This window comes from Roseateles sp. P1_C6 (genome assembly GCF_056406315.1).
In genome coordinates this window covers 283,620-337,565 of the sequence record NZ_JBFUAK010000007.1, presented here as the reverse complement: position 1 = coordinate 337,565, position 53,946 = coordinate 283,620, and the positions used below count along the sequence as shown (strand labels likewise).

The following is a 53,946-nucleotide window of genomic DNA, read 5'->3' as shown; positions in this document are numbered from 1 at the left end:
AGTCCCACGAGGATCTCTATGCCGCCATCGACCAGCTGATGGACAAGCTCGACCGCCAGGTCTGCCGCCACAAGGACAAGGTGCAAGACCACCACCACGCCTCGGCCAAGCGCCTTGAGGTGTCGGCGAGCTGAGCATTGCAGTTCATCTCAGGCGGCCTGCGGGCCGCTTTTGTTTTTGCAATACGCAATCAACGACGCCGCACGGCAATCGGTTGTTGCTGCAGTGCCGCAAAAACCCGCATTCAGGGGTTTTGGGCGCCGTTTTCCACGCCTCTAGGGGCATCCGCCCACCCCAAAGCAGCCCGGAGTTCCATAATCTGTCGCTCTGATTGACCCATTGCCCGGCGGCGGCCGCGCCCACTAGGCGCCCCCATGCTCGGCCTCAACCCATGAACCGTCTCGCCGCCATCCTGCCCGCCGACAACGTGTTGGTGAACGTGGATGCGTCCAGCAAGAAACGCGCCTTCGAACACGCCGGCCTGCTGTTCGAAAATCATCACCAGATGGCCCGTGCGCTGGTCACCGACAACCTGTTCGCCCGCGAGCGCCTGGGCTCGACGGGCCTTGGCCACGGCGTCGCCATCCCGCATGGCCGCGTCAAGGGGCTGAAGAACCCGCTGGCCGCCGTGCTGCGCCTGCAGCAGCCCATCGCCTTCGATGCGCCGGACGACGAGCCCGTCAGCCTGCTGATCTTCCTGCTGGTGCCGGAAGCCGCCACGCAGCGTCATCTGGAGATCCTGTCCGAGATCGCCGAGATGCTGTCCGACCGCGAACTGCGCGAGCAGCTCAAAGCCGAGCCGGACGCCGCGACGTTGCACAAACTCATCGCGGCCTGGGAGCCGCTGAAGTCCGTGGCTTGAAGCCCCTTTTCGGCGCTTCGCGTAAACCCTAAGACCGTTCCAACCCATTGAAGCCCACCTCGATCAGCGCGGAGCGACTCTTCGAAGAGCACCGCGAGGCCCTGCGCTGGGAATGGATCGCCGGCCACGCCCACCCCGAGCGCCGCTTTGACGAAGCCGCCGTGCGCGATGCGCAGAGTGCGGCCGACCTGGTTGGCTACCTGAACTACATCCACCCCTACCGGGTGCAGATCGTCGGCCGCCGCGAGGTGGCATACCTGAGCCAGGAAGGCACGGACGTCCAGGACCGCCGCATTTCGCGCATCGTCACGCTGGAGCCGCCGGTCATCATCGTGGCCGACGACACCGTGCCGCCGCCGCGCCTGGTCGCGATGTGCGACCGCGCCGAGATCCCGCTGTTCCGCACCGCCGAGTCGGCCGGCCATGTCATCGACTTGGTGCGCGGCTATCTGTCGCAGCTGTTCGCCAACCGCACGACCCGCCACGGCGTCTTCATGGACATCCTGGGCCTGGGGGTGCTGCTGACCGGTGAATCGGGCCTGGGCAAGAGCGAACTGGGCCTGGAGCTGATCTCGCGCGGCCACGGCCTGGTCGCCGACGACGCGGTCGACTTCTTCCGCATCGCCCAGACCGCCATCGAGGGCCGCTGCCCCGAACTGCTGCTGAACCTGCTGGAAGTGCGCGGCATCGGCCTGCTGGACATCAAGGCCATATTTGGCGAGACCGCCGTGCGCCGCAAGATGCGCTTGAAGCTCATCGTCCACCTGGTGCGCAAGGAGACGATGGAGCGCGACTTCGAGCGCCTGCCCTACGAGCCGCTGCACGAGGACGTGCTGGGCATGCCGGTGCGCAAGGTCGTCATTGCCGTGGACGCCGGCCGCAACCTGGCCGTGCTGGTGGAAGCCGCCGTGCGCAACACCATCCTGCAGCTGCGCGGCATCGACACGTACAAGGAATTCGTCGAGCGCCACCAACGCGCGATCGACAACGGCTCCATCGATTGAACCCGTTGAACGGCTTCAGCGACATCGCCCGCCTGCTGGTCCTGAACACGGACAGCTACAAGGCCAGCCACTGGCTGCAATACCCGCCCGGCACGACGACGGTCTTCAGCTACATCGAGGCGCGCGGCGGCTCGCTGCCCTACACGGTGTTCTTCGGCCTGCAGGCGCTGCTGAAGGAGTACTTCGCCAAGCCGGTCACCGCCGACGACGTCACGCTGGCCGCGGAGGTCTGCGCCGCCCACGGCGTGCCCTTCAACCACGACGGCTGGCTGCACATCGTTGAGGCCCACGGCGGCCGCCTGCCGCTGCGCATCCGCGCGGCGCCCGAGGGCACGGTCGTGCCGGTCAACCATGCGCTGGTCACCGTCGAGAACACCGACCCGGCCTGCTGGTGGCTGACGAGCTTCATCGAGACCGCGCTGCTGCGCGTCTGGTACCCGACGACGGTGGCCACGCACAGCCACGCGACGCGCCGCGTCATCGCCGACGCGCTGACCCGCACCGGCTCGCTGGAGGGCCTGCCCTTCAAGCTGCATGATTTCGGCGCGCGCGGCGTGTCGTCGCTGGAGTCCGCCATGCTGGGCGGCATGGCCCACCTGGTGAACTTCCAGGGCACGGACACGATGACGGCGCTGCTGGGCGCGCGCGTCTATTACGGCGAGCCCATGGCCGGCTTCTCCATCCCCGCGGCCGAACACAGCACCATCACGGCCTGGGGCCGCGACGGCGAGCTGGCCGCCTACCGCAACATGCTGCGCCAGTTCGGCAAACCCGGCGCGCTGCTGGCCGTCGTGTCCGACTCCTACGACCTCGACGCCGCCGTCACCCAGCTGTGGGGCGGCGCGCTGCGCGAGGAGGTCATCGCCAGCGGCGCCACGGTCGTCATCCGCCCGGACAGCGGCGATCCCACCACGGTGGTCGCCCGCACCGTCCAGGCCCTGGACGCGGCGTTTGGCAGCGACGTCAACGCCAAGGGCTACAAGGTGCTGCGCCATGTGCGCGTCATCCAGGGCGACGGCATCACCCGCACGTCCATCGCCAGCATCCTGGCCGCGCTCGAAGCCGCCGGCTACTCGGCCGACAACATCGCCTTCGGCCAGGGCGGCGCGCTGCTGCAACAGGTCAACCGCGACTCGCTGGGCTTTGCGATGAAGGCCTCGGCCGCCGAGATCGACGGCCGCTGGCGCGACGTCTTCAAGGCCCCGGTCACGGACCCGGCCAAGCGCAGCAAGGCCGGCCGGCTGACACTGATGCGCCGGGACGGTGCCTTCGCCACGGTGCGGGTCGATTCACCCGGCTACCAGCAGGCACTGGCCGACGGCGCGACCGAGGTGCTGCGCACCGTGTACGAGAACGGCCGGCTGCTCGTCGACGACAGCTTCGCGGCGATACGCGCTCGCGCGTCGCTCTAGCCGCGGTTCGGGCAGTCGGTCTTCACGCAGGTCGCGTACAGCGCCAGCGAGTGCTCCTGCAGCTGGAAGCCCCGCTCGCTGGCGATGGCGTGCTGGCGAGACTCGATGCCGGAATCGAAGAACTCCTCGACCTTGCCGCAGTTCAGGCAGACGAGGTGGTCATGGTGATGCCCCTCGTTCAACTCGTAGACGGCCTTGCCGGTCTCGAAATGGTTGCGGCTCAGCAGGCCCGCCTGCTCGAACTGCTGCAGCACGCGGTAGACCGTGGCCAGGCCGATGTCGGCGCCCTCGCCGAGCAAAGCCTTGTAAACATCCTCGGCCGTCATGTGGCGCTGCTGCGTGCGCTGGAAGATCTCGAGGATCTTGATGCGCGGCAGCGTCGCCTTGAGGCCGCTGTTCTTGATGTCGCTGGTCTGGTCTTTGACGGAGGAAGGCATGGCGCGTGGGGCCGGAGCCCCGACAAAGGGCCCCGCTAGAATCCGCCGATCATAGCCAGCCGAGCTTTCGGCCGGCACTTTCCGTACTCTGTCCAGCCGCCCATGCGACCCCTGCTTGCCTCTCTCCCGCTGCTTGCGCTGCTTGGCGGCTGCTCCTATCTGCCCAAATGGGATTCCCTGCCCTCCATCACCGGCGAAAAGGTGCTGGGCGTGCTGACGCCCTACCGCGTCGAGGTCGTGCAGGGCAATGTGCTGACCAAGGAGATGGTCGCGCGGGTCAAGCCCGGCATGCCGCGCGCCCAGGTGCGTGACCTGCTCGGCTCGCCGCTGCTGACCGACGTCTTCCACGAGGCGCGCTGGGACTATGTCTTCACCATCCGCCGCCAGGGCGCCCCGGCGCAGCAGCGCCTGGTCGTCGCGGTCTTCGAGGACGACAAGCTGAAGTCGTTGGACGTGCCCGACGACCTGCCGGCGGAGAACGATTTCGTCGCCTCGATCAACACCTTCAAGCCCGGCAACAAGACCCCCAAGCTGGAGTTGAGCGAGACCGAGCGCGGCGCCCTGCCGCCGCCCAAGCGCAGCGCCGAGGCCGCGCCCACGGCCGCCGCCGAAGGCCCCGCACCGGGCCGCACCTACCCGCCGCTGGACGCCAAGCTGGGATCGGGCTCGTGATCAAGGTCGCGATCACCGGCTCATCGGGCCGCATGGGCAAGATGCTCATCGAGGCCGTCGAAGCCACCGAGGACTGCCAGCTGCACGTCACCCTCGACAAGGGCGACGACGTCCGCGCGGGCCTGGCCGGCGCCGATGTGCTGATCGACTTCACCCGCCCCGAGGCGACGCTGGCCCACCTGGCGGTCTGCGCGGAGCTGGGCGTCAAGGCCGTCATCGGCACGACCGGCTTCGACGCGGCGCAAAAGGCCGAGATCGCGAAGTTCGCCGAGCGCACGGCCATCGTCTTTGCGCCCAACATGAGCGTGGGCGTCAATGTCGTGCTCAAGCTGCTGGACATGGCCGCCCGCGCGATGGACGAGGGCTTCGACATCGAGATCGTCGAGGCCCACCACCGCAACAAGGTCGACGCCCCCAGCGGCACCGCGCTGCAGATGGGTCAGGTCGTCGCCGACGCGCTGGGCCGTGACCTCAAGGCATGCGCCGTCTACGGCCGCGAAGGCGTCACCGGCGTGCGCGACCCGTCCACCATCGGCTTTGCCACCGTGCGCGGCGGCGACATCATCGGCGACCACACCGTGCTGTTCGCCGGCACGGGCGAGCGTATCGAGATCAGCCACAAGGCCAGCAACCGCGGCATCTACGCCCAGGGCAGCCTGCGCGCCGCGCGCTTCCTGGTCGACAAGAGGACGGGCCTGTTCGGCATGAACAACGTGCTGGGTTTCGCCTGACATGGGCGGCTTCGCGGACTTCTGGGCCCAAAGCGACCTGGTCGGCCGCGCGGTGGCGCTGCTGCTGCTGGCCATGTCGGTCAGCGCCTGGGCGCTGATCCTGTGGAAGACCTGGCTGCTGCGCCGCGCGCGCCGCGGCCTCACGCGCGCGGTGCCGGCATTCTGGGCCGCGGCGGGTGTCACCGAAGGCCGCAGCGCGCTGCAGACCTTCGACACCGAAGTGCTGCTGCTGCCGCTGCTGGACGCGGCCACGGCCGAGACCCGCACGGCCACGCTGGATGCATCGGCCAGGCGCGAATCCCGCCTGACGCGGCGCCTGCGCGATGCGCTGCACGTGGTGCTGGCCAAGCTGCAGTTCGGCCAGGTGCTGCTGGCGTCCGTCGGCGCGACGGCGCCCTTCGTGGGCCTGTTCGGCACCGTCTGGGGCATCTACCACGCGCTGGGCAGCATCTCGGCAGCCGGCAACATCACCATCGAGAAGATCTCCGGCCCGGTCGGCGAGGCCTTGATCATGACGGCCGCCGGCCTGGCAGTCGCCATCCCCGCGGTGCTCGCCTACAACGTCTTCGGCAAGCTGGTGGCGGCCTGCGAGGCCGATCTGGAAGGCTTCGCGCACGACTTGCGCGAACTGCTCGACGCGGACTGACATGGCCTTCGGTCGTCTTGAAAAGCTCGACGCCTCTCGGCCCATGAGCGACATCAACATGACGCCGCTGATCGACGTCATGATGGTGCTGCTGGTCATCTTCATGATCACCGCGCCGTTGATGACCGCCTCGCTGCGGCTGGACCTCCCCAAGAGCGAGGCCGCGACGCCCAGCGACGCGCCGAGCTTCGTCGCCGTGGCGATCACACCGGACGGCAAGCTGCACCTGGGCGACGACGAGCTGGACGCGAAGGCCTTCCAGCAGCGCATCAACGAACTGGGCCGCGCCAACAAGCAGATGGAAGTGCAGCTGCGCGCCGACCGCGCGGTGCCCTATGGCCAGGTGGCCGAGCTGATCGGCTGGGTGCAGGCCGCCGGGCTCAATCGCATCGCGTTCGTGGCGCAGCAGCCTTAGAACGCCGCCGCAGCAACCCCACCAGCAACGCGCCGCCCACCAGGGCCAGCGCGGTCGTTGACGGCTCCGGCACGGGGGCCGTCAGGAAGACACCGGACTGCGACCCCAGCGTGTAGCCGTCCGGCAGCGCATAGGACACACGCGCGGTGTGGCTGGCATCGATCTCGGCCGTGAGGCCGATGGGGTAGATGAAGGTCTGCAGCTCGACGGTGGCCCAGAAGGTGAAGGGGGCATTCGGCACCACCATGCCCTGCACCATCAACTTGCCGTTGACGACACCGGCCAGCGTCAACGGCTCGTTGAGCAGGCCGCAGTCCCACTGGCAGACGATGTCGTCCTGGGTGACGGCACCGTTCCCGTCCAGGCTCTTGGACCGTATCACCCGCATTTCCTTGCCCGGCACGCCGAGAGCCGACATCGTGGCGCGGAAGATCAGCGATTCGTGGCCGTTGGCGCCCAAGGCGGGGTTGATCGGCAGCAGCGCATCAACGTCCAGCGTCATCGTCATGGGCACGGGCGCCGTACCGGGGCCGATGACGTGCAGATCGTCCGTGATCGAGGCACCCGCGATGGCGATGGGGCTGCTCTGGTACACCGTCACGGGTGTCGTTTTCATCTTTGCCCGCACCGTGCCGTCGCGCAGGTCGGCAGCGCCCCACAGGTCGGCGAGCAGCGAGGACGTGTCGACGTGGCGACTGTTCTCGGTGAACACCGGATCGCTGAAACTGGTGGGCGGGAATTCGCCCTGAATGCCGAAGGCCACCGACGCCGTGGGGGCAGCGTGCGCCACCACCGAGCCCAGAAGCGCCAGCAGGGTGGCAGCAGCCCAGCGGCTTGCTGGAGCGAATGAACGAAGGCGCGCAGCGGACATGGACGGGCTCCCTGGCCAGAGTTATCCAACCAGTAAAGGCGCTCGAATGTCGTTGTGAAAGTTCAAGCTAGGGGCCGTCGCCAGCGCGGGCCGGCGGGATGGAGCTGTCCAAGGCCCGGCTGCGCCCGGGCTGCCGGAGGCCCCCACCTACAATTTGGCCCATGAACGCCAAGACCGAAGCGCCCAGCTACAACCCGAACGAGATCGAAGCCGCCGCCCGTGCCTACTGGACGGAGCGCGACGCCTACCGCGTCACCGAGGACGCATCCAAGCCGCACTTCTACGCCTGCTCCATGCTGCCCTACCCCTCGGGCAAGCTGCACATGGGCCATGTGCGCAACTACACGATCAACGACATGCTGGCCCGCCAGCTGCGCATGAAGGGCTACAACGTCCTCATGCCCATGGGCTGGGACGCCTTTGGCCTGCCGGCTGAGAACGCCGCGATGAAGGGCAAGCTGCCGCCCGCGCAGTGGACCTACTCCAACATCGCCCACATGAAGGGCCAGATGCAGGCCATGGGCCTGGCCATCGACTGGAGCCGCGAGGTCGCGACCTGCCAGCCCAGCTACTACAAGTGGAACCAGTGGCTGTTCCTGAAGATGCTGGAGAAGGGCATCGCCGAGCGCCGCACGCAGGTCGTCAACTGGGACCCGGTGGACCAGACCGTGCTGGCCAACGAGCAGGTCATCGACGGCCGCGGCTGGCGATCGGGCGCGCTGGTCGAGAAGCGCGAGATCCCCGGCTATTACCTGAAGATCACGCAGTACGCCGAGGAGCTGCTGTCGGCCGTGGCCGACCCGACTGATCCCAACTATCTGTCTGGCTGGCCCGAGCGCGTGCGGCTGATGCAGGAGAACTGGATCGGCAAGAGCCAGGGCGTGCGCTTCGCGTTCCCGCACACGATCGAAGGCGGCGGTGGGCGCCTGTGGGTGTTCACGACCCGTGCCGACACCATCATGGGCGTGACCTTCTGTGCCGTGGCGCCTGAGCACCCGCTCGCCACCGTCGCGGCCAAGGACAAGCCCGAGGTCGCCCGCTTCATCGAGGAATGCAAGGCCGGCGGCACGACCGAGGCCGAGCTGGCCACGCAGGACAAGAAGGGCGTGCCCACGGGCCTGTTCGTCACGCACCCGATCACCGGCGCGCAGGTCGAGGTCTGGGTCGGCAACTACGTGCTAATGAGCTACGGCGACGGCGCCGTCATGGGCGTGCCGGCGCATGACGAGCGCGATTTCGCATTCGCGCTGAAGTACCAGCTGCCGATCAAGCAGGTCATCGACGTCGACGGCCAGGCCTATGACGACAAGCGCTGGGCCGAGTGGTACGGCGACAAGCAAAAGGCTCGCTGCATCAACTCCGGCGCGCTGGATGGACTGTCGCATGTCGACGCCGTCAACAAGGTCGCCGAGCTGCTGGCCGACAAGGGCCTGGGCGAGAAGAAGACCACCTGGCGCCTGCGCGACTGGGGCGTCAGCCGCCAGCGCTACTGGGGCACGCCCATTCCCATCATCCATTGCGACGACTGCGGCGTCGTGCCGGTCCCCGAGAAGGACCTGCCCGTCGTGCTGCCCGACGACCTGATCCCGGACGGCAGCGGCAACCCGCTGAACAAGCACGCCGCGTTCCTGAACGTCGGCTGCCCCAAGTGCGGCAAGCCGGCCAAGCGCGAGACGGACACGATGGACACGTTCGTCGATTCGTCCTGGTACTTCATGCGCTACTGCGACCCGACCAACGACCAGGCGATGGTGGCGGACGGCACGAAGTACTGGATGCCGATGAACCAGTACATCGGCGGCATCGAGCACGCCATCCTGCACCTGCTGTACGCGCGCTTCTGGACCAAGGCGATGCGCGACCTGGGCCTGGTGACCATCAGCGAGCCGTTCGAGAAGCTGCTGACGCAGGGCATGGTGCTGAAGGGCGCGTTCTTCCACAAGCCCGAGGGCGGCGGCAAGGACTACTACTGGGACCATGAGATCGACGTCATCCACGACGACAAGGGCGGTATCGCCGGCGCCAAGCTGAAGAAGGACGGCACGCCGCTCGAGTACGAGATGACGACCATGTCCAAGTCGAAAAACAACGGCGTGGACCCGCAGGCGCTGATCGACCAGTACGGCGCCGACACGGCCCGCCTGTTCGTCATGTTCGCCAGCCCGCCGGAGCAGACGCTGGAGTGGAACGACGCCGCTGTCGAAGGCGCGCACCGCTTCCTGAAGCGGGTGTGGAACTTCGGCGCGCGCAACGGCGACGCGATCAAGACCGGCGGCACCGACTACGCGGCGCTGAATGGCGATGGCAAGGCGCTGCGCCGCGAGGTGCACAACGTGCTGAAGCAGGTCAGCTACGACTACGAGCGCATGCAGTACAACACCGTCGTCTCCGGCGCGATGAAGCTGCTGAATGCGCTGGAAGGCTTCAAGGCCGAAGGCCAGTCGGCCGCCGTCCGCGACGGCTTCTCGGTGCTGCTGCGCGTGCTCTACCCGGCCACGCCGCACATCGCCCACCAGCTCTGGCAAGACCTCGGCTTTGCCGCCGAGCTCGGCGACCTGCTCGACGCGCCCTGGCCCACGGTCGACGAGGCCGCGCTGGTGCAGGACGAGATCGAGCTGATGCTGCAGGTCAACGGCAAGCTGCGCGGCTCGGTGAAGGTGGCGGCATCTGCCGACAAGGCCGCCATCGAGGCGGCCGCGCTGGCCAACCCCGAGTTCGCGAAGTTCAGCGAAGGCCGGGCGCCCAAGAAGGTCGTCATCGTGCCCGGCCGCCTCGTCAACATTGTGGTGTGACGTGATGCAGCGCCGCCATCTCCTGTTGCTCGGCACCGTGGCCCTCGCCGGCTGCGGCTTCGAGCTGCGCCGCGAGCCCGAGCTGCCGTTCAAGACGCTGGGGCTGACCGGCTTCGCGCCGGAATCGCCGCTGGCCGCCGGCCTCAGGCGCCAGATCAAGCGCACGCCGGTGCAGGTGCTCGACGACCCCAACCGCGCCCAGGTCGTGCTGGAGGTGCTGCACGAGTACCGCGACCGCACCGTCGTCGCATCCACCAGCGTGGGCCAGGTGCGTGAATTCCAGCTGCGCCTGCAGTTCGACTACCTGATCCGCACGGCCGACGGCGAGTTGCTGGTGCCCAAGGTCGAGCTGCGCCTGGCGCGCGACATGAACTACACCGAGACGGCCGCGCTGGCCAAGGAGCAGGAGGCGGCCAACCTGTACGGTGCGATGCACTCCGACGCGATCGCTCAGGTCATGCGCCGCCTGGCGGCCGTGAAGCTGCGCACCTGATGCAGCTGCGCGCCGAGGCCCTCGCGGCCCATCTTGGCAAGGGCCTGGCCCGCATCTACACGGTGCACGGCGACGAGCCGCTGCTCGCCCAGGAGGCGGCCGACCAGATCCGCGTCGCGGCGCGCGCCCAGGGGTTCGGCGAGCGCCAGATCTTCATCGTCTCCGGCGCCTATTTCGACTGGGCCCCGGTGCTGGCCGCCGCGCAGGCGATGAGCTTGTTTTCCGAGCGCCAGTTCATCGAGATCCGCATCCCCAGCGGCAAGCCCGGCAAGGACGGCTCCGAAGCGCTGCAGCGCTATGCCGAGGCCGTGCCCGACGATGTGCTGACGCTGGTCACGCTGCCGCGGCTGGACAAGACCCAGCTGTCCAGCGCCTGGTTCACGGCGCTGGACGGCAACGGCGTGTCGCTGCGGGTCGAGCCCGTCGAGCGCCGCTCGCTGCCGGCCTGGCTGGCGCAGCGCCTGAAGGCCCAGGGCCAGTCCGTGCCCGAGGGTGAGGACGGCCAGCGCGCGCTGGCCTTCTTCGCCGACCGCGTCGAGGGCAACCTGCTGGCCGCCCACCAGGAGCTGCAGAAGCTCGCGCTGCTGCACCCCAAGGGCGAGCTGACGTTGGCGCAGATCGAGGCCGCCGTGCTGGACGTGGCACGCTTCGACGTCTTCAAGCTCAGCGAGGCCGTGCTGTCCGGCGCCGTGCCGCGGCTGCTGCGCATGCTGGACGGCCTGGAGGCCGAGGGCGAGGCGGCCGTGCTGGTGCACTGGACGCTGGCCGAGGACATCCGCGCGCTGGCGCGCGTGCGCGGCGCGCTGGACGCCGGCAAGCCGCTGCCGCTGGCGCTGCGCGAGGCACGGGTCTGGGGCGTCAAGGAGCGCCTCTTCGAGCGCGTCGCGCCGCGGCTGGACGCCGCCCAGGCGGGCGCGCTGGTGCAGGCGGCCCAGGTCTGCGACGGCCTCGTCAAGGGCTTGCGCCACCCGGACTGGCCCAGCGACCCCTGGGCCGCACTGCGCCGGCTGGCACTAATGCTCGCCGACGTCGTGGGCGGTCGATCGGGCGTTGTTCTGGCTGCTCACTGAGCGCAAATCGGGCTATCGTTGCAGAGCCCGGAGCCTCGCTCCGCCTTTGACACGCGCCATGCCCTCCCCCTCCCTGTCTGTTGCCGCCGCCGTGCTGGGCCTGTGCGCACTGCCGGCCCTGGCCGTGCCGGTGACCGTGCAAGTGCGCAATGCCGCCGGCCAACCCGTTGCCGATGCCGCCGTGGCGGTGGAGGTCAAGGGGCGCGCGGCAAAGACGAGCACGGCCAAGGCCGAGATGGGCCAGCGCGACCGCCAGTTCACGCCGCAGCTGCTCATCGTGCAGACCGGCACGTCGGTCAACTTCCCGAACTTCGACACCGTGCGGCATCACGTCTACTCGTTCTCGCCGACCAAGGTCATCGACATCAAGCTCTATTCGGGCACGCCGGCCGAGCCCGTCGTGTTCGACAAGCCCGGCGTCGCCACGCTGGGCTGCAACATCCACGACCGCATGAGCGCCCATGTCATCGTCGTCGACACGGCGACCTTCGCGCGCACCGACGCCAAGGGCCAGGCAGCGTTCGACCTGCCCGCCGGCGAACATGCCGTCAAGGCCTGGCACGCGGGGCAGAAGTCGACCTCGCTGCAAGCCCTCAAGCTCGACGTCCCCGCGTCCGGTGGCACCAGCGTGCTGACCCTCGCCGAGTGACCACGACAAGATGCACTGGCCGGCCTGGCTGAACCTGCGTCGTCTGGAGGGCCGCATCGTCGGCCTCTTCCTGGCGCTGCTGCTGGTTGTGCAGTTGGTCAGCTTCGTCGCCATCCACGCCAGCATCACGCACAACGCGGAGGACTCGCTGGCGGCCGAGCTGCAGACCGGCGAGCGCGTGCTGCGCCGCCTGCTGGACCAGCGCGCCGGCAAGCTGCATGACGCCGCCGAGCTGCTGGCCAAGGACTACGGCTTTCGCAGCACGGTGGGCCTGTCGCTGGCCGAGGCCGGCACCGTCGACACCATCAAGGACGCCCTCAGCAACCAGGGCGAGCGGGTCGGCGCCTCGGTCGTCGCCTATTTCGATGACCAGCAGCAACTGGTCGCGGCAACACGCGATGGTGCCGCGGCCTTCGGCACGGCGCTGCGGCGCCTCGTGCAAAACCCGGACGGCGCGGTGCTGGCCGTCCAGGGCCAGACGGTCTACCAGTTGGTGGCCGTGCAGGTGCGCACGCCGGCGCCGGTGGGCTGGGTGCTGATGGGGTTTTCGCTGGATCGCGGCGTGCTGGACGACCTCAAGGCCTTGTCCGAGCTGCAAGGCGTCGTGCTGCTGCAGCCGCCGGGCCAGCCGTGGCTGAACATCGTCGGCAACCTCGACGCCGACGCAGCCGCCGCGCTGCCGCAGCGCCTGGGCACGGCGGCGCCAGCGGACGGCGTCGTGGAGCTGGCGGGCGAGCGCATGCGCGCACGCTTCGTGGCCTTGATCAGCGGCGAACAACGCCTGGGCGTGCTGCTGCTGCGCTCGCTGGACGTGGCGCTGGCGCCCTACCAGCAGCTGCAACTGGTGCTGCTGGGCCTGACCGTGCTGGGCGTGGCCGTGTTCGCCCTCGTCAGCGTGCTGCTGGCGCGCGGCATCAGCGGGCCCATCACGACGCTGTCGACCTCGGCGCGGCGGCTGGAGCGCGGCGACTACGACACGCCGGTGCCGTCGACCTCGCGCCTGGACGAAGTGCACAAGCTGGCGCTGGCGCTGGAGAGCATGCGCGAAGGCATCCGCCGCCGCGACGCGCTGGTCAACAACCTCGCCTACGTGGACCAGCTGACGCTGCTGCCCAACCGCGCGCGCTTCGCCGAATTCCTGCAGCACCACCTGCTCAACAGCGACACGCCCGGCGCCGTGCTGATGCTGGACCTGGACCGCTTCAAGCACGTCAACGACGTGCTGGGCCACGAGGTCGGCGACCGGCTGCTGCAGTCGGTCGCCGAGCGGCTGCAGGCGCTGTGCGCGCCGGCCCACTCGGTGCTCGCGCGGCTGTCGGGCGACGAGTTCGCGGTGCTGCTGGCGCATACCGACGCGCGCGCCGCCAGCGAGGCGGCGCTGGCCATCCTGAAGGACTTCGAGCGTCCGCTGCAGATCGACAACGAGACCATCGACCTGGGCGCTGGCATCGGCATCGCGCTGTTCCCCGAGCATGGCGCCGACGTCAACCTGCTGCTGGGCCGTGCCGAGCTGGCCATGTACGCAGCCAAGACGCGCCAGTGCGGCAGCCTGATCTATCACGCGCAGCTGGACGCCGGCAGCCAGGAGTCGCTGTCACTGCTGTCCGAGCTGCGCCGCGCCGTCGAGAACGACGAGCTCCGCCTGTTCCTGCAGCCCAAGATCGACCTGCAGCACGGCCGCGTCATCGGTGCCGAGGCACTGGTGCGCTGGCAGCACCCGACGCGCGGCCTCGTGCCGCCGATGCAGTTCATCCCGTTTGCCGAGCAGACCGGCTTCATCCGCATGCTCAGCGCCTGGGTGCTGTCCGGCGCGGCCCGGTTCTCGCGCCTGGCGCTGGACGCCGGCCTGTCGTTGCGCCTGTCGGTCAACCTGTCCACGCGCGACCTGATGGACCAGGAGCTGCCGGGCAAGATCGAAGCCCTGATGGCGCCGCTGCAGGTGCCCCCGGCGTCGCTGTGCCTGGAGATCACCGAGAGCGCGATCATGGACGACCCCGAACGGGCGCTGTCCACGCTGGAGCATCTGCATGCGATGGGCTTCAAGCTGTCCATCGACGACTTCGGCACCGGCTACTCGTCGCTGGCCTACCTGAAGCGGCTGCCGGTGGACGAGCTGAAGATCGACAAGAGCTTCGTCATGGCGATGGAGCGCGACCTGGACGACGCGCGCATCGTGCGCTCCACAATCGAGCTGGCCCACAACCTGGGCCTCACCGTCGTCGCCGAGGGGCTGGAGACGGCCAAGGCCTGGGCCATGCTGGCGCGCCTGGGCTGCGACGAGGGCCAGGGCTACTACATCTGCAAGCCCATGCCGCAGGAGCAGTTCATCGCCTGGGCGCAGAGCTGGCAGCCGCCGGATGACTCGGCCATCACGGCCGAGAGCGTGATGGCCAAGCTGGGCTGAACGGCCCTCTCAGGCGTCCTTGTCTTCCAGCGCGTCGCACAGCGCCGTCAGGCCCGCCGTCACCGTCTGAGCACGCACCGCGTGGCGGTCGCCGCTGAAGTTCTCGCGCCAGACCTTGGCGGGGCGCCCCGCATGCACCAGCGCCAGCCAGACCGTGCCGACCGGCTTGGCCTCGCTGCCGCCGGTCGGGCCGGCAACGCCGGTCACGGACAAGGCCCAGTCGATGGGCGCATGCGCGAGCAGGCCACGCGCCATGTGCTCGGCCACCTCGGCGCTGACGGCGCCATGCAGCGCGATCAGGCCCTTGGGCACGCCCAGCAGCTCGGCCTTGGCCTCGTTGCTGTAGCTGACGACGCCGCGCTCGAACCAGGCGCTGGAGCCGGCCAGGCTGGTGCAGGCCGCGGCGATGAGGCCGCCGGTGCAGCTCTCGGCCGTGCCGATGCGCTCGCGCCGCTGCATCAGCGCCACGCCGATGCGGTCTATCAGTTCGTAGTCGTCGGCAAACATGAGAGGGTGTGAGGGTATCCGGCGTGCCCGAAAGGGCTCGTCAAAGCGCCTCAATCTAGGCGCAAAGCGCAGTCGTGCCTAGGGGCCACGACGAGCATTTGCAACGACGAGTGGGGTGTTTTGGCGAGTCAAGGCGGGCATGTTGGCTGCCCTCTCACCCCGTTACCCCAACAACGCACGCCACAGCGCGATGACGGCAAGCGTACAGCCGGCCGCGACGAAGTCGTCGAACAGGATGCCAAAGCCCTGGGCCCAGCCGATCGGCGTGCCGCGCTCGGCCTTGAACAGCCGGTCGGCCCAGCCCACCGGGCCGGGCTTGGCCGCGTCGAAGAAGCGAAACAGGCCGAAGGCGACGGCCTGGCCGACAAAGCCCGCCGGCGCGATCAGCCAAAGAATGAGCCAGAAGGCCAGGACCTCGTCCCAGACGATAGCGCCCGGGTCGGGCGTGTTCATCTGCTGCGCGCAGCGCGTGCAGGCCCACCAGCCGATGACCGTACCCAGGCCTAGCAGCAGCGCCCAGGACAGCTCGCTCATCCACGGCGAGATGACCCAGGCGACCAGCCAGGCCCACAGCGTGCCGACGGTGCCCGGCGCCTTCGGGCTCAGCCCGCTGCCAAAACCCAGCGCGATCCAGCGCGCCGGATGACGCAGCATGAAGGCGGGCGTCGGCCGGATCGGGGCGCCGCTCATGACTTGAAATGGTCGAAGGACCGCAGGCCATGCTCGACCGCCGTACCGTGCGCGTCGACGACGCGCAGACCGGCCTCGGCCTCGATGACGCCGATGCGCGTCAACGCCACACCCACGTCAGGCAGGCCGGCACCGACCGGCGCCGTGAAGACCAGCTCATAGTCATCGCCACCGGCCAGCAGGCATTCGCGCTGCAGCACGGCCGGTTGTGCGGCCAGCACGCCGCTGCGCGGCAGCGCGTCGACATCCAGCCGCGCGCCGACGCTGGACGCCGCAAGGATGTGGCCCAGGTCACCGAGCAGGCCGTCGGACACATCGATGGCCGACGTCGCGATGCCGCGCAGCGCCTGGCCCAGCGCCAGCCGCGGCGTCGGGCATTCCATCGCCGCGCGCGCGGCCTCGAAGCCGGCCGCGTCCAGCGCGACCGTGCCGCGGAACACCTCCAGCGCCAGGCGCGCATCACCCAGCCGCCCCGACACCCAGATCTCGTCGCCCACGCGCGCGCCGCTGCGCAGCAAGGCCTGCCCCGGGGGAGCCTCGCCGAACACGGTGATGCAGATGTTCAGCGGCCCCTGCGTCGTGTCGCCGCCGATCAGCGGGCAGCCGCTGGCGTCGGCCAGCGCCCACAGGCCGCGCGCCAGACCGGCCAGCCAGGCTTCGTCAACACGCGGCAGCGCCAGCGCCAATGTGAAGCCTCGCGGCGTCGCGCCGCAGGCCGCCAGGTCGCTCAGGTTGACGGCCAGCGCCTTGTGGCCCAGCCGCCACGGCTCGACCGTCGACAGGAAATGCCGGCCCTCGACCAGCATGTCACTGGAGACCAGCCAGCGCGCGCCCGGCGTGGGCACGAGCACGGCGCAGTCGTCGCCCACGCCCACCTCGACGCCATCAGCCGCGGGGCGCTGGAAATACCGCCGGATCAGATCGAACTCGCCCATGCCCGCGATTGTCTCTGCGCTGTGGACATCCACAGCGACCCCATGCAACCTCGGTGGCATGATTCCAAACCCGTCGGCCTCAGTGATCCTCGCCATGACCAGCTCAGAAGAAAAACGCGCCCAACTCCGCCAGGCAGCCCTCGAGTACCACGAGTTCCCGACGCCCGGAAAGATCGCCATCGCGGCGACCAAGTCGCTTGTCAACCAGCGTGACCTGGCGCTGGCCTATTCGCCCGGCGTCGCCGCGGCCTGCGAGGAGATCGTCGCGGACCCGGCCAACGCCTTCCGCTACACGTCGCGCGGCAACCTGGTTGCGGTCGTCTCCAACGGCACGGCCGTGCTGGGCCTGGGCAACATCGGCCCGCTGGCATCCAAGCCAGTGATGGAGGGCAAGGGCGTTCTGTTCAAGAAGTTCGCCGGCATCGACGTCTTCGACCTGGAGGTGGCCGAGAACGACCTGGACAAGCTGGTCGACTGCATCGCCGCGCTGGAGCCGACGTTTGGCGGCATCAACCTCGAGGACATCAAGGCGCCGGACTGCTTCTACGTCGAGCGCAAGCTGCGCGAGCGCATGAAGATCCCCGTTTTTCACGACGACCAGCACGGCACGGCCATCGTCGTCGGCGCAGCCTTCCTGAACGGCCTGAAGGTCGTCGGCAAAGACATCAAGCAGGTCAAGCTGGTCACGTCGGGCGCCGGTGCGGCCGCACTCGCCTGCCTGGGCCTGCTCGTCAAGCTGGGCCTGCCGCGCGAGAACATCTGGGTGACCGACCTGGCCGGGGTCGTCTACGAGGGCCGCACCGAGCTGATGGACCCGGACAAGGCGGTCTTCGCGCAGCCGACGTCGCAGCGCAGCCTGCGCGAGGCGATTGCCGGCGCCGACATCTTCCTGGGGCTGTCGGCTGGCGGCGTGCTGAAGGCCGACATGGTGGCGACCATGGCCGCGCAACCGCTGATCTTTGCGCTGGCCAACCCCACGCCCGAGATCCTGCCCGAGGAAGTGCTGTCCGTGCGCAGCGACGCCATCATGGCCACGGGCCGGACCGACTACCCGAACCAGGTCAACAACGTCCTGTGCTTCCCCTACATCTTCCGCGGCGCGCTGGACTCGGGCGCCACGACGATCAACGTCGAGATGGAGATCGCCGCGGTGCACGCCATCGCCGACCTGGCGCAGGCCGAACAGAGTGAAGTGGTCGCCGCCGCCTATGTTGGCGCGACGCTGAGCTTCGGCGCCGAATACCTGATCCCCAAGCCCTTCGACCCGCGGCTGATGATGCGCATCGCGCCGGCCGTCGCCAAGGCGGCCGAGGATTCGGGCGTCGCCGCGCGGCCCATCAAGGACTGGGATGCCTACCGCGAGAAGCTGCAGAGCTTCGTCTACGCGTCGGGCAACACGATGAAGCCCATCTTCTCCGCGGCCAAGCGGGCGCCCAACAAGCGCGTCGCCTACGCCGAGGGCGAGGAGGAGCGCATCCTGCGCGCGGCCCAGGTCGTCGTCGACGAGGGCCTGGCCCGGCCGACGCTGATCGGCCGCCCCGACGTCATCGCCGAGCGCTGCGAACGCTTCGGCCTGCGCCTGCAGCAGGGGCGCGACTACGACATCGTCAACGTCGAGCACGACGACCGCTACCGCGACTACTGGCAGACCTACCTGCAGATGACCGAGCGCAAGGGCGTCACCCAGCAACTCGCCAAGATCGAGATGCGCCGCCGCCTGACCCTCATCAGCGCCATGCTGCTGCACAAGGGCGAGGTCGACGGCATGCTCTGCGGCACCTGGGGCACGACAGCCACCCACCTGGCCTACATCGACCAGGTCATCGGCAGGCGCGCCGGCGTGAAGACCTATGCCTGCATGAACGGCCTCATCCTGCCGGGGCGCCAGGTCATGCTGGTCGACACCCACGTCAACTACGACCCCAGCGCCGAACAGCTGGCCGAGATCACCATCCTGGCCGCGCAGGAGATGTGCCGCTTCGGCCTGACGCCGAAGGCCGCGTTGCTGTCGCACAGCAATTACGGCACCAGCGACAAGCCCTCGGCCGTGAAGATGCGCGACACGCTGGCGCTGATCCAGCAGCTGGCGCCCTGGCTGGAGGTCGACGGCGAGATGCACGGCGACACGGCGCTGGACGCGCCCTACCGCAAGCAGATCATGCCGAACAGCCCGCTGACCGGCGAAGCCAACCTGCTCGTGCTGCCCAACATCGACGCCGCCAACATCTCCTACAACCTGCTGAAGACGGCCGCCGGCGGCGGCATCGCCATCGGCCCGGTGCTGCTGGGCGCGGCCAAGCCGGTGCATATCCTGACGCCATCGGCCACGGTGCGCCGCATCGTCAACATGACGGCGCTGACCGTCGCCGACGCCAACGCAGCACGGGGCTGAGCACCCGCGCGGTAGGCCGGGGACGCCCGGGAAAGCCCCAAAAGCGCCCGGACTGCCCCAATTGACAGAAGTTTTCAGTCCGAAAACTTTGTCATAACCTCGTCACGAATGCTGAAAAAACAAGCACTTAGCGAAGTGTGAGCGCAGGCTCACATGCCCTCATTCCAGACTGCGGCGGCGGGGTCCGGCTTGAGCTTTTGGGGTCGCTTCGGTACCATATCGGTTTTCGGAACAGGGTAAACCCGTGTTTTTGCTCTCGTGGCTGGCGCGCTCAGGCGCCTCGGCGGTCACCACCGCCCTGCTGCTTTCCGGCCTGGCCGGCGGCGTGCAAGCCAAGGAAGCAACGCCCACCACAACGCCCGCTCTGGCTGAGATCACGCTGAGCGAGCTGCCCGTCCAGGCCCAGGAAACCCACCGGCTCGTCCACGCCGGCGGCCCGTTTCCCTACGCCAAGGACGGCGTGGTGTTCGGCAACCGCGAACGCCTCCTGCCTCGCCAGGCACGGGGTTTCTATCGCGAGTACACGGTCAAAACCCCAGGTGCCCGCAACCGTGGCGCGCGCCGCCTCATCTGTGGCGGCACGCCCCCGACGGCGCCCGAGGTTTGTTACTACACCGACGATCACTATGCCAGCTTCAAGCGCATCCGCGCCGCAGCGGCCCGGTGAACGTCGCAGGTTCAGCAGTTTTGTGACTTGAAAGGAGGATCGTGACCATGCTTTTGTTGCAGACCGTCCGTCCCAATATCGTGCAGGCCATACGGGCCTACCGGGTCGAGGACTTGATGCAGGCCGCCCATGAAGCGGGCCAGCATTTCCTGTACGCCAACCTGTCGGAGGCGCAGTCCAAGCAGGACGTGCTCGATGGCATCGCGCAGGCCTTTTTGTTCCCGGCGCATTTCGGCAAGAACCTGGACGCCCTGCATGACTGCATGACCGACCTCGTCCACAAGGCAGGCTCGCAGCCTGGCTTTGTCGTGGTGCTGGAGCAGTTGCCCGACAACGTGCGCTTCGACCGCGAGGCACGCGAGCAGCTGCTCGATGTCTTCCGGGACACGGCCGACTACTGGGCCGACAGGAAGATAGCCTTCCGGTGCTTCTATTCTTTTCAGTAGCCCGCTCCCAAGAAAACGGGTCATGGGAGCGGGCTGCTGAGGTGGCCCCGGTGATTGAGAAGCCCGCGCCGAAAAGCGCGAAGACGACGATTGGCAACCCCAACTTCGGCATGAACATGCCGATGATGTGCAGCGCCTTCGATACCTCGATGTGGCTGAGCGCGGCCTGAAACCGCCGTTCGCCAATCAAAAACGGGACCTCAGGGTCCCGTTTTCACTTCCAGCGCCAGCGCGACGAACTCGTCCACCGGCACCTCCTCGGCGCGCCGCTGCAGGTCGAAGTGCCCGGTGTAGCCGCGCTCGGCCAGCCAGCGGCCCAGGCTGTGGCGCAGCAGCTTGCGACGCTGCGAGAAGGCGCTGGTGACCAGCGCGCCCAGCAGCGCCGGGTCCAGCCCCAACGGGGGCTTCAGCGGCTGCATGCGCACGATGGCGGAGTCCACGCGCGGCGGCGGGTCGAAGGCCTCGGGCGGCACGTCCAGCACCGACTCGATGTCGTAGCGCCACTGCAGCATCACCGACAGGCGCCCGTAGTCCTTGCCGCCGGGTGCGGCGGCCATGCGGTCCACGACTTCCTTCTGCAGCATGAAGTGCTGGTCGACGACGTCGTCCACCGCGTCCAGCAGGTGGAAGAGGATGGGCGTGGAGATGTTGTAGGGCAGGTTGCCGACGACACGCAGCTTGGCGCCCTTGGCCGCGGCAAGCGCCTTGAAGTCGACCTTGAGCACATCGCTCTCGATGACCTCGACGTCATCGCGCTTGCGCAGGCGCGCGGCAAGGTCACGGTCGAGCTCGATGACGGTCAGCGGCTTGTAGCGCGCCAGGATCGGCAGCGTCATGGCGCCCAGGCCCGGGCCGATCTCCACGACCGTTTCGCCCGGCTGCGGGTCGATCAGGTCAACGATGGCTTCGATCAGCGCCTTGTCGGTCAGGAAATGCTGACCGAAACGCTTGCGCGGGATGTGGGAACCGCTCAGTCGAGCCATTCCCGCACTTCAACGAAAGCCTTGTTGCGCAGATCCTTGACCCACTCCTGGTAGGCCTCGTCGTACTTCTGCTCACGCAGCGCGCCACGGGCCTGGTCGCGCAGCTGCTTCATCTCGACCTCGACGGTGCGCCGCTCCAGCACCTGGATCAGGTGCACGCCGAAGCGCGACATGACCGGCGGCGAGATGCCGTTCAACGGCAGCGCGTTCATCGCCTCCTCGAACTCGGGCACGAAGCCACCGGCGCCCATCCAGCCCAGGTCGCCGCCGGCTTCGGCGCTGCCGTCCTCGGAGTTGGCCTTGGCGATGTCCTCGAACTTGGCCTTACCAGTCTCGATCTGGCGCTTGAACTCGGCCAGGCGGCGGGCCGCGACCTCGGCGGTCAGCTGGGCCGACGGGCGCAGCAGCACGTGGCGGGCATGGGTCTGCGTGGCCTGCGTCAGCGACGAAGCGCCCTGGCGCTCGACCACCTTGAGGATGTGGAAGCCCGCGCCGCTGCGCAGCAGCTCCGGTGCGACCTGGCCGGTCTTCAGGCTGGCCGTGGCGTTGACGAAAATGTCGGGCAGACGGTCGGCCGGGCGCATGCCGATCTCGCCGCCGCGCGCCTTGTTGCTGTCCTCGGAGACCTCGCGGGCCACCTTGCCGAAGTCTTCGCCGCCCTTGATGCGGGCCAGCGCGGCTTCCGCGCGCGCGCGGCGCTCGGCCACCACGGCCTCCGCCGCGCCATCGGGCACCGGCACCAGCACCTGGGCCAGGTTGATCTGGCCGCCCTGCTCCAGCGCGGCGCGCTTCTTGTCGAGGTAGGCGTCGATCTCGGCGTCGGTCACCTTGATGCGGCCCTGCACCTCGCGCTCGCGCACACGCTCGGTCATCATCTGGTCGCGCAGGTTCTCGCGGAAGCTCTTGTAGTCGGTGCCGTCGGCCTTCAGGCGCTCGCGCAACTGGGCCATCGTCAGCTTGTTCTGCGCGGCGACGTTGGCGACGACACGGTCCAGCTCGGCCTCGTCGATCTTGCTGCCGTTCTCGCGCGCATAGGTGACGAGCACGCGGTCCTCGATGAGGGCCTCCAGCGCCTGCTTGCGCAGGCCGGCCGTCTCGGGCATGACCTCGCCGCGCTGGCGGGCCTCCTGGCGCAGCTTCTCGGTGCGCTGGACGACCTCGCTGGCGGCGACGACGTCCTGGTTGACGACGGCGGCGATGTAGTCCCCCGGCTGCAGTGTGGGCGTCTGGGCCGAGACGTGAAGGGCGGCCAGGGCCAGAACAAGGGGAACGAGGCGATGCATCATGGTAGGAAGTCTGAACTCGGTGAGCGGTCGGAGCTCAGCCTGCGGTAACCGGGCACATTGTCCTTCAAGACTTTCAGGGCATTGGATCCGAGCTGGGACAGGCCGACGAGCTCCAGCTGCAGCATGAAACGGGTGTTGGTTTCGGCGCGGCCGGTGGACAGCCGCTCCAGGCCGAAACGCAGCACCCAGCAGCCGGCGTCGTACTCGAAGCCGGCGACCGAATCGGTCAGCCGCTTGTCGCGCAGCGAGTACTGCACGCGGCCCGCGCTGTACCAGGCGCCGCTGCAGCTGGCGCGGCTGTCGGCGCCGCGCGACGTGACGGGCTCGCCGTAGATCGGCCACTGCCAGGCGAACTCGACCTGCTCGCTCTGCGCGCGCGCCAGCCGGTAGGCGACGCTGACGGTCTTGAACGGCCCCGGCGAGTAGCGCGCGCGCACGACCGAGCGCACCGAGCGGTTGGTCTCGGGGTTGAACTCCAGCGTGCTTTCGGCCCACCAGCGCTCGTCCAGGTGGGCGGCGGCGGCCAGCAGCAGGTCGGAGAAGCGCTGCGTGACGGGCTGGCCGTCGGGCGTGATGCGCTGGTCGCGGAACAGGAAGCGCTGCACGGCACCGACGCGCAGGATTTCCTCACCCTGGGACGCGCTGACCCAGCGGCTGGTCGCGCCGACGCTGACCGCGTGCAGGTCCGACACCCGGTCCACGCCCGAGAACGGGTTGTCCGTGTAGATGGAGTCGAAGTTGAAGTCCTTGGCCGCCGCGTCGAAGTTGGGCAGGTTGGCCTGGTCGCGGAACGGCGTGTTCACGTACAGCAGGCGCGGCTCCAGGCTCTGGCGCATCGCGCGGCCGAACAGCTTGGTGTCGCGCTCGAAGACCCAGCCGTGGTCGATGCTCAGCGTCGGGATGACGCGGCCCATGCGCTGGCGGCCGTCACTCTGCGGCCGGTCCAGGTCATAGGCGGCGGCATTGACGGACACGCGCGGGATGAACCACCAGGCCTCGCCGCCCAGCGGTGCGGCGATGTGGCCCAGCGCATGGAAACGCTGGCCGCCACGCGGCTGGCCGGGCAGCGCCGAGCCGGGCAGGTCGAAGCGGTTGTATTCCAGCTCCAGGCCGCCCTCCAGCCGCGCCTTGCGGCCCCAGGGGCGGAAGCTGTCCAGCACGGCCTCGTCGGCCGCCGTCGTCACGCGCACGCCGATCTGCGGGCTGCGCTGGTAGGGCGAGTCGAACTGCGCCAGCGCATCGGTGCCTTGCAGCGTCTGCCAGTGCTGCAGCCGGGCATAGGTGTCGATGACGCCCCAGGACAGCTCGCGCTGGCGGTTCACCGTGAAGTCGCTGGCCAGCAGCCGCGGCGTCTGGCTCTCGACGCGGCGCGACAAGTCTTTCCAGTAGTCGTCGTCGGAGACGCGCTCGCTGCGCAGCTTGTAGCGCCAGTCGCCCAGGCGGCCGTCGTTGTTGAGCTTCAGGTCCCAGCGCGAGTGGCCGAAGACGCGGTCACTGGGCAGCAGGTCGACGTTGATACGACCGGCGTGGCCGGGCTCCAGGTAGCGGAACTCGCCGTCCACGCCCACGCCGCGCTTGGACATGATGAAGGGCGTCAGCGTCGCATCGCGCTGCGGCGCGATGTTCCAGTAATAAGGCACGCCCAGCTCGAGGCCGCTGCGGTTGTCCAGGAAGATGTTGGGCGGCAGCCAGCCCGACTTGCGCGCCGAGCTGAGCGGGAAGCTCAGGGACGGCGCGGCCAGGATGGGCACGCCCAGGAAGCGCAGCACCGCGCCCTCGGCCTCGCCCTCGTTGGCGGCCAGGTCCAGGCGCAGCTGCTTGGCCGTGATCTGCCAGGCCGGCTCCTGGTCGTCCACCACCGGGCAGCTGCTGTAGCTGCCCTGGGTGGCGCTCAGGTGCTCGCTGTCCTGGAACTTGATGACATCGGCCTTGCCAGCGCCGCCGGTCGCGGCGAGGAAGAAGCTGGGCGTCAGGAACTCGCCCTCGAAGCGGCTCACGTGCAGCTGCAGCAGCGGCCCCGTGAAGACATTGCCCTGGTGGTTGATGCGCACCTGGCCTTCGGCGCGGGCAAAGTCGTCGGCGATGCGGTAGTTCAACTGGTCGGCATTGAGCAGCAGCTCGCCGTAGCGCATCTCGACGCCGCCGGAGGCCTCGGCCTGCTGATCCGTCTGCGCCGTCACCTTGTTGGCGCTGATGACCAGGGCCGGCTTGGCCCCCGGCTTCGTGCCCGACTTGGCCTGCGGGCCCAGCACGCGGCTGCTGCGCAGCGGCAGCGCCCCCTCGGGCGTGACCTGCTGCGCCGACGCCTGCCCCCAGGCGCACAGGGCCAGGGCAATCAGGATGGGCAGCGGGGCGAGGTGGGGGTGAGGATGCGAGCGCGGCACGGGCGGCGGGGGCAAGCTGCGGAAAGCTCGAAGTCAGAGGGATTTGCCGGGGCCGGCTTCTTAGAATTTCATTATCCACGAGGGCTTTCTCCCCATGACAACACCCCACGACCTGATCGCCGCGCTGCAGGCCGCGCCGGCAGACGCCGATGCGTTGATGCGCGCCGCCTGCGCCGAGCTGCGCGATCGGCCACCGGCCCAGGTGCCGCCCGACGCCACGGCCTTGCGCGCCGGCCTGGCCCGCATCGCCGAGACCGGCCTGGACGGCGTGCTGCAGCGCCTGCTGCACGATGCCCCGCACGGCTCGCCCACCGACGCGCTCGCCGCGCTGCTGCGCCCGCCCGAGCTGTCCTGGGACGAGCCGCAGGAGATCGACTGGGCCGTGCGCCACTGGGAAGCCAGCCGCGCCGCCGGCCAACTGGACGAAGAGCTGGCCGCCGACTTCGGCGAGTACTGGCACCGGCTGGAGTGGAGTGCGCTGCAGCAGCATCTGACGCTGCTCGCGAACCTCAGCGCCGGCCACCCCAACGAGCGCCGGCTGCTGGCCTACATCGCCAAGACGGCCAGCCGCTATGTCGCGTTCGGGCCGCTGAAGCGGGCCATGGAGGCCCGCTTCCCGGAGCTGTTCGACCTGGGCTTCAGCCTCAGGTGAGTCAGGGGCAGGTCGCGCACCCGGCCGCGACCAGCCACGGGTCCTTGTCCTCGCCGCCGAAGATTTCCAGCAGGAAGTCCAGGAAGGCCCGCGTGCGCGCCGGCACGTACTTGCGCGTCGGCATGCCGGCCCACAGCGTGGTGCTGAACAGCCGCCACTGCGGCATGACGCGTTCCAGCGCCTGTTCCAGCAGCGCGTCCTCGACCATGAAGCTGGGCAGGCCGGCCACGCCCAGGCCGTGCAGCGCGGCCGCGTAGTTGGTGTCCATGTGCGTGGTCGACAGCGCGGCGCGCGACGGGATGATGGGCAGCGTGATCTCCTCCTCCCCGTCGCCGCGTTGCAGCGTCAGCCCACGCATCAACGTCGGCGTGGGCGGCAGCAGCGCGTCGTGCTGCTTGAGGTCGTGCGGATGCTGCGGGCGGCCGCGCTGGTCCAGGTAGTCCGGCGACGCGCACATGATGAACTCGCTGCGCGCCAGGCGGCGCGCGATGAAGTCGCCGTCCAGCGTCTCGCGGGCCAGCAGGATGGTCAGGTCAAAGCTGTCGTCCACCGTGTCCACCGGGCCGGGCGACGTGATCTCCAGCGTGACCAGCGGGTACTCGCGGTGGAACTTGGGCAGATGCTTGGCCAACTGGTGCACGGCGATGGCCGGCGGGCACAGGATGCGCAGCAGACCGCGCACCTCCTGCGTGGCCGACGCGGCCAGCGCGGCCGCCTCGTCGACGTCGGCCATGATGCGCCGCGCCCGCTCCAGGTAGGCCTCGCCGATCTCGGTCAGCGACAGGCGCCGCGTCGTGCGGTTCAACAGGCGCGTGCCGAGGTGCTCCTCCAGCTCGGCCACCAGCCGCGTGACGACGGCCGGCGCCAGATCCAGCGCCCGGGCGGCGGCGGCAAAACTGCCCTCGTCGATGACGCGGACGAAAACCTTGATGGCGCGGAGCTGGTCCATCCGTTAGGGGTGTGCCGCCATGACCTGGGCGACGGCCGCCGTCAGCCGCTTGCCATAGGGCACATGCAGGAACTCGTTGGGCCCGTGGGCGTTGCTCTTGGGACCCAGCACGCCGCAGACCATCATCTGCGCCTTGGGGAAGCCTTTTTGCAGCATGCTCATCAGCGGGATGGTGCCGCCCTGGCCGATGTAGCCCACCGGCGCCTTGAAGTGCGCCTGGCTGGCGTCGTTCAGCGCCTGGCTGAGCCACGGCGACAAATCCGGCGTGTTCCAGCCCGTGGCGCCGTAGGCCCCCGCACGGCCGTCGGGCGTGAACGTGACCTTGGCGTTGTAGGGCGCGTTGTCCTCCAGCAGTGCCTTCAGCTCCAGCGCCGCGGCGTTGCCGTCGATCAGCGGCGGCAGGCGCAAGGACAGCTTGAAGGCCGTGTACGGCCGCAGCACGTTGCCGGCGTTCTTCAGCTCGGGGAAGCCATCGGCGCCGACCACCGACAGCGTGGGCCGCCAGGTGCGGTTCAGCAGCACCTCGACGGGGTCGGTCGTCACCGGCAGCACCGGGCCGCCGTCCGCGCCGCAGGCCCAGGGCATGCGCTTGTAGACCTCGTCCTTCAGGATGGCCGCAGTGGCCTTCGCCTGGTCCAGCCGGGCGCCCGGGATGTCGCAGTGGAAGCTCTCGGGCAGCAGCCGTCCCGTCTTGCTGTCCTCCAGCCGGTCCAGCACCTGGCGCAGGATGCGGAAGGACGACGGCACGCAGCCGGATGCGTCGCCGCTGTGGATGCCCTCGGTCAGCACCTCCACCTTCAGCACGCCCGACACCATGCCGCGCAGCGACGTCGTCAGCCACAGCTGCTCGTAGTTGCCGGCGCCGGAGTCCAGGCAGACCACCAGCGAGACATTGCCCAGGCGGGGCTTGAGGATGTCGATGTAGGCCGGCAGGTCGAAGCTGCCCGACTCCTCGCAGGTCTCGATGATGCCCACGCAGCGCGGGCGCGGGATGCCCTGCTGGTCCAGCGCCATGATGGCCGTCAGCGACGCGTAGACCGCGTAGCCGTCGTCGGCGCCGCCACGGCCGTACAGCAGGCCGTTCTCGTACTTGGGCGTCCAGGGGCCCAGGTCACTGCGCCAGCCGCTGAACTCGGGCTGCTTGTCCAGGTGGCCGTACAGCACGATGGTGTCTTCGGAGCCCGCCTTGGTGGACGGCACCTCGAAAAAGATGACCGGCGTGCGGCCGGGGATGCGCACCACCTCGAGCTTCAGGCCGGCGACCTTCTGGCTCTCCACCCAGGCGGCGGCGGTGGTCAGCACCTTCTCCAGGTGACCGTTGGCCGCCCAGTCGGCGTCGAACATCGGGCTCTTGGCCGGAATGGCGATGTAGTCGGTCAGCGCGGGGACGATTTCCTCGTCCCAGACACGCTCGGCATAGGCGCCCAGCGCGGTCGCCTCGTTGGCTTGAAGGGGCAGGTTGGGATCACGTGCGTTCATGGCGAACTCCTTGCAGCAGGCGCTTGTGGCGCAGCCGCTCAGTTTAGGCCTGCCCCGAGACAGGCGTCACGCCGCTCCGTAGAACTACGGGCGACGTTCGTCATGGGGACCGCTTAGGCTCGGCGGCAACATGACTCGTCTGCCGCTGCTCGTCCTCCTCACCCTGCTGGCGCTGCTGACCGGCTGCGCCTCCGGCCCCAAGTTCACGGTGGACGATGGCCGCAAGGTCGACGAGAACCTGCTGGCCGGCATGCGCGCCTACGGTGCCGGCGAGCGCCTGATCCGCCCGGCCATCGCCCGCAGCGCGGCGCTGCAGGACAAGGAGTGCGACAAGCAGTGGGAGCTGCCCTTCGCCGTGGCCACCAGCGCCGGCTGGAGCGCCGACGACCGCGTCGCCTGGGTGCGCGCGCTGCAGGTGGACGAGCGCCTGACCGTCATCGCCGTGACGGGTGAGTCGCCGCTGCCCATGGGCACGCGCATCAACCACGTCGCCGGCCAGACCAGCGACGACGGCGAAAAGCTGCTGGAGTGGCTGGCCGAGGCGCGCGACGCGGGCCAGCCCTTCAATGTCGGCACCGCCGCCGGCAAGCCCGTGGCCATCAAGCCCTTCCAGGTCTGCCGCGGCTACACGCGCTTTGCGCCGCCCAACACGCCGCAGCTGCAGGACTACCACTGGCTGCTCAGCCTGCACCCGCTGGAGGTGACGCAAGCCGAGCCGACGCCCGACGAGGCGCTGTGGGCGGTGCTGTGGACGCAAGGCCTGTCCGAAGAGGGCGGCGCGCGCATGAAGACCTACCACTACGCGATCAAGATCGCCGGCACGCTCTACAACCTGGCCACGCTGGCCTCGGGTGTGAAGGCCGCGGCGCTGGCGGCCGACGCCGCCCTCAGCGCGGCCAAGAGCGCCGCCGCCAACGTGGCCAGCGACTTCATCAAGCAGCAGCTCATCGAGCAGGGCCGCGCGCTGGCGGCGCAGAAGATCCGCGAAGGCCTGGTCGACGCGGCGACACAACTGACGCGCCAGCAGGTGCTCAACGTGATGCAGGCCGCCGCCGCCAACCGCGGGTCCCTCTCGGGCATCTCGCGCATCGCCGCCACCGCCTTCGAGCGCGCCGACGCCTGGGCCTTCACGCGCATGGCGGCCCTGGGCGCGCCGCCGCTGGCCGGCTTCACGCTGCACCAGAAGATGGTCGAGCGCAGCCTGGCCCAGAACGCGCTGGTCTTCGATGCCGACCGCCTGGCCGCGCTGAACAAGGTGGCGGCCGCGCGTGGCTTCGAAGCCGAGGTGGTCGCCATCCTGGGCGGCTACCGCGCCGACGCGCTGGTGGCCAGCATCGGCGCGATGCCGCTGGCCTCGGCCCAGACCAGCTTCTCGTTCGACAGCCCCGACGACCCCGGTGCCGGCCGCTTCTCGCGCGGCCTCATCGACGCGATGCTGGACATGCCGGCCGAGTCCGCCGCGCGCAAGAAATGAAGACGCTCGCCCCCGCCCTGCTGCTGGTCGCCGCGGCCCTGACCGGCCAGGCCCAGACGCCGCCCGAAGCGGCGGCCTCCGCCGCGTTCCCCCCGTTTGCCGCCGAGGCCGCAGCGTCCGAGCCGACACCGGCGCCCGGCCCGCCGCCGCCCAGCTGCGCGCAGCTGACCAGCCGCGCGCTGTCGGCCGACCTGCGCGCCGCCACCGCGCAGTCGCAGAACCAGGCGCTGCAGGCCCAGGTCAAGCTCTACGACGAGGCCGTGGCGCAGTGGGGCGCGGCGATCGCCGCCTGCGACGGCCGCGCCCGCGAGCGCGCGCAGCGCAACCTGGCCGACAGCCAGAAGACGCATGACGCGCTGGCCGAGAAGCTGCAGTCCGGCAGCCAGTGCGAGAGCGCCCACCGCGACGCCGGCGCGCTGCAGGAGCTGGCGCGCGGCGCCTTCAGCGAGCGCCGCTTCACCGAGGCGGCCAGCCTGTACCGCAAGGCCGAAGGCATGTGGGAGCTGGCCGCCGAGCAATGCAGCGGCAGCCAGCAGCAGACGGCCCAGCGGCGCCGCGAGCAGAGCGAGATCGACGGCCACAACGCCGAGTTCTGCGCGCCGCCGTTCGAGCGCGCCCGCGAGTTCTCGACCAAGCTGCGCAACAGCGCCGCCGCGCTGCCGCTGGCCGAGCGCCAGACGCAGAGCCAGATCGGCGAGACGCTGTGGCGCGACACGGCCGGCCTGTGCAAGGGCAGCGCGCAGGAGCTGGCCATGAACAACGCCCAGGCCCTGGCGCGCGAGCGCGGCACGCCCTGGGTCGCCTCGCCCTTGCCCGGCGCGCCGCCCACGGCGGCCGCGCCCGCAACGGCCGTCGCCGCCGCACCCAAGCCATCGGCCACGGCGCCCACGAGCAAGCCCGCCGCGACGACCGCGCCACCGGCGGCGATAGCGGCCGCCACCGTGCCGCTACGCCAGGCCGCCGCCGCGCCGATCACGCCGCCGATCACGCCGCTGGCCACGCCCGCCGCCACGGTGCCGGCCGCCGAACCCAAGCTCTTCGACCGCACGGCCGGCGACACGCGCTACGTCGGCCAGTTCGTGCGCAACGACGACGACACCGTCACCGGCACCGGCCGCGTCGAGTGGAAGAACGGCGATGTCTACGAAGGCCCGCTGGTGCGCAGCCAGCGCCACGGCGTCGGCGAGATCCGCTGGGCTGCCGGCCAGCGCTACAGGGGCGAATGGATCACCGACCGCGCCACCGGCCGCGGCCTGATGGTGTTTGCCAACGGCAACCAGTTCGACGGCACCGTGGTGGAAGGCCAGCCTGAGGGCGAAGGCAAGCTGACCTATGCGTCGGGCGACGTCTACACCGGCCAGGTCCGCAACGGCCTGCCGCACGGCAAGGGCAGCTACGTCTGGATGAGCGGCCAGCGCTATGAGGGCGAATGGGTCAATGACAAGCCGCAAGGCCAGGGCCGGATGCGCTTCTCCAACGGCAACCAGTACGAAGGCCAGCTGGCCGCGGGGCTGCCGCAGGGCCGGGGCCGCATGGTGTTCCCCAGCGGCGACATCTACGAAGGCCAGTTCGAGGCCGGCAAGGCGCACGGCGACGGCAAGTACGCGTGGAAGAGCGGCGAGCGCTACGAAGGCGCCTGGGCACGCGGCCTGAAGCATGGCCACGGCATCTTCCACTGGCCCACCGGCGACCGCTGGGAAGGCGTGTTCAAGGACGATGAGCGCACCGACGACGGCTTCATCGTCCGCAAAGGCAACTGACAGGCTCGTCAGCTACGCTCACCGCATCCCCCATTTGGAGACTCACGATGAAGACCCTGCTCACCGCCGCCGCCCTTGCCATCGCCTTTGCCGCCCCGGCCGCCGAGGCACGCACCGTCAAGCACCAGGCCGGCAGCCACGCCAGCAGCCCCGTGCAGGCCAAGAGCGCCACCAAGAAGGCCGGCAAGACCAAGCACAAGAAGTCGACGAAGAAGGCCTCGCACAAGGCTGCCTGAGCCGACCCGTCCTGAATCAGGCGGCCTCCGAGCGAGCGGCCGCCTGCATGCGTTGAGCGGCGTGGATCGCCAGAGGCCCGCCTTGGACTGCCGCCGCCATCACTCCCGCTCGAACTTGAACACCGCCACGCTGGCCATCAGGTTGGGCAGGCTGCGCACGACGCGGCCCTCCTGCAGGCCGAAGGCATCCAGGATCTTCAGGTGGTTCTTGCGCGCCAGCACGCCGAAGTCGGCGAACGTGCCGACGCGGATGTTGGGCGTGTCGTACCACTCGTAGGGCAGCGCCCGCGTGACGGGCATGCGGCCGAACAGCACCTGCAGCCGGTTGGGCCAGTGGGCGAAGTTGGGGAAGCTGACGATGCCCATCTTGCCCACCCGCGCCGTCTCCTTCAGCATGGCCTCGGCATTGCGCAGGTTCTGCAGCGTCTCCAGCTGCAGCACGACGTCGAAGCTCTGGTCCTCGAAGATGGCCAGGCCCTCTTCCAGGTTGCGCTGGATGACGCTGACGCCGCGTTTCATGCAGGCCAGCAGGTTGGCGTCGTCCAGCTCCACGCCGTAGCCCGTGCAGCCCTTGTGCTTGATGAGGTGCTCCAGCAGCTCGCCGGTGCCGCAGCCCAGGTCCAGCACGCGTGAGCCGGGCGGCACCAGCGCCGCGATCGCGGGGTCGAAACTCATGGGTGCCCCCTTCGGCCTGCGGTCTGTCCCCCCAAGGGGGAGCGAGCTTGCTTGGGGCGGCCGGGCGCTGCGCTCATATCGCCACTCCCTTGAACTGCAGCACCGCGGGCCGCGCCAGTCCGTCGGCGATGCGCTCGAAATAGGCCCGCAGCACACCGTGGTAACGCGGGTCGTCGAGCAGGAAGGCGTCGTGGCCGTGCGGCGCGTCGATCTCGGCGTAGCTGACGTCCAGCCGGTTGTCGAGCAGCGCCTTGACGATTTCGCGCGAGCGGTCCGGCGAGAAGCGCCAGTCGGTCGTGAAGCTGGCGATGAGGAACTTGGCCCGGGCGGCGGCGAAGGCGCGCGTCAGGTCGCCGCCATGTTCGGCCGCGGGGTCGAAGTAGTCCAGCGCACGCGTGATCAACAGGTAGGTGTTGGCGTCGAAGTAGTCGCTGAACTTGTCGCCCTGGTAGCGCAGATAGCTTTCGATCTGGAACTCGATCTCCTGCGTCGAATACCCCAGCGCGCCGTCCTTGCCGCCCTTGAGTTCGCGGCCGAACTTCTCGGCCATCACGTCGTCGGAGAGATACGTGATGTGGCCGATCATGCGCGCCACGCGCAGGCCGCGCTTGGGCACCACGCCGTGCTCGTAGAAATGGCCGCCGTGGAAGTCGGGGTCGGTCACGATGGCGCGGCGGGCCACCTCGTTGAAGGCGATGTTCTGCGCCGACAGGTTGGGCGCCGTCGCGATGGCGATGCAGTGCCCGACCCGGTCCGGGTAGCGCAGCGCCCAGTCCAGCGCCTGCATGCCGCCCAAGCTGCCGCCCAGCACGGCCGCCAGCTTCAGGATGCCGAAACGCTCGACGAGGCGGGCCTGGGCGTCGACCCAGTCCTGCACGGTGACGACCGGGAAGTCCGCGCCCCAGGCCTTGCCGGTCGCCGGGTTCACGTGCATGGGCCCGGTGGAGCCGAAGCAGGAGCCCAGGTTGTTGACGCCGATGACGAAGAACTTGTCTGTGTCCAGCGCCTTGCCCGGGCCGATCAGGTTGTCCCACCAGCCTTCGCTCTTGGGCTGGCCGGCGTAGGTGCCCGCGACATGGTGGCTGGCGTTCAGCGCGTGACAGACCAGCACCGCATTGCTGCGCTCGGCGTTCAGCTGGCCGTAGGTCTCGACCGTCAGGTCGTACTCGGCCAGCGCCGCGCCGCTGCGCAGCGGCAGCGGTTCGTCGAAATGAAAACTCTGCGGCGATACCTCGCCGACGCTTCGGCCCGTCATGGCCCACTCCAAATGAAAAACCGGCGCCACTGTTGCGGACGCCGGTTGACTCGGAGTCCTGTTTAGCGGCATTTGTAGAGCGCCCGCAATCCGGAACAAATCGGCGCTGAAGCGGCCATTCTAGGCCGTCCGATCACCCCTGTCCGTCGAGGCGGAACTGCGCCACCGCGCCGGTCAGCAGCTGCAGCTGCTGACGCAGGCTGTCGGCTGCCGCCGCGGATTCCTCCACCAGCGCCGCGTTCTGCTGCGTCATGTGGTCCAGCTGGTTGACGGCGCCGTTGATCTGGCCGATGCGCGCGCTCTGGTCGGCCGCCCCCGTGGCGACCTCGCCGATCATGTCGCTGACCTTCTGCACGTTGTCGACGATCTCCTGCATCGTCGTGCCGGCATGCTGCACGAGGCGGCTGCCCGTCTCGGTGCGCTCGAGGCTGGCGGCGATCAACGACTTGATCTCGCGCGCCGCTTCCGCCGAGCGCTGCGCCAGCAGGCGCACCTCGCTGGCGACGACCGCGAAGCCGCGCCCCTGCTCGCCCGCGCGGGCCGCCTCGACGGCCGCGTTCAAGGCCAGGATGTTGGTCTGGAAGGCGATGCTGTCGATCAGCCCCAGGATGTCACCGATGCGGCGCGAGCTGGTGTTGATCTCGTTCATCGTCGCGACGACATCCGCCACCTCCTGGCCACCGCGGCGCGCGACCTCGGCCGCGCCCTCGGCCAGTTGGCGGGCCTTGCCGGCGGCATCGGCGCCGTGGCGCACGCCGCTGGTCAGGTCTTCCATGGAGCTGGTCGTCTGCTGCAGGCTGGAGGCTGCCTGCTCGGTGCGCTGGCTCAGGTCCTGGTTGCCCGAGGCCACCTCGCTGCTGGCCGTCTCAATGCTCTGCGCCGACGTCTTCACCTGCCGCACCAGGTCGCGCAGGCTGGACTGCATCGCATCAAGTGCGCGCAGCAGGTCCGACGCCTCGTCGCGGCCGACGATGCGGATGTCGTTGTTCAGGTCGCCGCCGGCGATGGACTGCGCCACCGTGCCGGCATAGCGCATGGGGCTGGTGATGGTGGCCGAGTTGATCAGCGTCAGCGGCACCACCAGCACCATGACCAGCACCAGCACGGCCAGCGAGCGCCAGCCGATGCGGCCCAGCTCGGCGGCGAACTCGGCCTCGGAGGCCTTGGCCTGCGCGTCGATGAGGCCGGCCACGCGCTCGACGCGCTGCTCGATCTCGCGCATCGCCGCCTTGGGGCGGTTCAGCATGCGGTCGGCCACCTTGGCGGTGTCGAAGCCGCCGGCCTCGATCTGGTTGAGCACCGGCTGCGCGGCCGTGCGGTAGTCCTGCAGGAACTTCAGCGCCTCCGTGGCCAGCGCCTTGTTGTCCTCCTGCTTGCCTTCCTGCAAGCCCTTCAGCGCCGCGGCCAGGCGCTGCGCGGCGGCGTCCCAGCGCTGGCGGAACTGCTTGACCTGCTCGGGCGTCTCGTAGGCGATGACCATCTCCTTCTCCTCCAGCCGCACATCGGCCAGCGCCTGGCGGATGGCACTGAGCTGCTGCAGGTCGTGCATCGCATGCGTCGTCACGTCGGCATTCAGCGCCATCAGCTGGCGGCCGCCGAGCAGGCCCGTCACGCCCAGCGCGGCAAACATCAGCAGCACCATCAAGATGGCGCCCTGCATGCGGGTGCGGATGGTGAAGCTGCGCATCCAGGTGGCGAGGTCCATGGTCTTGTCTCCTAGCAGGCCGCTCGGGCGCGGTCGGGTCTGTTGGCTCTGCATGCTAATGAAGCGGTCACTGAAGGCAAGAGACCTTTTGCCGCATCTTGCAGTTACTGAACACTTGACCAATAATTACCGCATGCCCCGCCCCAGCCAGGATCAGGACCAGGCCTTGCTCGCCGCCGGCGCCGCGCTCTACCCCGAGTTCGGCTGCGCCGGCCTGTCGGTGCGCCGCGTCGCCGAGGCCGCGGGCGTGAACCCGGCCATGGTCCATTACCACTTCGGCAGCAAGGACGGCTTCCTGCGCGCGCTGCTGCAGCGGCATTACGAGGAGATGTTCAGCGCGCTGTCGCTGAACAGCCAGGGCGAGGCCGACGTGATGGAGCGCCTGGCCGCGGCCCTGCTGGGCGTGGCCCGCTTCGTGCGCGAGCACCGGCCGCTGATCGCGCGCGTCTGGGCCGACGCGCAAGGCGGCCAGGCCGTGGCGCAGGACTTCCTGCGCGCCAACGCGCCGCGCCACCTGGGCGTGCTGATGGCGCTGATGCAGGAGGCCGAGGCCCAGGGCCGCCTGGCGCCGCAGCCGCTGCTGACGCGCTTTTCCTTCCTGATGGGCGCGGTGGTCGCGCCGGTCGTGCTGGCCGGCGGCATGTTGACGGTCAAGGCCGTGCCCGCGCTGCTGCTGGCCGCCGTCGAAGGCGAGGTGATGTCGGACGCGGCGCTGCAGCGGCGCATCGAATGGGCCTTGCTGGGGCTGTCCAGCGGCGTGTGAGGAGATGAGATGACGCGAGTGGGCCTGCTGTTGATCCCCGCCTTGCTCGCCGGCTGCGGCGACAAGCCGCCCGACGGCTGGACGGGCTATGCCGAGGCGGAGCTGGTCTACATCGCGCCACCGGTGGCGGGCCGGCTGACGACGTTGGCCGTGCGCTCCGGCGAGGCGGTGGCCGCGGGCCAGGCACTGTTCGAGCTGGACGCCACGCCCGAGCTGGCGGCCGATGCCGAGGCGCTGGCCCGCGCGCAGAGCGCCCGTGCCCAGGCGCAGGACACCGACAAGGGCCGACGTGCGCCCGAGGTGGCCGTCACGCGCGCACAGCTGGACCAGGCCCGCGCGGCGGAACGCCTCGCCGGCATCGACCTGGCGCGCCAGCAACAGCTGCTGACCCAGGGCTTCGTCGCCAAGTCGCGCGTGGATGACGCGATGACCACGCTGACCCGGGCGCGCGCGCGCGTCGCCGAACTGGAGGCCGCGCTGACCGTGGCTCAGCTGCCTGCGCGCGAGGACGAACGCAGCGCCGCCCGCGCACTGGCCGATGCCGCGCAGAGTGGCCGCGCGCAGACGGCCTGGCGCGTCGAGCAAAAGCGCCAGAGCGCGCCCATGCCGGCGCGCGTGCAGGACGTCTTCATGCGGCCAGGCGAATGGGTGGCGGCCGGCCAGCCCGTGCTGGCGCTGCTGCCGCCGGCCAACCGCAAGGCGCGCTTCTACGTGCCGCAGTCGGCGGTGGGCGGGCTCAAGCTCGATGCGACGGTGCAGCTTCGCTGCGACGGCTGCGGCGCGGCGATTCCGGCGCGCATCAGCTTCATCGCCGCCGGCCCCGAGTACACGCCGCCGGTCATCTACTCCAACCAGCAGCGCGACAAGCTGGTGTTTCTCGTCGAGGCGCGGCCGCTGAAGGCCGAGGATGCGGAACGGCTGCACCCGGGCCAGCCGCTGGACGTGTCGCCGTGACCGAGCTGGCCATCGACGTCAAGGGACTGAGCAAGTCCTACGCAGGCCGCAAGGTCGTCGACGGCGTGGACCTGCAGGTCGCCACCGGCCGCATCGTCGGCTTCCTGGGCCCCAACGGCAGCGGCAAGACCACGTCGCTGCGCATGTTGTGCGGCCTGCTGACACCCGATGCCGGCGAGGGCCGGGTGCTGGGCCTGGACTTCCGCCGCCAGGCCGCCGAGGTCAAGCGCCAGGTCGGCTACATGACGCAGAAGTTCGGCCTCTACGAGGACTTGTCGATACGCGAGAACCTCGACTTCGTCGCGCGGCTGTTCTCGATGCCCAACCGGCGCGAGGCGGTGGACGGTGCGCTGGAGCGCCTGGGCCTGGCCAGCCGCCAGAAGCAGCTGGCCGGCACGCTGTCCGGCGGCTGGAAGCAGCGCTTGGCGCTGGCCGCCTGCCTGCTGCACCAGCCGCGCCTGCTGCTGCTGGACGAGCCCACGGCCGGCGTGGACCCCAAGGCGCGGCGCGAGTTCTGGGACCAGATCCACCAGCTCGCGCAGGAGGGCATCACCGTGCTGGTCTCCACGCACTACATGGACGAGGCCGAGCGCTGCGACGAGCTGGTCTACATCGCCTACGGCCGCGTGCTGGCGCGCGGCACGGCGGCGTCCGTCGTGCAGGAGGCCGGCGCCAAGGACCTGGAGGACGCCTTCGTCAAGCTGGTCAGCCAGGCGACCGACAACTTCGCCGAGGCCGCCTCCTGATGCAAGCCCTGGCCCGCATGTTCGCCATCGCGCTGAAGGAGGTGCAGCAGATGCTGCGCGACCGCCTGACCTTCGCGATGGCGGTGGGCGTGCCCATCATGCAGCTGGTGTTGTTCGGCTATGCGATCAACACCGACCCCAAGGGCCTGCCCACGGCCATCATCAGCCAGGACACCAGCCCGATGGCGCGCAGCCTGGTCGCGGCGCTGCAGACCAGCGGCTATTTCCGCGTCGTCGAGAGCGGCATCGCGGAGTCGCGCGGCGACGCGCTGCTGCAAAGCGGCGACATCCAGTTCCTCGTCGTTGTGCCGGCCGACTTTGGCGCCCGCGTCGTGCGTGGTGAGAAGCCGGCCGTGCTGATCGCCGCCGACGCGACCGACCCTTCCGCCGGCGGCAATGCCATCGCCGCGTTGAGCCAGCTCGGCGCCACCGCGCTGAACCGCGACCTGCGCGGCGCGCTGGCGCCCCGCGCACCGCAGCCGCCGCCGTTCGAGGTGCGCATCCAGCGCCGCTACAACCCCGAGGGCTTGTCGCGCTACAACATCGTGCCCGGGCTGGTGGGCACCATCCTGACGATGACCATGGTCATGCTGACCGCGCTGGCGATGACGCGTGAGCGCGAGCGCGGCACGATGGAGAACCTGCTGGCCACGCCGGTGCGGCCCATCGAGGTCATGGCCGGCAAGATCCTGCCCTACGTCGTGCTGGGCTATGTGCAGCTGGGCGTGATCCTGGGCGCGGCCTTCCTGCTGTTCGACGTGCCCATGGTGGGCAGCGTCGCGCTGCTGCTGGCCATGATCGGCGTCTTCATGCTGGCCAACCTGGGCGTGGGCTTCACGTTCTCGACGCTGGCCCGCAACCAGCTGCAGGCGCTGCAGCTGACGTTCTTCTTCTTCCTGCCGTCCATGCTGCTGTCGGGCTTCATGTTCCCGTTCCGCGGCATGCCGGGCTGGGCGCAGACGCTGGGCGAGGCGTTGCCGCTGACGCACTTCCTGCGCATCGTGCGCGGCGTCATGCTGAAGGGCTCGGGCGCGGCCGAGCTGGCCCCGGAGCTGTGGCCCATGCTGGCCTTCCTGGCCATGGCCGGCGGCATCGCGCTGCTGCGCTACCGACGCACGGTGGACTGAGCCCCCGCTAGGCGGCCAGCACGCCCGGCCTTCTGCGGACATAGGGCAGCGCAAACAGATACAGGCCGGAGAACAGCTGCAGGAACAGCGGCGGCAGCGGCGCGTAGGTGATCCACGGCGCCGGCTCGCCGGCCTGCAGCGCGCGGGCAATGAAGTTGGCAAGCACCGTGAGCGTGAAGACGATGGACAGCCAGCGGTGACTTTGCCGCATCCAGCGCTCGATGGCGGCGCCAGGCCGGCGGGTCGGGGACGAGGGAAGCCTGCGATCGTTCATGAGGGGTCTCCTTGAGAGAGCCCCATTGGACGCACCGGGTGCCCGCGCCGCTTCTTGAATCCTGATCGATTGAGGCCGCTCAGGGGCCGACCGCTCAGCGCTGCTGTTGCTGCTGCATCTGCGCCAGCAGCTCAGCCATCTTCTGCTGCACCGCCTGCATGGCTTTCAGCGGCCGGACCATGACCTTGAAGTCGGTGATCTGCCCCGCGTCATTCCAGCGGATCAGGTCCACGCCGTTGACCTGCACGCCGTCCAGCGCCAGCTCGAACTCCAGCAGCGCATCGTGCTCGCCGCGGATCTCGCGCACGTAGCGGAACGTCTCGTTGCCCAGGATCATCAGCGCCGCGCTGAGGTATTGCGTCGCCAGCACGCGGCCGCGCTGCGGCGTGTGCACGACGGGCGAGTGGAAGACGACGTCCTCGGCCAGCAGCGCGGCCAAGGCGTGCGGGTTGCGGGCTTTGGCCAGCGCATGCCAGGCGTCGATGGGATGGGTCATGGAACTCCTTCAGGGCCAGTGGCGTTGGAAGACGGGCGCAATGTCCGGATGCTGCTCGACACGCAGCAACTGCCCGTAGAAGGCCGGCCGTTCGGCCTGCAGGTGGGCGCGGGCGCCCGACCATTTGGACACCACCGTCGCCAGCAGCTCCAGCGCGCCGGGCGAGCCGGCGTCGAAGCCGATGCTGAACTCGTCGGCGAACACGCGCCAATGCTCGTGCAGCCGCGCCCGCGTGCCGGCGCGGATCTGCGCCTTCATGGTGTCGTCGCAGGGCTCGCACCAGCGCTCCGGGTAGTCGATGACGCTGATGGCCGCATAGCAGTTGGCCGCCACGTAGACCAGGCCGCGCAGCACCCGCGCCCGCGCGCCGGCATCGCTGGGCAGCAGCAGGTCGGGCGTTGCCGTCAGGCCCAGATGGATGAGTATGGCCGCGCTTTCCGTCAACACGCTGCCGTCGGGCAACACCAGGGTCGGGATCTGGCCCAGCGGGTTCACGCGCAGCAGCTGGTCGTACCCCGGGCCGGGGTTCCAGGACGCCGCGTCGACGCCGGTGTAGGCCAGGCCGGCACGGGTCAGCGCGGCCTCGACGGCGGCCGATCCCGAACCCTTGGTTCCGTACAAGGTCAACATGTGCATGACTCCTTCATCGAGCGTGCAAAATCGTCTCACATCATGAGTCCTACCCCCGCCCTGCCGCCATCCCGGCGAATCGTTCCCAAGCCCAGCTTCGGCCGCGTCAGCGTGGGCGTGCAGGGCCGCGTGATGATCTCCATGGCCGAAGGCCCCTTCGACGCCGAGCTGATGGCGGCCACCAAGCGCGCCATCGCGCTGGCCGGCAAGCGGCTGCCGGCGGACCGCCGCTTCGGCGACCTGCTGGAGATCCGCGGCAGCCTGCAGATGGACGCGGACGCGCTGGCCCAGCTGCGCGCCAGCATCGACAGCTTCGCGTCGCTGGGCATCGTCGCCATCTCCACCGTCTTCCTCGTGCGACCGGGCATCCCCGGCATCGAACGCCTGCCGGCGCTGATGGACATCTGGCGCGCCAGCCGACCCGTGCGCCGCGCCGACAACTTCGACGCGGCCTGGGCGCTGGTCAATGCCGACCTGGCCGCCGCCGGCCTGCCGCAGCAAGCCCCGCCCCTCCGACCATGACGGACGCCACCGGCCTGCAGTGGCCGATCGATGCCAAGGGCAAGCGTGCCTCGGGAGCGCCGGGCCAGCGCATCGTCGCAGCCGCGCTGCGCGGGCTGGATACCGCCGCGGCCGATGCCGTCGTCGCCGAGCGGGACTGGCGCCATGCCTACCCCCGCCACTGGCGCGACCTCGTGCAGGCGCAGGCCGCAAGACCGGCCGGTACCGTCGCGTCGGCCCGCGCCGGGCTGGCCGCGGCCTGGGGCGAACTGCCCTTTGTGCGCGCCGGCCAACCCGTCGCGCTGGCCGATGCGATGCGCACGCCACGACAGGTCTTGCAGACGCTGCGGCTGCGCGGCAGCGGTGATGCCAGGCCCGCGCCGTGGACCGTGCCGCACCAGGGCAAGGAACTCGCCGGCGACGCGCTCGCACGCCAGATCGACCGCTGGGAGAAGGCCGGCATCTGCGAGGCCGCCCACGCCGCTGCGCTGCGGGACTGCCAGGCCCACCCGCAGTGGTTCGACCTGTCCGACCAGCACCTGGTGCTGCTGGGCGCCGGCAGCGAAGCCGGGCCACTGGCCTGGTTGGCCCGGTGGCGCGCCAACCTCGTCGGCATCGACCTGGCCCGCGCGGCGCCCTGGAAGCGCATTGCCGCCACCATCGCCGCCGGCAACGCGACCTTGACCGCTCCCGTCGCGCCGGGGCAGCCGCTGGACGCGGCCCATGCGGGCGCCGACCTGCTGGCCGACACGCCCGAGATCGCCGCTTGGCTGGCCTCGCTGGGCCAGCCGCTGGCCATCGCCAACCTCGCCTATCTGGACGGCGAGCGGCATCTGCGCGTCAGCCTGGCGATGGACGCGATCAGCGCGACGCTGTGCGCGGCCGACGCACGCACCCAGCTGGCCTACATGGCCACGCCGACCGATGTGTTCGCCGTGCCCGAGGAACTGGCCACCGCCGTGATGCAGCGTTATGAGGGGCGCGGCGTCGTCAAGAAGCTGGCCCAGTTCGGCGCGCGGCTTTCGAGCGGCGGGCGTGGCTTTGCGCCTCACATCGAGGCGCTGATCGACGCGGGTGACTTTGGGCGCTGGGGGCTGGTGGACGCACTGGTCGTCGAGCAAGGCCCGAACTACGCGCTCGCCAAGCGGCTGCAGCAATGGCGCGCCCTGGTGGCGCGCGCCGACGGCCATCGCGTGGCCTTCAACGTGGCGCCCAGCACCACGACGGCCTCGGTCGTCTCCAACCCGCTGCTGGCCGCGGGTTTCCGGGGCGCCAAGGCGTTTGGCGTGGAAGTGTTCGAGCCGGCCACGACGAATGCGCTGATGGCCGCGATGTGGGTGCACCAGCTGCGCACCGCGCCGCGCGACTTCGCCCACCCGCTGAAGCTGCTGGTGCACACCGCCAACCATGGCGGCCTGTGGCGGCTGCCCTATCTGCCGCGCTCGGTGCTGCCGATGGCGGCGCTGCTGGGCTTCGTGAAGCGCCGCTAGGCCGGCTTCACGGCGCTCGCGTCGTAGATCTCCAGCCTCGGCGGCTCGCTCGCCAGCGCCATCAGCGCCTTGCCGAACTCGCGCGAGGCCGGCACGCGCAAATGCACCTGCAACGCCGCCATGTCGCTCCACTTCTCGACGAAGGTCAGGCGCAGCGGGTTCTCGGTGTCCAGGTGCACCGCATGGGCGATGCACCCCGGCTCGGCGCGCGAGCGCTCGACATGCTGCTGGCTCAGGCGCAGCACTTCGTCGAAGTGCTCGGGGTGGGCGGTGACATGGCCAAGGACGAGGATCATGAACGGTCTCCTTGGGGCCGGATGATGCCTTGGCTCAGCAGCCGATCTGCCGCACGCTGGTGCCCTGGCGCTTGAGCGTCAGCGTCGGCAGGCCGGCGCCGCTGCTGGGTGCCAGCTCGATGCTGTCGTTGCTCAGGAAGCGGCCGTTGTAGCTGCTCGCGATGGGCGCCGCGGCGACGTTGCCCGGCTCCGTCTTGAGCGTGAGCTTGAATGTGCAGTTGGACCAGTTGCCGTCGTAGTGCAGCTGCGGCAGCGCGTCGACGTTCATGTTCACGCCGGTGAAGCTGCCGCTGCTGGTGGTGGGCGTGTCGGGCAGGAAGAACACCTGCACTGTCGTGGCGCCGCTGGTGCCGGTGAAGCCGAACTCGAACAGCGGGATCAGCAGCACCTCGGTGCCGCCGCCGCAGGACGACAACAGGGACAGCGAGAGCAGCGCGGCGGTGCCGGCGCGGGGAAGGTGGCGGATGTTCATGGTCAGGGCTCCTTGGCCAACAGGCGCAGGAATTGCGCGGTGTCTTTCTCCAGGCGCTGCAGCTCGGGGGCGAGCTCGGCCAGCTGGGCGCGCAGCTCGGGGCTGGTGCGCTGCTTCGTGAAGATGGCGGCCATCTGCGGGTCGATGCGCCAGAAGTGCTGGTGCACGGCCCACAGCTCGTCGCGCAGCGCCCGCCAGGCCGGCAGCACGGGCGCGGGCCAGTGGCGGGCCAGGCTGCCGTCATGGGCTTCGCGGGCGCGCAGGAAGCGCCGCAGCGCGACGTTGTAGCGCTCGACATAGTCCGTCAGCGTGGGTCGCGCCACGGTCTCCTGCTGCAGCAGCATCCAGGCGTTGTTCAGCACCAGCAGGTAGCCGTTCAGCGTCTCGGCCAGGTCCACCTGCGCGGCCTGCGGGTCGGTGGGCGGGATGTTGCGCGCCGACGCCAGCTGCCAGGCCGCGCCGGCCGTTGCCTGCACGCGCTGCTGCACGTCGGCGATGTCGTGCACCGTGGTGGTCAGGTCCTCGGCCGACTTCATCAGGCCGACGATGCCGCGCCCGCTCAGCACCGGCCCGCCGGAGCTGCCGCCGCGCACACCGGCGAAGTCGATGCGCAGGTTGTGGCCCGCGTCGGCCGCCGCGCGCACCTGGCCGCGCGCCGGCACCAGGCCGCATTCGTCATTGCTGCCCAGCAGCCAGACCGGCTCGCCGATGGCGGCCGGCTGACCGGCCAGCGCGCGCTCGGCCAGCTGGAAGCGCGCGGGCCGGGGCGCCGTCAGCAACGCGAGGTCCGCGCCACCCGCATCCCAGCCGGGCCAGGGGCGGGCTTCGAGTTCCGCGGCGTCACCACCGCACAGCCGCAGCCGGATGCGGGCGCTGGACTGCTCGGCCTCACCGCTGCCCCGCATGCCCGTGCGCACGATGACGTGGCGCGCCGTGACGATCCACAGCCGCTGCTCGTCGGCACCAACGATGAGGCCGAAGCCATGCTCGTCGACGTCTTGCGCGGCGATCCACACCAGCTGGCCGCGCAGCCGCTCGCCCAGCTCTTCGCCGCTGAGGAAGCTCGTCGGCTGCGCCACCGCCGCGCCGGCCAGCAGCACGGCGGCCGCGATGACGGCACTCAGGACTTGTCGCCCAGCAGCTTGCGCAGCCATGTGCTGATGCCCCAGAGCAGGCCGCCGGCGCTCCACAGCAGCCCCAGGCGATGGTTGTGGGCGGCGTAGTCCAGCCAGCTGGGCTCCAGCGTCTGCTCGAAGTCGCCGGTCTGCACACCGATGTGGCGGGCCGAGCCGCTGAGCTTGATCACGACGGCATCGCCGACCGCGACCTCGCACTGGTCGACCTGCAGGCCGTCCAGCACCAGGCCGTTGCCGGCGACCAGCGGCAGCTCGCGCTCGGTGGCCGGCAGGCGCAGCGTGCCATGGCGCAGCGACGACGCGAGCCGCACCTGGCCATCGGCGCCGGGCTGGCGCTCGACCAGGCGCAGCGCGGACGGCCGCAGCCCGCGCCATTGGTAGGCGACGTTGCCCAGCCGCTGCAGCCACAGCGCCGTCGCGGCCTTGCCGCCGCCCAGCTTGAGCCATTCGGCCACCGCATAGCTGCCCGGCTCCGCCGGTGCGCCGCCAAAGCTGCTGGCCACCTTGCCGCCCAGGGTCAGCTCGACGCCATGCGGCGCGCCCTCGAAACCCAGGCGCACCGCCGGCGCACCGGCCTCGAAGGACAGCTCCGTGCCGGCCGTGAAGCTGGCGCGGCCCAGCTGCAGGCGCTCGGCGCGCAGCGCCAGCTGGCTGGCACCATCGGTGCGGGCGCGCTTCATCAAGCCGGCGTCGGCCGACTCGACGGTCGTGAAGCCCTCGGCACGCACTTCGCCGCCGACCGGCTGGCCGGCCAGCGCGCCGGCCTCGGCCAGCAGCAGTTGCGCGGCGCCGGCCTCCAGCTCCAGCGAGAACGGCACGCGCGGCACGCGCACCCACGCGGCCAGCGACACCAGCGCCGCCACGATCAGCAAGGCGATGGCATGGCGCCTGAACGCGCGGCTGCGGCCGGTGTCGAGCACGCCCAGCCGCGCATCGACCAACTGCAGCCGCGCCTGCAACTCCTGCAGCGCGGCCAGCGGTGCCTCGTCGCGCAGGCCCTGCGACAGGCGCTCGACCAGCGCCTCGCGCTGCGCCTTCAGCGCTGCCTGCTCAGGGTTGGGCGTCATCGTCGGCCCCGATCAGCGCGAACTGCAGCAGCGGCATGGGCTGGCCCTGGCCGTCGAGGGCGCGCACGTCGATGCGCAGGCCGCGGCCGTCGGCCGGCAGCGGAATGGGCAGCGCGATGCGCTCCCAGGCGAACAGCGGCGGGCCGCTGATGTCGCGCCAGCCGGGGTCCGGCAACTCGGCGCCGCCGACGCGATAGCCGCGCCAGGCCAGTGCCGACACCGCCACCGAAGGCCGCAGCACGGCGTAGACCTTGTCGCCGCCGCCCGGCGTGCCGGCTGCCTGCATGGCCACCGGCACGAAGCCCGGCAGATCGGTGCTGCCGCCCGCCAACGCCAGAAATCCGAGATCTCGCGCGGCCAGGCCGGTGGCCTGCAGCATGGGCGCGCTGTCCCACGCCAGGCCGGCGCCGCGGGCGAGCCGGGCGTCCACGCGGTACAGCGGGCTGGAGCGCAGCGGCTGGATCAGCAGGTGCACGTCCAGCCGCCGGCTGGCACGCAGCGTCAGCGCACCAGCCGTCCAGCTGCCCGGCGCGGCCTGCGTCAGCGACACCAGCTCGATGAAGGGCTGGGACACGTTCTTCACGTAGAAGCCCTCGCAGCGCGGCTGGCCGGGCACGGGCCCGTAGGCCGGCTGGCGGGCCGTGCTGGCGACCAGCAATGGGCATTGGAAGGGCGGCACCTGCGCCTGGGCCGCACCCAGGCCCAACGCCATCAGGGCATGCACCCCGCAGCGGACAGCGGCGGCGGTCCGTGGGACTCGTGGCATCGCAGCGCCCTCCAGCGGGCCAGTCTAGCGACGGATGCCTGCGGCGGCCCTCGTCAGACTAGGGAAGGGTCGAAGGCCGTCAGAAGGGCCAGGGGCGTGGCTCCGGCCGCAACTGCTCCCACGCGGCCCCCAGCGCCAGCACGCCGGCATCGTCGAAGCGGCGACCGATTATCTGCAGGCCTATGGGCAAGGGCTGCAACCCCGCCGCCGTGTAGCCGGCATTGATGGACAGCGCCGGCTGCTCGCTCATGTTGAACGGCAGCGTGAAGGCGATGTGCTCGAAGGGGCGCGCCGGGTCGTGCAGCGGGCTGGCCTGGTGGGCCGGGTAGGCGGGCATGGGGCTCACGGGCGACAGCACGAAGTCGAACGGCTCGCAGGCGGCGTTGGCCGCCTCGCGCAAGGCCTGCATCTGGCTGTAGCCGCGGAACACCGTGCCGCCGTCGTAGCCGGCCGCGGGCGCCACCCAGTCCAGGATGTAGGGCAGCACGCGAGCGCGGCGCTCGAGCGCAAGCGCCGAGATGTCCAGCCAGGAGCGCATGCGCCAGAAGCGATCGATGCCGTCGGCCATCTCGCGCGTCGTGAAAGGCGCCACGGGTTCGACGATGGCACCGGCCTGTTCGAAGGCGCGCGCGGCTGCGGACACGGCGGCCGCAACATCGGGTTGCACGGCATCGCCCCAGCCGGCGTCCAGCCACAGGCCGATGCGCAGGCCGCGCAGCTCGATGGGCCGCAGCGCGACCGGGCCTGGCGGCAGCTGCGTCGCGTCGCGCGCATCGGGCCGGGCCAGCGCGGCCAGCATCAGCGCGGCGTCCTGAACCGTGCGCGTCAACGGCCCGGCGACGCGGCCGGCATAGGCGGGCTTGATGGGCACGCGGCCGTGGCTGGGCTTGAGACCCACCAGGCCGCACCAGCCGGCCGGCAGCCGGATGGAGCCGCCGATGTCGGTGCCCAGGTGCAGCGGCCCATAGCCGGCCGCGGCGGCGGCCGCCGCACCGGCGCTGGAGCCACCCGGCGTCAGCGCGGTGTCCCAGGGGTTGCGCGCCGGCTCGGCGTAGAGGCTGGACAGGCCCGAACTGAGCATGCCGTAGTCGGGCATGGTGGTGCGGGCCCAGGCGATGGCGCCGGCCTCGCGCAGCCGTGCCGCGGGCGGGGCCTCGAAGTTGGCCGTGGCGTCGTCGGCCGTCGCCGCCGTGCCGAGGCGGTAGGCCGCGCCGGGCACGGCAATGTTTTCCTTCAGCGTGACCGGCACGCCGTCCAGCGCCAGAGCGGTGCCGGCAGCCCAGCGCGCTTCGCTGGCGTGCGCGGCAGCCAGGGCCGCATCGGCACTGACGGCGCACAGCGCATGCAACTGGCCCTCGCGCTGCTCGGCGTGGGCCAGCACCGCCCGCAGCACGTCGACGGGCGACAGCGCGCGCGAGCGGTAGGCAGCCAGCAGCTCGGCCGCACCGAGGCCGAAGATCACTTCTTCAGCTGCTGGGCGGCCTTCAGCATCGCGTCGATGTGGCCGTCGGGGTTCATGCTGGCGTGCACGGCGGCGATCTTGCCGTCGCTGGCGATCAGGTAGGACACGCGGTCGGCCATGCCCGGCACGACCTTCAGCGCGGCGTCGTACGACTTCATGACCTTGGCGCCCGCGTCGGCCGCGACGGCAAACTTGCTGCGGCAGGCCTCGACGCTGAACTTCTTCAGCGTGTCGATGTCGTCGTTGGACATGCCGATGACTGTCACGCCCTGGGCCTTGAACTTCTCCGTCGCCTCGGCGAACTGGTGGGCCTCGACGGTGCAGCCGCTGGTGAAGGCCTTGGGGTAGAAGTACAGGACGACCGGGCCTTGCTTGAGCGCGTCGGCCAGCTTGAACTTGAAGGGCTGGCCGCCGACGGCGGCGTCGGCGCTGAAGTCAGGCGCGGGGGCGCCAACGGCAAGGGCGGCATGGGCCGGGCCCGACAGCGCAAAGGCCAACGTCGCGAGAATCGCCAGCGGGCGAATCGAATGCAAAAACATAACGACTCCAATAGGTGAAGAATCACGCTCGGCCCGGCATGCCCGAACGGCCTCGCATGCTCCTAGTATCCGCGCCAGGAAAAACTTGGTTTCTTGAGATGCGAATACCCCTGAGCTGCCGCGTGCCGGCGACCCTTTTGCTGACCTTGCTCGCGTTGGCGGGCTGTGGCGGCGTTGGAAGAGACATCGGCGAGGGCATCGGCAACGCCGTCGGCTGCGCCATCCTCAACTGCACCGAATCGTCGACGCTGGGCGTCGACGAGATCAGCCCCCGCTTTGCGGCCACGCAGACCGATGCCAGCCAGACCATCGTCGTCGAAGGCTCGCTGGGCAAGTCGGCCAACCTGCTGACCACCGTGCTCATCGCGCCAGACGAGCGCCTGTCGACCAGCGCCGACGGCGGCAACGAAGTGCAGATGGTCAACCCCGACGGCAAACGCCTGGACTACAGCACCAGCCTAAGCTCCGCCAGTGCCCAGCCGATGGTGCGTGTCGTCTTCACACGCGCCGGCGTGCGCCATGTCAGCGAAGTGACGCTGCCCGCCGCGTTCTCGGTGCTGCAACCCACCGGCAGCCCGGTGCTGACGCGCAACAGCGCGGCCCTGCCCGTTCGCCTGAGCCTGTCGACCAGCGGCGACGCCGGTGCTGTCGCCAGTGGCAGCTGCAGCCGCGTGGATGGCAGCAGCTTCAGCTTCAAGAGCCAAAACCTGAACGCGGTCGCCGAGGCCAGCGTCGCTGGCGGCTACCGGCTGAATCCGGCCGCCGTCGACGCCGCGCTGAACGACGCCAGCAACAAGGCCAACAACGGCAGCACCACCACGGCGGCGGTTTCGCAATGCCAGCTGACTGTCGCCTGGACGCGCACCAGCCGCGGCAGCGTGGCTCCCACGATGAACGGGCACGGCGCTTTGAACGGCCAGCGCCAGGCCACTCACCCGCTGACCTACGACGCGCGTTCCTGAAGCAGCCCGTCGGCCAGCCAGCGCTGCAGCGCGCCGATGACGGCCGGCGCGGCGGCTTCGGCGTCGCCCAGCTCGGCCGCGGCGCGCTCGCACAGCAGCGCAAAGGGCGCGCCGGCGGCAATCGCCTCGAGCAGCGCAGCCTCCAGCGGCTCCAGTGAGCGCCAACGGGTTTCGCCGTCCTGGCGCCAGGCCAGCAGCACGTGTGCATGCGGCACGGGCTCCGGCAGCTCGGGCTGGTCGGCGCCGGATTCAGGCTCCCATTCGCGCAGCACGCGCCAGGCGGGCTCGATGGCGTAAGCCAGTGCCACGCGCTGCACGCTGGGCTGCAGGTGCAGCACCAACCCGGCCCAGTCGTCGGGCGGCAGCGCCGCCAGCGTCGCGGAATCCAGCAACGGCGCCTCGGCCGCATCAAAGGTGCCACGCAGCGTCCAGTCCATGCGGGCGAAGTCCACCAGACTGGCGTGAGGCACCAGCTCGTCGTCGGCCGCGGCCATGAAGCCGGCCAGTTCGTGGCCGAACCAGCGGATGGACGGGTGCTGGCTGGGGCGCGCGGCGATGTAGGCCCGCCCCAGCGCGTCGAAGGCTTCGTCGCCCAGCGCGCGGGCGAGCACCGTGTAGTTGTCGGCCAGCGCGGCCACGAGGCGGGCGCGGTAGGCATGGCGATAGACCTGCAGGCCGACGGCGAAATCGCCCGCGAGCAGGCCCGCGACTTCGGCGTCATCGCGGATGGCCGCGGCGAGCTGCTGCTGTTGCTCCGCGACGCTCATGACGCGGCGGCGCCCAGCCGGCGCGCGGTGGCCAGCTCGGCCAGCAGCTCGGCCAGCGGCGGGATGTGGTCGTCGCGCTCGATCATCGTCGGCACAGGGCCGAAGCGCTGCAGCGCGTGCTCGTAGAGCGCCCAGACCTCGTCGCGGACTGGGTGGTCGTGCGTGTCGATGACGATGTCGCCGCGGTCCTCGTGGCCGGCAAGGTGGATCTGGCGCACGGGTTCAACCGGGATCGCGTCCAGGTAGGCCACCGGATCGAAGCCGTGGTTGCGGCCCGACACATAGACGTTGTTGACGTCCAGCAGCAGCTGGGCGCCGGTGGCCTTCAGCAGTTGCGCGATGAAATCCCACTCCGTCATCTCGTCGGCCGCGAAGCGCACATAGCTGGACACGTTCTCCAGCACCAGCGGCCGGCCGAGGATGTCCTGCGCCTGGGCGATGCGCCCGCCGACATGGTCCAGCGCGGCGCGCGTCAGGGGTACCGGCAGCAGGTCGTGCAGGTGGCTGTGCGCGTCGGCGCTCCAGCACAGGTGGTCCGACACCCAGCCGGGTTGAAGGCGGTCTGCGAGCGCCTTCAAGTCGCGCAGATAGCCCAGGTCCAGCGGCGCCGGCCCGGCGACGGACAGCGACACGCCGTGCATGACCAGCGGGTACGCCGCGCGGATGCGCTCCAGGTGCGCCAGCGGCGGCCCGCCGGGCACCAGGTAGTTCTCGGAAATGATCTCCAGCCAGTCGGGGCGGACGTCGGCGTCGACGCCGGCTTCAAAGTCGGCGTAATGCTCGACACGCAACCCCAGGCCGAAACCTTGGATTCGGGTCATGTCGTCAGAAACGAAAACGACGCGCGGCCGCAGGCTCGCGCGCCATCGAGCGGCACTGTCGGAACCGGCTGTGCCAGGTCGCTCAGTGCGCCCCCTTCAGGGCAGACGCGTGAGCGTCTCGAGGGTGGACTTACTTTTCAACTTTTCCGCCGGCCTTGGTGCACTCTTCGGCGGTCTTCTTGCTGACCCAGCCCTGGCCCTTGCAGCCGTTGTGGCCCTTGCAGTCGCTCTTGGCGGTCTTGCATTCGGAGGTGCCCTTGCAGCCGTTGACGCCGGAACACTTGACCATGCCGTCGGCGGCCATGGCCGTCGTGGGCACGGCGGTGGCGAACAGGGCGGCTGCGGCCGCGGCAATGCCCAGGCCGGTCTTGAGGGATGCGTTCATGTCGAGTCTCCAGAAAAAGGGGAAGTGGTTGAGATCGGGTTCACCACAGGTCGACACGGAAGAGTCCACATCGACTTGCCAGCTTCTGTCGGGGGCCCCGCCCTACTCCTTACAACCGACAGACAGATTCTGATTACCTGCTGTTATGACTGCAATGGCGCGTGGCATTCGTCATGTCGTGGCCCCAGCCGCTAGAGTCCGGCAGCTTCCGTTGCCTTCTTCCATGCTGAACACCGAAACCCCGAGCACCCGGCATCCCGACCTGGACACCTACGCCACGCCCGCACTGCTGGATGCGTTCATCGACGACCAGACCGCCGCCGTCGCTGCCGTCAAGGCCGCCGCGCCGCAGCTCGCCGCGGCCGTGGACGCCGCGCTGCCGCGCATCCGCGCCGGCGGCCGGCTGCTGTACGCCGGTGCCGGCACGTCCGGCCGCCTGGGCGTGCTGGACAGCGTGGAGCTGTACCCGACGTTCTCATGGCCGCGCGAGCGCGCGGTCGCCGTCATCGCCGGCGGCCAGGGCGCGATGTTCGTCGCCGTCGAAGGCGCCGAGGACGACCGCGCGCAAGGCGCCGCCGACCTCGCCGCGCTGAACCCCGGCCCCAACGACGTCGCGCTGCTGCTGGCAGCAAGCGGCGGCACGCCCTATGTGCTGGGCGCTATTCAAGCCGCGCGCGCAGCCGGCGCGCTGACCATCGGTTTCGCCAACAACCCCGGCGCGCCGGTCACGCAGCAGGCGGAGATCGGCATCGTGCTGGACACCGGCGCCGAGGTCATCTCCGGCAGCACGCGGCTGAAGGCCGGCACCTCGCAGAAGATCGCGCTGAACACCTTCTCGTCGGCGCTGATGGTGCGGCTCAACAAGGTCTACGGCAACCTGATGGTGGACCTGAAGGCCACCAACGTGAAGCTGGTCAAGCGCGCCGTGGCGCTGACCGTGCGCGCGTCGGGCGCCAGCGAGGCGGATGCCCAGGCGGCGTTGGCGCAATGCGACCACCATGTGAAGACGGCGCTGGTGATGCTCAAGCGTGGCATTGGCGCGGCCGAGGCGCAGACGCTGCTGGACGCCGTCGACGGCAGCGTGAGCCGGGCACTGGCTGCGTGAACGCGGGCCAGCGCTCACCCTGGGCGTGGATCCCGACGCTCTACTTCGCGCAGGGCATCCCTTACGTCGTCGTGATGACCTTGTCGGTCGTCATGTACAAGAACCTCGGCATTTCCAACACCGACATCGCGCTGTACACCAGCTGGCTCTACCTGCCCTGGGTCATCAAGCCGTTGTGGTCGCCGCTGGCCGAGCTGTTCGGCACCAAGCGCACGTGGGTGACGGTGCTGCAGTTCTTCGTCGGCGCGGCACTGGCGGGCGTGGCGCTGACCATCCCGACCGACCAGGTGTTCCAGCTGTCGCTGGCCGTGTTCTGGCTGATGGCGTTCGCGTCGGCGTCGCACGACATCGCGGCCGACGGCTATTACATGCTGGCCCTGCCGCAGCACAGCCAGGCCGCCTTCGTCGGCGTGCGCTCGACCTTCTACCGGCTGGCCAACATCGGCGGCCAGGGCGGGCTGGTCTACCTGGCCGGCGAGCTGACCGAGCGCACCGGCAGTGTGGTGCAGGCCTGGACCTGGGTGTTCTGGCTGCTGGGCGGGTTGTTCGTCGTGCTGGCGCTGTGGCATGCGGTCGTGCTGCCACGGCCGGCGGCCGACGTGCGCGGGCCCGGTCGCAGCGCGGCGCGCGGCCTGGCGGCCGAGTTCTTCGCGGTGTTCGCCAGCTTCTTCAAGAAGCCCGGCATCGCCGTCACGCTGGGCTTCCTGCTGCTGTACCGCTTTCCCGAGGCGCAGCTGCTCAAGCTGGCCAGCCCCTTCCTGCTGGACCCCGTCGACAAGGGCGGCCTGGGCCTGACGACCAAGGCGGTGGGCATCGCCTACGGCACCGTGGGCCTGACCGCGCTGACGCTGGGCGGCCTGGCCGGCGGCTGGGTCATCTCCCGCATCGGCCTGAAGCGCGCGCTGTGGCCGCTGGTGCTGGCCATGCATGTGCCCAACGTCGCCTTCCTGCTGCTGGCCATGACGCACCCGACCAGCCTGGCCGTCATCAGCAGCGCGCTGGCCGTCGAGCAGTTCGGCTACGGCCTGGGCTTCACGGCCTACCTGATGTACATGATCCACGTCGCCGAGGGCACGCAGAAGACCGCGCACTACGCGATCTGCACCGGCTTCATGGCGCTGGGGATGATGATCCCGGGCATGTGGAGCGGCTGGCTGCAGGACCACATCGGCTATGTGCCGTTCTTCGCGTGGGTGTTGGTGGCCACCGTGCCCAGCTTCGTGATGGCAGCGCTGATCCGGGTGCCCGAGGACTTCGGCAAGAAGGTCGAGGCATGAAGGACCGCATCCTGTCGCTCGACGCCTTCCGCGGCTTCGCCATCGCGGCCATGCTGCTGGTCAACAACCCGGGCGACTGGGGCCATGTCTACGCGCCGCTGCTGCACGCGCACTGGAACGGCTGGACGTTCACGGACTGGGTGTTCCCGTTCTTCGTCTTCATCAGCGGCATGGCGATGACGCTCAGCCTCGCGCGCCGCGCGCAGGCCGGGGCCGACAAGACCGCGCTGCTGCTGAGCACATCGCGCCGTGCGCTGGTCATCATCGGCATCGGCCTGCTGCTCAACCTCATTCCCAGCTTCAACGTCGACACCGTGCGCCTGCCCGGCGTGCTGCAGCGCCTGGGCCTGTGCACGCTGGCCGCCGCGCCCATCGTCATCTGGCACGGCCGGCGCGGCGTGGCGCTGTGGGCGGTGCTGCTGATGGCCGTCTACGCGCTCATCCAGCTGTACCTGCCGGTGCCGGACGTGGACGGTGTGGTCCACGTGGGGCTGCTGGAACCCGGCAAGGACGCAGGCGCCTGGATCGACCGCCTGCTGTTGCAAGGCCACTTGTGGAAGCAGGCCAAGACCTGGGACCCGGAAGGCCTGCTGTCCACGCTGCCAGCCGTGTCGACGCAACTGCTGGGCGTGCTGGCCGGCTATGTGCTCGCATCGAGCAGGCAGCCGGCCGAGAAGACCATGACCTGGGTGCTCTACGGCCTCGCCAGCCTGTGGCTGGGCCAGCTGCTGGACGCCTGGCTGATGCCCATCAACAAGTCGCTGTGGACGCCGTCCTACGTCTTCGCGATGGCCGGCTGGGCGCTGATCGTGTTCGCCGTCTTCCACTGGCTGCTGGACGCGATGCCGCAGCCGCTGGCCCGCGCGCGCTGGGCGCGGCTGCTGCACCCGCTGGTGGTGTTCGGCATGAACGCGCTGTTCCTGTTCGCGCTGTCGGGCCTGATCGCCAAGATGCTCTACACGGTCAAGCTGGGCGAC

The 53,946-nt window shown here is 69.9% G+C and carries 55 protein-coding genes, 1 pseudogene and 1 riboswitch (2 of these 57 running past the window's edge); of the genes and pseudogenes, 30 read left to right on the top strand and 26 right to left on the bottom strand.

The features are described from left to right. The 4 genes from hpf to AC1D29_RS17460 form a co-directional block, all read left to right on the top strand. Positions 1-134: the end of a ribosome hibernation-promoting factor, HPF/YfiA family gene (gene hpf / locus AC1D29_RS17475; RefSeq protein WP_293500614.1), read on the top strand. It extends 208 nt beyond the left edge of the window; the window shows 134 of its 342 coding nt (coding positions 209-342); its start codon lies off the left edge, out of view; it ends in the stop codon at positions 132-134. 257 nt (positions 135-391) lie between these two features. Next, positions 392-862 carry a PTS IIA-like nitrogen regulatory protein PtsN gene (gene ptsN / locus AC1D29_RS17470; protein WP_477899657.1) on the top strand — a complete coding sequence of 157 codons (471 nt, stop codon included), beginning with the start codon at positions 392-394 and terminating at the stop codon, positions 860-862. Between the two features lie 47 nt (positions 863-909). After that, complete coding sequence (gene hprK, locus AC1D29_RS17465; RefSeq protein ID WP_477899656.1) at positions 910-1,866, top strand: HPr(Ser) kinase/phosphatase; 957 nt, start codon at positions 910-912, stop codon at positions 1,864-1,866. Then, positions 1,863-3,278, top strand: coding sequence for a nicotinate phosphoribosyltransferase (locus tag AC1D29_RS17460; protein ID WP_477899655.1), 1,416 nt, complete (start codon positions 1,863-1,865; stop codon positions 3,276-3,278). Before hprK ends, AC1D29_RS17460 begins: the two co-directional genes overlap by 4 nt. Here AC1D29_RS17460 and fur read toward each other — a convergent pair. Beyond that, positions 3,275-3,715, bottom strand: a complete 441-nt coding sequence (gene fur, locus AC1D29_RS17455) for a ferric iron uptake transcriptional regulator (RefSeq protein WP_477899654.1) — start codon at positions 3,713-3,715, stop codon at positions 3,275-3,277. The two genes, AC1D29_RS17460 and fur, sit on opposite strands and share 4 nt — an antisense overlap. Positions 3,716-3,817: 102 nt before the next feature. Between fur and AC1D29_RS17450 the strand changes: the two genes are divergently transcribed. Genes AC1D29_RS17450 through AC1D29_RS17435 form a run of 4 tightly spaced genes read left to right on the top strand, consistent with a single transcriptional unit; the run spans position 3,818 to position 6,179 of the window. Beyond that, on the top strand, positions 3,818-4,387 hold the full coding sequence (locus AC1D29_RS17450; protein WP_477899653.1) for an outer membrane protein assembly factor BamE: 570 nt from the start codon (positions 3,818-3,820) through the stop codon (positions 4,385-4,387). Beyond that, positions 4,384-5,118: a 4-hydroxy-tetrahydrodipicolinate reductase gene (gene dapB, locus AC1D29_RS17445; protein ID WP_477899652.1), complete on the top strand. Its 735-nt coding sequence runs from the start codon at positions 4,384-4,386 to the stop codon at positions 5,116-5,118. The genes AC1D29_RS17450 and dapB overlap by 4 nt, the downstream gene beginning before the upstream one ends. 1 nt (position 5,119) lies before the next feature. Beyond that, the gene (locus AC1D29_RS17440) at positions 5,120-5,764 is read left to right on the top strand and encodes a MotA/TolQ/ExbB proton channel family protein (protein ID WP_477899651.1); all 645 of its coding nucleotides are present in this window, start codon (positions 5,120-5,122) and stop codon (positions 5,762-5,764) included. Between the two features lies 1 nt (position 5,765). Next, on the top strand, positions 5,766-6,179 hold the full coding sequence (locus AC1D29_RS17435) for an ExbD/TolR family protein (protein ID WP_477899649.1): 414 nt from the start codon (positions 5,766-5,768) through the stop codon (positions 6,177-6,179). Here the strand turns inward: AC1D29_RS17435 and AC1D29_RS17430 are convergent. Continuing rightward, positions 6,145-7,050: a PEP-CTERM sorting domain-containing protein gene (locus AC1D29_RS17430; protein ID WP_477899647.1), complete on the bottom strand. Its 906-nt coding sequence runs from the start codon at positions 7,048-7,050 to the stop codon at positions 6,145-6,147. The genes AC1D29_RS17435 and AC1D29_RS17430 overlap by 35 nt on opposite strands. A 161-nt stretch (positions 7,051-7,211) precedes the next feature. Between AC1D29_RS17430 and leuS the strand changes: the two genes are divergently transcribed. The 5 genes from leuS to AC1D29_RS17405 are packed head-to-tail and all read left to right on the top strand — an operon-like array spanning position 7,212 to position 14,458. Beyond that, complete coding sequence (leuS, locus tag AC1D29_RS17425; protein ID WP_477899645.1) at positions 7,212-9,842, top strand: leucine--tRNA ligase; 2,631 nt, start codon at positions 7,212-7,214, stop codon at positions 9,840-9,842. Between the two features lie 4 nt (positions 9,843-9,846). Continuing rightward, entirely contained in the window at positions 9,847-10,335 is a 489-nt protein-coding gene (locus tag AC1D29_RS17420) for an LPS-assembly lipoprotein LptE (RefSeq protein ID WP_477899643.1), read from the top strand. Further along, positions 10,335-11,405, top strand: coding sequence for a DNA polymerase III subunit delta (gene holA, locus AC1D29_RS17415; protein ID WP_477899641.1), 1,071 nt, complete (start codon positions 10,335-10,337; stop codon positions 11,403-11,405). Before AC1D29_RS17420 ends, holA begins: the two co-directional genes overlap by 1 nt. Before the next feature lie 58 nt (positions 11,406-11,463). Next, positions 11,464-12,054 carry a methylamine utilization protein gene (locus AC1D29_RS17410; protein ID WP_477899639.1) on the top strand — a complete coding sequence of 197 codons (591 nt, stop codon included), beginning with the start codon at positions 11,464-11,466 and terminating at the stop codon, positions 12,052-12,054. A gap of 10 nt (positions 12,055-12,064) precedes the next feature. Then, the gene (locus AC1D29_RS17405) at positions 12,065-14,458 is read left to right on the top strand and encodes a putative bifunctional diguanylate cyclase/phosphodiesterase (RefSeq protein WP_477899637.1); all 2,394 of its coding nucleotides are present in this window, start codon (positions 12,065-12,067) and stop codon (positions 14,456-14,458) included. A 9-nt stretch (positions 14,459-14,467) separates the two neighbouring features. Here AC1D29_RS17405 and AC1D29_RS17400 read toward each other — a convergent pair whose 3' ends face one another. From AC1D29_RS17400 to thiL, 3 genes are all read right to left on the bottom strand, one after another. Then, positions 14,468-14,965: a CinA family protein gene (locus AC1D29_RS17400; RefSeq protein ID WP_477899635.1), complete on the bottom strand. Its 498-nt coding sequence runs from the start codon at positions 14,963-14,965 to the stop codon at positions 14,468-14,470. 162 nt (positions 14,966-15,127) lie between these two features. Continuing rightward, complete coding sequence (locus AC1D29_RS17395; protein WP_477899633.1) at positions 15,128-15,655, bottom strand: phosphatidylglycerophosphatase A family protein; 528 nt, start codon at positions 15,653-15,655, stop codon at positions 15,128-15,130. Continuing rightward, a complete protein-coding gene (thiL, locus tag AC1D29_RS17390; protein WP_477899631.1) occupies positions 15,652-16,590 on the bottom strand; it encodes a thiamine-phosphate kinase in 939 nt (312 codons plus the stop codon). Before thiL ends, AC1D29_RS17395 begins: the two co-directional genes overlap by 4 nt. 94 nt (positions 16,591-16,684) lie before the next feature. Here thiL and AC1D29_RS17385 point away from each other — a divergent pair, with 94 nt between their 5' ends. The 3 genes from AC1D29_RS17385 (at position 16,685) to AC1D29_RS17375 (ending at position 20,095) form a co-directional block, all read left to right on the top strand. Next, positions 16,685-18,982 carry an NADP-dependent malic enzyme gene (locus tag AC1D29_RS17385; protein WP_477899629.1) on the top strand — a complete coding sequence of 766 codons (2,298 nt, stop codon included), beginning with the start codon at positions 16,685-16,687 and terminating at the stop codon, positions 18,980-18,982. A gap of 244 nt (positions 18,983-19,226) precedes the next feature. Continuing rightward, a complete protein-coding gene (locus tag AC1D29_RS17380; RefSeq protein ID WP_477899627.1) occupies positions 19,227-19,649 on the top strand; it encodes a guanyl-specific ribonuclease in 423 nt (140 codons plus the stop codon). 47 nt (positions 19,650-19,696) lie between these two features. Further along, a complete protein-coding gene (locus tag AC1D29_RS17375; protein ID WP_477899625.1) occupies positions 19,697-20,095 on the top strand; it encodes a barstar family protein in 399 nt (132 codons plus the stop codon). Positions 20,096-20,295: 200 nt separating this feature from the next. Here AC1D29_RS17375 and rsmA read toward each other — a convergent pair whose 3' ends face one another. Genes rsmA through AC1D29_RS17360 form a run of 3 tightly spaced genes read right to left on the bottom strand, consistent with a single transcriptional unit; the run spans position 20,296 to position 24,763 of the window. Continuing rightward, on the bottom strand, positions 20,296-21,078 hold the full coding sequence (rsmA, locus tag AC1D29_RS17370; protein WP_477899623.1) for a 16S rRNA (adenine(1518)-N(6)/adenine(1519)-N(6))-dimethyltransferase RsmA: 783 nt from the start codon (positions 21,076-21,078) through the stop codon (positions 20,296-20,298). Next, positions 21,066-22,364: a peptidylprolyl isomerase gene (locus tag AC1D29_RS17365; protein ID WP_477899621.1), complete on the bottom strand. Its 1,299-nt coding sequence runs from the start codon at positions 22,362-22,364 to the stop codon at positions 21,066-21,068. Before AC1D29_RS17365 ends, rsmA begins: the two co-directional genes overlap by 13 nt. Beyond that, positions 22,361-24,763 (bottom strand): LPS-assembly protein LptD, encoded by a 2,403-nt coding sequence (locus AC1D29_RS17360; protein WP_477899619.1) that lies wholly within the window; start codon positions 24,761-24,763, stop codon positions 22,361-22,363. The genes AC1D29_RS17365 and AC1D29_RS17360 overlap by 4 nt, the downstream gene beginning before the upstream one ends. A 79-nt stretch (positions 24,764-24,842) precedes the next feature. Here AC1D29_RS17360 and AC1D29_RS17355 point away from each other — a divergent pair, with 79 nt between their 5' ends. Further along, the gene (locus tag AC1D29_RS17355; protein WP_477899617.1) at positions 24,843-25,400 is read left to right on the top strand and encodes a hypothetical protein; all 558 of its coding nucleotides are present in this window, start codon (positions 24,843-24,845) and stop codon (positions 25,398-25,400) included. 1 nt (position 25,401) lies between these two features. Here AC1D29_RS17355 and AC1D29_RS17350 read toward each other — a convergent pair whose 3' ends face one another. After that, the gene (locus AC1D29_RS17350; protein ID WP_477899615.1) at positions 25,402-26,349 is read right to left on the bottom strand and encodes a LysR family transcriptional regulator; all 948 of its coding nucleotides are present in this window, start codon (positions 26,347-26,349) and stop codon (positions 25,402-25,404) included. Between the two features lie 3 nt (positions 26,350-26,352). Beyond that, positions 26,353-27,828 carry a M20 family metallopeptidase gene (locus tag AC1D29_RS17345; RefSeq protein WP_477899613.1) on the bottom strand — a complete coding sequence of 492 codons (1,476 nt, stop codon included), beginning with the start codon at positions 27,826-27,828 and terminating at the stop codon, positions 26,353-26,355. Positions 27,829-27,958: 130 nt separating this feature from the next. Between AC1D29_RS17345 and AC1D29_RS17340 the strand changes: the two genes are divergently transcribed. From AC1D29_RS17340 to AC1D29_RS17330, 3 genes are read left to right on the top strand one after another with little or no spacing between them, the layout of a single operon-like run. Next, entirely contained in the window at positions 27,959-29,302 is a 1,344-nt protein-coding gene (locus tag AC1D29_RS17340; RefSeq protein ID WP_477899611.1) for a hypothetical protein, read from the top strand. Then, positions 29,299-31,062 (top strand): MORN repeat-containing protein, encoded by a 1,764-nt coding sequence (locus AC1D29_RS17335; protein WP_477899609.1) that lies wholly within the window; start codon positions 29,299-29,301, stop codon positions 31,060-31,062. Before AC1D29_RS17340 ends, AC1D29_RS17335 begins: the two co-directional genes overlap by 4 nt. Positions 31,063-31,109: 47 nt before the next feature. After that, positions 31,110-31,298, top strand: coding sequence for a hypothetical protein (locus AC1D29_RS17330; RefSeq protein WP_477899607.1), 189 nt, complete (start codon positions 31,110-31,112; stop codon positions 31,296-31,298). Between the two features lie 99 nt (positions 31,299-31,397). On the opposite strand, the gene metW is transcribed toward AC1D29_RS17330, so the two are convergent. The 3 genes from metW to AC1D29_RS17315 form a co-directional block, all read right to left on the bottom strand. Beyond that, positions 31,398-31,973: a methionine biosynthesis protein MetW gene (gene metW / locus AC1D29_RS17325; RefSeq protein ID WP_477899605.1), complete on the bottom strand. Its 576-nt coding sequence runs from the start codon at positions 31,971-31,973 to the stop codon at positions 31,398-31,400. 73 nt (positions 31,974-32,046) lie between these two features. Beyond that, a complete protein-coding gene (gene metX / locus AC1D29_RS17320; protein WP_477899603.1) occupies positions 32,047-33,228 on the bottom strand; it encodes a homoserine O-succinyltransferase MetX in 1,182 nt (393 codons plus the stop codon). 41 nt (positions 33,229-33,269) lie between these two features. Beyond that, positions 33,270-33,345, bottom strand: a riboswitch (SAM riboswitch). Between the two features lie 16 nt (positions 33,346-33,361). Further along, positions 33,362-34,933 carry a methyl-accepting chemotaxis protein gene (locus AC1D29_RS17315; protein ID WP_477899602.1) on the bottom strand — a complete coding sequence of 524 codons (1,572 nt, stop codon included), beginning with the start codon at positions 34,931-34,933 and terminating at the stop codon, positions 33,362-33,364. Positions 34,934-35,066: 133 nt separating this feature from the next. Here AC1D29_RS17315 and AC1D29_RS17310 point away from each other — a divergent pair, with 133 nt between their 5' ends. From AC1D29_RS17310 to AC1D29_RS17295, 4 genes and pseudogenes are all read left to right on the top strand, one after another. After that, a complete protein-coding gene (locus tag AC1D29_RS17310) occupies positions 35,067-35,696 on the top strand; it encodes a TetR/AcrR family transcriptional regulator (RefSeq protein WP_477899600.1) in 630 nt (209 codons plus the stop codon). Positions 35,697-35,705: 9 nt separating this feature from the next. Continuing rightward, entirely contained in the window at positions 35,706-36,650 is a 945-nt protein-coding gene (locus AC1D29_RS17305) for an HlyD family secretion protein (protein WP_477899598.1), read from the top strand. After that, positions 36,647-37,309, top strand: a pseudogene (gene ccmA / locus AC1D29_RS17300) (heme ABC exporter ATP-binding protein CcmA); the annotation flags it as partial. The gene AC1D29_RS17305 and the pseudogene ccmA, both read left to right, overlap by 4 nt. A gap of 86 nt (positions 37,310-37,395) precedes the next feature. Next, a complete protein-coding gene (locus AC1D29_RS17295; RefSeq protein ID WP_477899596.1) occupies positions 37,396-38,523 on the top strand; it encodes an ABC transporter permease in 1,128 nt (375 codons plus the stop codon). 7 nt (positions 38,524-38,530) lie between these two features. Here the strand turns inward: AC1D29_RS17295 and AC1D29_RS17290 are convergent, their stop codons facing one another. From AC1D29_RS17290 to AC1D29_RS17280, 3 genes are all read right to left on the bottom strand, one after another. Further along, a complete protein-coding gene (locus tag AC1D29_RS17290; RefSeq protein ID WP_477899594.1) occupies positions 38,531-38,797 on the bottom strand; it encodes a hypothetical protein in 267 nt (88 codons plus the stop codon). Between the two features lie 94 nt (positions 38,798-38,891). Beyond that, positions 38,892-39,293 carry a nuclear transport factor 2 family protein gene (locus tag AC1D29_RS17285; protein WP_477899592.1) on the bottom strand — a complete coding sequence of 134 codons (402 nt, stop codon included), beginning with the start codon at positions 39,291-39,293 and terminating at the stop codon, positions 38,892-38,894. A gap of 9 nt (positions 39,294-39,302) precedes the next feature. Beyond that, positions 39,303-39,923 carry a glutathione S-transferase N-terminal domain-containing protein gene (locus AC1D29_RS17280; RefSeq protein ID WP_477899590.1) on the bottom strand — a complete coding sequence of 207 codons (621 nt, stop codon included), beginning with the start codon at positions 39,921-39,923 and terminating at the stop codon, positions 39,303-39,305. A gap of 42 nt (positions 39,924-39,965) precedes the next feature. On the opposite strand from AC1D29_RS17280, the gene AC1D29_RS17275 reads away from it, so the two are divergent. Both AC1D29_RS17275 and AC1D29_RS17270 read left to right on the top strand, forming a co-directional pair. Next, positions 39,966-40,445 (top strand): hypothetical protein, encoded by a 480-nt coding sequence (locus tag AC1D29_RS17275; protein WP_477899588.1) that lies wholly within the window; start codon positions 39,966-39,968, stop codon positions 40,443-40,445. Next, on the top strand, positions 40,442-41,914 hold the full coding sequence (locus AC1D29_RS17270) for a hypothetical protein (RefSeq protein ID WP_477899586.1): 1,473 nt from the start codon (positions 40,442-40,444) through the stop codon (positions 41,912-41,914). The genes AC1D29_RS17275 and AC1D29_RS17270 overlap by 4 nt, the downstream gene beginning before the upstream one ends. Here the strand turns inward: AC1D29_RS17270 and AC1D29_RS17265 are convergent. The 7 genes from AC1D29_RS17265 to AC1D29_RS17235 all read right to left on the bottom strand — a co-directional run bounded on the left by AC1D29_RS17265 (position 41,911) and on the right by AC1D29_RS17235 (position 47,652). Then, positions 41,911-42,210, bottom strand: a complete 300-nt coding sequence (locus tag AC1D29_RS17265; protein WP_477899584.1) for a putative quinol monooxygenase — start codon at positions 42,208-42,210, stop codon at positions 41,911-41,913. The two genes, AC1D29_RS17270 and AC1D29_RS17265, sit on opposite strands and share 4 nt — an antisense overlap. Before the next feature lie 34 nt (positions 42,211-42,244). Continuing rightward, complete coding sequence (locus AC1D29_RS17260; RefSeq protein ID WP_477899582.1) at positions 42,245-42,682, bottom strand: hypothetical protein; 438 nt, start codon at positions 42,680-42,682, stop codon at positions 42,245-42,247. Positions 42,683-42,684: 2 nt separating this feature from the next. After that, entirely contained in the window at positions 42,685-43,836 is a 1,152-nt protein-coding gene (locus AC1D29_RS17255) for a S1 family peptidase (RefSeq protein ID WP_477899581.1), read from the bottom strand. After that, positions 43,803-44,885 (bottom strand): hypothetical protein, encoded by a 1,083-nt coding sequence (locus AC1D29_RS17250; protein WP_477899579.1) that lies wholly within the window; start codon positions 44,883-44,885, stop codon positions 43,803-43,805. Before AC1D29_RS17250 ends, AC1D29_RS17255 begins: the two co-directional genes overlap by 34 nt. Continuing rightward, positions 44,869-45,597 (bottom strand): hypothetical protein, encoded by a 729-nt coding sequence (locus AC1D29_RS17245; protein WP_477899577.1) that lies wholly within the window; start codon positions 45,595-45,597, stop codon positions 44,869-44,871. The genes AC1D29_RS17250 and AC1D29_RS17245 overlap by 17 nt, the downstream gene beginning before the upstream one ends. 133 nt (positions 45,598-45,730) lie before the next feature. Further along, positions 45,731-47,110: an amidase gene (locus tag AC1D29_RS17240; protein ID WP_477899844.1), complete on the bottom strand. Its 1,380-nt coding sequence runs from the start codon at positions 47,108-47,110 to the stop codon at positions 45,731-45,733. Further along, complete coding sequence (locus AC1D29_RS17235; RefSeq protein WP_477899575.1) at positions 47,110-47,652, bottom strand: peroxiredoxin; 543 nt, start codon at positions 47,650-47,652, stop codon at positions 47,110-47,112. Before AC1D29_RS17235 ends, AC1D29_RS17240 begins: the two co-directional genes overlap by 1 nt. A gap of 122 nt (positions 47,653-47,774) precedes the next feature. Here AC1D29_RS17235 and AC1D29_RS17230 point away from each other — a divergent pair, with 122 nt between their 5' ends. Next, complete coding sequence (locus AC1D29_RS17230; RefSeq protein ID WP_477899573.1) at positions 47,775-48,614, top strand: hypothetical protein; 840 nt, start codon at positions 47,775-47,777, stop codon at positions 48,612-48,614. On the opposite strand, the gene AC1D29_RS17225 is transcribed toward AC1D29_RS17230, so the two are convergent. The 3 genes from AC1D29_RS17225 to bufA2 all read right to left on the bottom strand — a co-directional run bounded on the left by AC1D29_RS17225 (position 48,596) and on the right by bufA2 (position 50,587). Then, the gene (locus tag AC1D29_RS17225; protein ID WP_477899571.1) at positions 48,596-49,381 is read right to left on the bottom strand and encodes an HvfC/BufC family peptide modification chaperone; all 786 of its coding nucleotides are present in this window, start codon (positions 49,379-49,381) and stop codon (positions 48,596-48,598) included. The two genes, AC1D29_RS17230 and AC1D29_RS17225, sit on opposite strands and share 19 nt — an antisense overlap. Beyond that, positions 49,378-50,202, bottom strand: a complete 825-nt coding sequence (gene bufB, locus AC1D29_RS17220) for an MNIO family bufferin maturase (protein WP_477899569.1) — start codon at positions 50,200-50,202, stop codon at positions 49,378-49,380. The genes AC1D29_RS17225 and bufB overlap by 4 nt, the downstream gene beginning before the upstream one ends. 130 nt (positions 50,203-50,332) lie before the next feature. Then, positions 50,333-50,587, bottom strand: a complete 255-nt coding sequence (bufA2, locus tag AC1D29_RS17215) for a BufA2 family periplasmic bufferin-type metallophore (protein ID WP_477899567.1) — start codon at positions 50,585-50,587, stop codon at positions 50,333-50,335. A gap of 223 nt (positions 50,588-50,810) precedes the next feature. Between bufA2 and AC1D29_RS17210 the strand changes: the two genes are divergently transcribed. The 3 genes in view from AC1D29_RS17210 to AC1D29_RS17200 are tightly spaced (each overlapping or abutting the next) and all read left to right on the top strand, a layout consistent with a single transcriptional unit that may run on beyond the window. After that, the gene (locus tag AC1D29_RS17210) at positions 50,811-51,692 is read left to right on the top strand and encodes an N-acetylmuramic acid 6-phosphate etherase (protein ID WP_477899565.1); all 882 of its coding nucleotides are present in this window, start codon (positions 50,811-50,813) and stop codon (positions 51,690-51,692) included. Continuing rightward, a complete protein-coding gene (locus tag AC1D29_RS17205; RefSeq protein WP_477899563.1) occupies positions 51,689-52,969 on the top strand; it encodes an MFS transporter in 1,281 nt (426 codons plus the stop codon). Before AC1D29_RS17210 ends, AC1D29_RS17205 begins: the two co-directional genes overlap by 4 nt. Beyond that, on the top strand, positions 52,966-53,946 hold the 5' portion of the coding sequence (locus AC1D29_RS17200; RefSeq protein ID WP_477899561.1) for an acyltransferase family protein. The gene runs 153 nt beyond the window's last position; 981 of the gene's 1,134 nt are visible here — the first part of the coding sequence; the start codon lies at positions 52,966-52,968; the stop codon falls past the right edge of the window. Before AC1D29_RS17205 ends, AC1D29_RS17200 begins: the two co-directional genes overlap by 4 nt.

Coding starts and splice junctions, on each gene's coding strand:
- AC1D29_RS17335 (WP_477899609.1), top strand. CDS start 29,299: ATGAAGACGCTCGCCCCCGCCCTGCTGCTGGTCGCCGCGGCCCTGACC.
- AC1D29_RS17385 (WP_477899629.1), top strand. CDS start 16,685: ATGACCAGCTCAGAAGAAAAACGCGCCCAACTCCGCCAGGCAGCCCTC.
- bufA2 (WP_477899567.1), bottom strand. CDS start 50,587: ATGAACGCATCCCTCAAGACCGGCCTGGGCATTGCCGCGGCCGCAGCC.
- ptsN (WP_477899657.1), top strand. CDS start 392: ATGAACCGTCTCGCCGCCATCCTGCCCGCCGACAACGTGTTGGTGAAC.
- leuS (WP_477899645.1), top strand. CDS start 7,212: ATGAACGCCAAGACCGAAGCGCCCAGCTACAACCCGAACGAGATCGAA.
- metX (WP_477899603.1), bottom strand. CDS start 33,228: ATGACGGGCCGAAGCGTCGGCGAGGTATCGCCGCAGAGTTTTCATTTC.
- AC1D29_RS17210 (WP_477899565.1), top strand. CDS start 50,811: ATGCTGAACACCGAAACCCCGAGCACCCGGCATCCCGACCTGGACACC.
- thiL (WP_477899631.1), bottom strand. CDS start 16,590: ATGGGCGAGTTCGATCTGATCCGGCGGTATTTCCAGCGCCCCGCGGCT.
- AC1D29_RS17245 (WP_477899577.1), bottom strand. CDS start 45,597: ATGGCGTTGGGCCTGGGTGCGGCCCAGGCGCAGGTGCCGCCCTTCCAA.
- AC1D29_RS17250 (WP_477899579.1), bottom strand. CDS start 44,885: ATGACGCCCAACCCTGAGCAGGCAGCGCTGAAGGCGCAGCGCGAGGCG.
- AC1D29_RS17405 (WP_477899637.1), top strand. CDS start 12,065: ATGCACTGGCCGGCCTGGCTGAACCTGCGTCGTCTGGAGGGCCGCATC.
- AC1D29_RS17440 (WP_477899651.1), top strand. CDS start 5,120: ATGGGCGGCTTCGCGGACTTCTGGGCCCAAAGCGACCTGGTCGGCCGC.
- AC1D29_RS17285 (WP_477899592.1), bottom strand. CDS start 39,293: ATGACCCATCCCATCGACGCCTGGCATGCGCTGGCCAAAGCCCGCAAC.
- AC1D29_RS17365 (WP_477899621.1), bottom strand. CDS start 22,364: ATGATGCATCGCCTCGTTCCCCTTGTTCTGGCCCTGGCCGCCCTTCAC.
- AC1D29_RS17290 (WP_477899594.1), bottom strand. CDS start 38,797: ATGAACGATCGCAGGCTTCCCTCGTCCCCGACCCGCCGGCCTGGCGCC.
- AC1D29_RS17355 (WP_477899617.1), top strand. CDS start 24,843: ATGACAACACCCCACGACCTGATCGCCGCGCTGCAGGCCGCGCCGGCA.
- AC1D29_RS17330 (WP_477899607.1), top strand. CDS start 31,110: ATGAAGACCCTGCTCACCGCCGCCGCCCTTGCCATCGCCTTTGCCGCC.
- metW (WP_477899605.1), bottom strand. CDS start 31,973: ATGAGTTTCGACCCCGCGATCGCGGCGCTGGTGCCGCCCGGCTCACGC.
- AC1D29_RS17270 (WP_477899586.1), top strand. CDS start 40,442: ATGACGGACGCCACCGGCCTGCAGTGGCCGATCGATGCCAAGGGCAAG.
- AC1D29_RS17280 (WP_477899590.1), bottom strand. CDS start 39,923: ATGTTGACCTTGTACGGAACCAAGGGTTCGGGATCGGCCGCCGTCGAG.
- AC1D29_RS17435 (WP_477899649.1), top strand. CDS start 5,766: ATGGCCTTCGGTCGTCTTGAAAAGCTCGACGCCTCTCGGCCCATGAGC.
- AC1D29_RS17350 (WP_477899615.1), bottom strand. CDS start 26,349: ATGGACCAGCTCCGCGCCATCAAGGTTTTCGTCCGCGTCATCGACGAG.
- AC1D29_RS17265 (WP_477899584.1), bottom strand. CDS start 42,210: ATGATCCTCGTCCTTGGCCATGTCACCGCCCACCCCGAGCACTTCGAC.
- bufB (WP_477899569.1), bottom strand. CDS start 50,202: ATGACCCGAATCCAAGGTTTCGGCCTGGGGTTGCGTGTCGAGCATTAC.
- AC1D29_RS17225 (WP_477899571.1), bottom strand. CDS start 49,381: ATGAGCGTCGCGGAGCAACAGCAGCAGCTCGCCGCGGCCATCCGCGAT.
- AC1D29_RS17400 (WP_477899635.1), bottom strand. CDS start 14,965: ATGTTTGCCGACGACTACGAACTGATAGACCGCATCGGCGTGGCGCTG.
- AC1D29_RS17315 (WP_477899602.1), bottom strand. CDS start 34,933: ATGGACCTCGCCACCTGGATGCGCAGCTTCACCATCCGCACCCGCATG.
- AC1D29_RS17430 (WP_477899647.1), bottom strand. CDS start 7,050: ATGTCCGCTGCGCGCCTTCGTTCATTCGCTCCAGCAAGCCGCTGGGCT.
- AC1D29_RS17310 (WP_477899600.1), top strand. CDS start 35,067: ATGCCCCGCCCCAGCCAGGATCAGGACCAGGCCTTGCTCGCCGCCGGC.
- AC1D29_RS17395 (WP_477899633.1), bottom strand. CDS start 15,655: ATGAGCGGCGCCCCGATCCGGCCGACGCCCGCCTTCATGCTGCGTCAT.
- AC1D29_RS17375 (WP_477899625.1), top strand. CDS start 19,697: ATGCTTTTGTTGCAGACCGTCCGTCCCAATATCGTGCAGGCCATACGG.
- AC1D29_RS17260 (WP_477899582.1), bottom strand. CDS start 42,682: ATGAACATCCGCCACCTTCCCCGCGCCGGCACCGCCGCGCTGCTCTCG.
- AC1D29_RS17235 (WP_477899575.1), bottom strand. CDS start 47,652: ATGTTTTTGCATTCGATTCGCCCGCTGGCGATTCTCGCGACGTTGGCC.
- fur (WP_477899654.1), bottom strand. CDS start 3,715: ATGCCTTCCTCCGTCAAAGACCAGACCAGCGACATCAAGAACAGCGGC.
- AC1D29_RS17275 (WP_477899588.1), top strand. CDS start 39,966: ATGAGTCCTACCCCCGCCCTGCCGCCATCCCGGCGAATCGTTCCCAAG.
- AC1D29_RS17410 (WP_477899639.1), top strand. CDS start 11,464: ATGCCCTCCCCCTCCCTGTCTGTTGCCGCCGCCGTGCTGGGCCTGTGC.
- AC1D29_RS17255 (WP_477899581.1), bottom strand. CDS start 43,836: ATGGCTGCGCAAGCTGCTGGGCGACAAGTCCTGAGTGCCGTCATCGCG.
- AC1D29_RS17295 (WP_477899596.1), top strand. CDS start 37,396: ATGCAAGCCCTGGCCCGCATGTTCGCCATCGCGCTGAAGGAGGTGCAG.
- AC1D29_RS17420 (WP_477899643.1), top strand. CDS start 9,847: ATGCAGCGCCGCCATCTCCTGTTGCTCGGCACCGTGGCCCTCGCCGGC.
- AC1D29_RS17345 (WP_477899613.1), bottom strand. CDS start 27,828: ATGAACGCACGTGATCCCAACCTGCCCCTTCAAGCCAACGAGGCGACC.
- AC1D29_RS17305 (WP_477899598.1), top strand. CDS start 35,706: ATGACGCGAGTGGGCCTGCTGTTGATCCCCGCCTTGCTCGCCGGCTGC.
- rsmA (WP_477899623.1), bottom strand. CDS start 21,078: ATGGCTCGACTGAGCGGTTCCCACATCCCGCGCAAGCGTTTCGGTCAG.
- holA (WP_477899641.1), top strand. CDS start 10,335: ATGCAGCTGCGCGCCGAGGCCCTCGCGGCCCATCTTGGCAAGGGCCTG.
- AC1D29_RS17450 (WP_477899653.1), top strand. CDS start 3,818: ATGCGACCCCTGCTTGCCTCTCTCCCGCTGCTTGCGCTGCTTGGCGGC.
- AC1D29_RS17340 (WP_477899611.1), top strand. CDS start 27,959: ATGACTCGTCTGCCGCTGCTCGTCCTCCTCACCCTGCTGGCGCTGCTG.